Genomic DNA, 56,285 nt, shown 5'->3' on the forward strand with positions numbered 1-56,285 from the left:
CAGGCGCATCAGGGTTTGCAGGGCCAACGGCATGCCGCGAAAATTTTGCAGGCCTTTGTCGACGCCACCCATGCGTGAGCCGCGACCTCCAGCGAGGATGAGGCCGGTGATGCCCGGTGCGCCCGGTGCGCTCTCGGTATGGGGGTTCATGGCCTTCAGCCTCCTATGTAGCTCATTTCCACCCTACGGCCGGGGCCGCTGGCGGTGTCCGGCCCGCGCAGGCTGCGCAGCACCGAATATTGGTCAGTCCGTCCGCGCCAGATGGCGTCCACCGTCTGGGCCAGCGTGTGGTCGCTTTGCAGCGGGTCGCGCAGCAGCTGGCGCAGGTCGTAGCCCTGGCTGGCAAACAAGCACAAATACAAGCGGCCTTCGGTGGACAAGCGGGCGCGGTTGCAGTCGCCGCAAAACGCTTGCGTCACGCTGCTGATCACACCCACCTCGCCCAGCAATGGGTCATGCTCGCCTTGGGCGTTGGCATAACCCCAGCGCTCGGCGGTCTCACCGGGAGCGGCTGGGTCGAGTTGCACCAGCGGCAGCTCGGCATTCAGACGGCGGATCACCTCGGCGCTGGGCAACACTTCGTCCATGCACCAGCCATTCGTCGCGCCCACGTCCATGTATTCAATGAATCGCAGCACGATGCCTGTGCCCTGGAAGTGCCGCGCCATGGGCAAAATTTCGTGCTCGTTGGTGCCGTGCTTGACCACCATGTTGACCTTGATCGGCCCCAGGCCCGCCGCCTGCGCGGCTTCGATCCCGGCCAGCACATCGGCCACCGGAAAGTCCACATCGTTCATCTGGCGAAAGACCTTGTCATCCAGCCCGTCCAGGCTCACGGTGACACGTTGCAGGCCCGCGTCTTTCAGGCTTTGGGCCTTGCGCGCCAAGAGCGAGCCGTTGGTGGTCAGGGTCAAATCGAGCGGCTGGCCGTCGGGGGTGCGCAACGCCGCCAATTGTTCGATCAGGATTTCAATGTTCTTGCGCAGCAGGGGCTCACCCCCGGTCAGGCGAATCTTGCGTACGCCTCGGCCCACGAACACGTTGGCGATGCGGGTGATTTCTTCAAAGCTCAGCAAATGGCTCTGAGGCAGGTAGGCGTAGTCCTTGTCAAAGACTTCCTTGGGCATGCAATAACTGCACCTGAAGTTGCACCGGTCGGTCACGCTGATACGGAAATCGGTCAGCGGGCGGCGCAGGCCGTCCAAGGGCAGGGCGCTCAAGTCTTGGCCCGCCAGCAACGTGGGCAAAGGCAAGCTGGGATGGCGCTGGTCAACCAGCGGAATGACGCGTTCAGACATGGGGGTTGATTGTGCCCGAGCTGCCGGGCCCTTCATGCGGTATGGTCAAGAATGAACAATGGTCTTTCAAGCACACATTTCGGGACTTATTGGCCGCGACCTGCGGGGGCGGTATTTGCAGGTCGGTGCCTTCAGGTCCGACAAGGCGCTTGCGGACCGTGGCTTGTTGGAAATGGCGCAGTGCGAAGGTCCAAATGTCGGACCCTAAAGGCCGCGACCTACGGGGACGGTCGGCGCATAAAGGTCGCTTGCTCGCCTTAACCGTGCTGGATGGCCACCGTCTTGAGGGTGGTGAAGCCCAGCAGGGCTTCAAAGCCTTTTTCGCGGCCATAGCCCGAGGACTTGACGCCGCCAAAGGGCAGCTCCACGCCACCGCCCGCGCCGTAGTTGTTGATGAACACCTGGCCGCTGCGCACGCGCTTGGCCATGCGGAACTGGCGGCCACCATCGCGCGTCCAGATACCGGCGACCAAGCCGAAATCGGTGGCATTGGCCAATTCGACCGCGTGGTCTTCGTCGTTAAAGGACATGGCCGACAGGACCGGGCCAAACACTTCTTCTTGCGCCAGCCGGTGCATCACCGGCACGTCGCGCAGCAAAGTGGGAGCTTGGTAAAAGCCGCCCGCAGGCACACCCGCCGCAATGTGCCCTTGGGCCACCGTGTCGATCCCGTCTGCCTTGGCCTGGTCCAAAAAGCCGGTGACCCGTTCCAACTGGCTGGCCCGAATTAAAGGCCCCAAGTCCAGGTTCATGGCGGCAGAGCCCACCTGCAGGCGGCCAAAGGCCTCGCCCAGGCGTTTCAACAACGGCTCGTAAATGCCTTGTTGAATCAAGACGCGAGAGCCCGCGCTGCAGGTCTGGCCAGAGTTTTGCACGATGGCGTTGACCACCACCGGAATGGCCGTGTCCAGGTCGGCGTCTTCAAAAATGATTTGTGGGCTTTTACCGCCCAGCTCCAGCGTCACCGGGCAATGCCGCTCGGCGGCCACTTGCTGAATGAGTGTGCCCACCTGGGGGCTGCCGGTGAAGCTGATGTGGTCAATGCCCGGGTGGCGGGCCAATGCATCGCCCACCTCGTGGCCATAACCGGTGACGATGTTGATGGCCCCGGCAGGAAAGCCCACCTCGGCGGCCAGCTGCGCCACCCGGATCAGGCTCAGGCAAGCGTCCTCGGCCGGTTTGACCACGCAGGCATTGCCAGCGGCCAAAGCCCCGCCCACGCTGCGCCCAAAAATTTGCATCGGGTAGTTCCATGGAATCACATGGCCCGTCACGCCGTGTGGCTCGCGCCAGGTCAGCACGCTGTAGCCGTTTTGGTAGGGCAGGGTCTCGCCGTGCAGCTTGTCGCAGGACCCGGCATAAAACTCAAAGTAACGTGCCAATGCCAGTGAATCGGCGGCGGCCTGTTTGGTGGGCTTGCCGCAATCGCGCTGCTCCAATGCGGCCAGCTCGGCGGCATGCTCGCTCACTTTTTGCGACAGCTTCATGAGCAAGCGACCACGCTCCATGGCGCTGAGCTTGCCCCAGGGGCCGTTGAAGGCGGCCCTGGCGGCTTTTACGGCGGCGTCAATGTCGGCGGCTTGGCTGCGTGGGATCTGATCGAACACCTGTCCGTCAGACGGGTCGAGCACGTCGATGGTTTGGCCGGCCAGGGCAGGGGTGGATTGGTTGGCGATGAAGTTCATTTGCATGGGGCTATTGTGAACCCGGGCAGGATTTTGAAAATCACCCACGGGACATCGACCTTTGCGACTGAGCCGGGCACAAAAAAAGGCCCGCCGAAGCGGGCCTGTCAGACCTTGCAAAGGAGATCAGGTGCCGTGAACCTGCATGACCAGAGGCACGATCAGCAGCGCCACGATGTTGATGATCTTGATCAGTGGGTTGATCGCCGGGCCAGCGGTGTCCTTGTAAGGGTCACCCACCGTATCTCCGGTCACGGCCGCTTTGTGGGCGTCTGAGCCTTTGCCGCCATGGTGGCCGTCTTCGATGTATTTCTTGGCGTTGTCCCAAGCGCCACCGCCGGTGCACATCGAAATGGCCACAAACAGGCCGGTGATGATGGTGCCCATCAGTAAACCGCCCAGCGCCTTGGGGCCCAAGATCAAACCGACCAGCACCGGCACCACCACGGGCAACAGGCTGGGGATGACCATTTCCTTGATGGCGGCCGTGGTCAGCATGTCCACAGCCTTGCCGTATTCGGGCTTGGCCGTGCCTTCCATGATGCCGGGGATCTCCTTGAACTGGCGACGCACTTCAACCACCACACTGCCTGCAGCCCGGCCCACCGCTTCCATGGCCATGGCCCCGAACAAGTAGGGGATCAGCCCGCCAATGAACAGTCCAATGATGACCAGAGGGTCGGACAAGTCAAAACTGATGGCTTTGCCATAGGCTTCCAGTTTGTGCGTGTAGTCGGCAAAAAGCACCAGTGAGGCCAGGCCTGCCGAGCCAATGGCGTAACCCTTGGTCACCGCCTTGGTGGTGTTGCCCACGGCATCCAGCGGGTCGGTGATGTCTCGCACACTGCTGGGCATTTCGGCCATTTCTGCAATGCCGCCCGCGTTGTCGGTGATGGGGCCATAAGCGTCCAGCGCCACCACGATGCCTGCCATGCTCAGCATGGATGTCGCTGCCACAGCGATGCCGTAAAGGCCACCCAGAGCGTACGCGGTCCAGATGGCCAGGCAGACAAACATCACAGGCCAAGCCGTCGAGCGCATGGACACGCCCAGGCCAGCGATGATGTTGGTGCCGTGGCCGGTGGTCGAGGCCTGAGCGATGTGCTGCACCGGGGCGTATTGCGTGCCGGTGTAGAACTCGGTGATCCAGACCAAGGCGGCCGTGAGCACCAGACCCACAGCACAGGCGCCAAACAGTTTCATTTGGCTGCCCGCAGCGCCCAGGGCGTTGTCAGGCATCAGCCAGATGGTGACAAAGTAAAAGGCGATCAAGGACAGCACGCCCGAGATGGCCAAGCCTTTGTAGAGCGCAGGCATCACGTTGGTCATGCCCGGAGAAGCCTTGACGAAGAAGCAACCAATGATGGAGGCGATGATGGACACCGCGCCCAAGGCCAGCGGGTACAGCACGGCCTGACCGGGTGCCGCCGAAATCAGCAAGGCCCCCAGCACCATGGTCGCGATCAAGGTCACGGCATACGTCTCGAACAGGTCGGCGGCCATGCCGGCGCAGTCGCCCACGTTGTCGCCCACGTTGTCGGCAATCACAGCAGGGTTGCGCGGATCGTCCTCGGGGATGCCGGCTTCCACTTTGCCCACCAGGTCGGCCCCCACGTCAGCGCCCTTGGTGAAAATGCCGCCGCCTAATCTGGCAAAAATTGAGATGAGCGAAGAGCCAAAGGCAAAACCAATCAAGGGGTTGAGCAAATTGGCCAGGTTCTTGTCAGGCGTCAGATTGCCATTGCCCACCAAAAACCAGTAAAAACCGGTGACCCCCAACAGACCCAAGCCCACAACCAGCATGCCGGTGATGGCACCACCCCGAAACGCCACGTCCAGCGCCGGGCCAATGCCTTTGGTGGCGGCCTGGGCCGTGCGCACGTTGGCTTTGACCGACACATTCATGCCGATAAAGCCGCAAGCGCCAGAAAGCACTGCGCCGATCACGAAACCGATGGCGGTGATGCCATCCAGAAAGATGCCCATCAGGATGGCCAGCACCACGCCGACGATGGCGATGGTTTTGTATTGCCGGGCCAGATAGGCCGCCGCACCAGCCTGAATGGCCGCTGCAATTTCCTGCATCCGGGCATTGCCGGCATCTTGAGAAAGGATCCACCCTCGGGCCCAAATGCCGTAAGCCACGGCAATCAGACCACATACGAGCGCCAAAATGAGCGCTGAATTTCCTGTCATCGTTGAACTCCTCGATGGTTGTCGCAGAACAGAGGGGCAACGCACTGGAGACCCCTCCATGGCGTTGCTTCCTCGATCACCGAAACCGGAGAACGATTGGCCAACGGCACATTAAAAAGGCTGGGTCACGCTTTACGCAAGCCTTGTGAAAGTAAAATCGGGGTTAATCCCTAGAGATCCTCGTTTTTCTTTAACTTTTCACTCCGAGACCTGCAAGATGTCCCTCGACAACGTGACCCCCGGCAAACAAGCGCCCGAAACTTTCAACGTGATCATCGAAATCCCGATGAACGCCGATCCGATCAAGTACGAAGTGGACAAGGAAACCGGCGCCTTGTTCGTGGACCGTTTCATGACCACGGCCATGCATTACCCCACCAATTACGGCTACGTGCCCCAAACCCTGTCTGGTGACGGAGACCCGGTGGACGTGTTGGTGATCACCCCTTATGCCTTGCACCCCGGTGTGGTGGTGCCCTGCCGTGCCCTGGGTATTTTGATGATGGAAGACGAGGCCGGTGTGGATGGCAAGGTGGTTGCTGTGCCGACCAGCAAAATTTTGCCGATGTACGACCACTGGCAAGACATCTCGGATGTGAACGCGATGCGCCGCAATGCGATCGCTCACTTCTTTGAGCACTACAAAGACCTGGAAAAAGGCAAATGGGTCAAAGTGCTGGGCTGGGAAGGCAAGGAATCTGCCCACAAGGAAATTTTGGACGGCATCGCGGCTTACAACAAAACCAAATCTTGATGCGGCTGGGTCAGCGCTCACCTCGGTGGGCGCTGGCTGTGGCACCCAACGCCCGCACGGTCTGCACTGTGCGGGCGTTTTTTCATGGCGGCTGATTTATGGCGGCTTTTTCAGCGGCGAATGCCGATTGAGCGCTTCCAAGTAGTTCTCCACCCCCGCTTTTTCCCGCTCCAAAAACCGCGCCACCGCCTCAGAAAACGCTGGATGCGCCAGCCAGTGGGCGCTGTGGGTGGGGGTGGGCAGCAGGGCGCGGGCCATTTTGTGTTCGCCCTGTGCGCCGCCTTCAAAGCGCTGGAGGCCGTGCAGGATGCACCATTCAATAGGCTGGTAATAGCAGGCTTCAAAGTGCAGGCAGTCCACCCGGGCAAGTGCCCCCCAATAGCGGCCATAGGCCACTTCGGGCTGGCCTTGGGCGTCCAGGTGCAGACCGATCAGGCTGATGCCCATCGGCTGCGCATCGTGTTCGGCCACAAACAGCAGCCAATTGGGGGCCATGTCGGTGCGCATTGACTCAAAAAACGCCGGGGTCAAATACGGTGCGTTGCCGTGTTCCCAATAGGTTTGCTGGTAACAGCGCAGCAGCAGGGCCCAGTCGCCTTCCGTCATGTCGGGGCCGCGCACGGCGCGAAACGTCACGCCCGCCTCCTGCACTTTGCGGCGTTCTTGCCGGATTTTTTTGCGCTTTTCTTGCGTCAGGCTGGCCAAAAAGTCATCGAAGTCGCGCCAATTTTGATTTTGCCAGTGAAATTGCACCTGATCGCGCAGCAGCAGGCCGGCTTGTTCGCAGGCCTGCAGGTCTTGCGGGCTGCCAAACAGGAGGTGCAGGGACGGGATGTGGTTGGTTTGGCAAAGCTCGAGCAAAGCGGCCAGCAGCGCCTGCCGGGCGGCGTCAGATTCGGCCAGCAAGCGGCTGCCGGGCACCGGCGTAAAGGGCGATGCCACCAGGGCTTTGGGGTAATAGTCCAGTCCGTGGCGCTGGTAGGCGTCGGCCCAGGCGTGGTCGAACACGTATTCGCCGCGTGAATGGGTCTTGATGTACAGCGGGCAGGCGGCGGCCAACACAGCGCCTTGCGGGGTGTCCCGCCACAGGCTGATGACTTGCAGCGTCCAGCCGGTTTCGTGCGAGGCCGATTGGCTGGTTTGCATGGCCGACAAATAGGCATGCTGCATGAAGGGGGATGGGGCGTCTTGCCGGGCGAGCAGGCCGTCCCAGGCTTCAGGCGCGATGACACCCAGGTCATCCTGCACCCGGGTGACATAATTCAAGCTCACATTTTCCAGCACCTGTATGACTCTCCAAATTCGTGTGGCCCAGCTCAACTTTGTCGTCGGTGACATGCCGGGCAATGCCCGCAAGATCATCGATTTCGCCACCCGGGCGCATGCCGAGGGCGCGCGCCTGGTGCTGACGCCCGAGTTGTCGATTTGCGGCTATGCAGCCGAAGACCTTTTCTTGCGCCCATCGTTCATCGACGCCTGCGATGATGCCCTGAAAACGGTGGCCCGCGAACTGGCTGGGTTAAATGGCTTGCATGTGGTGGTGGGTCACCCCGAAGGCGGCGGCCTGCGCACCCGCAGCGTGGCGGTGACGCGCCGTCACAACCGCGCCAGCGTGCTGTGCGAGGGGCAGGTGGTCTGCGCTTACGACAAGCGCGAGTTGCCCAACTACCAGGTGTTTGACGAGCGTCGGTACTTCACCCCCGGCAACGGGGTCGGGGTGTTCGAGGTCGAAGGCGTGCGTGTCGGCGTGCTCATTTGCGAAGACGCCTGGTTTGACGAGCCAGCCCGCCTGGCGCGTGATGCGGGTGCCCAGGTATTGGCGGTGCTGAACGCCTCGCCTTTCCATGCGGGCAAAGGCCCGGAGCGCGAGCAGCGCATGCGCGAACGGGTGACCGATTGCGGCTTGCCCCTGATTTACGCGCATTTGGTGGGCGGCCAGGACGAGGTGATTTTTGAAGGGCGCTCGTTTGCGCTCAATGCCCAAGGTGAAACCGTGGCGCGGGCCGAGGGCTTTCGCGAAGCGGCCATGACGGTGCAGGTGCAGTCTGCGACATCGGGTGTGGACTTGAGCGCTGCGCCCGAGGCCTTGGTGCCCATGGCCAGCGCAGACGCCGAGCTGTGGGACGCCCTGGTGCTGGGCGTGCGGGACTACCTGGGCAAAAACGGTTTCAAGAGTGCGATCTTGGGCCTGTCGGGCGGCATCGATTCGGCGCTGGTGCTGGCGATTGCGGTGGACGCGATCGGGGCCGACAAGATCCACGCGGTGATGATGCCGTCGCCCTACACGGCCGACATCAGCTGGATCGATTCGCGTGACATGGTCAAGCGCTTGAATGTGCGGTATGACGAGATCTCGATCGCGCCGCTGTTTGATGGCTTCAAGCAGGCGCTCTCGGCCCAGTTTGAGGGCCTGAAAGAAGACACCACGGAAGAAAACATCCAGGCCCGCATTCGCGGCACGCTGCTCATGGCGTTGTCCAACAAGACCGGAGCCATTGTGCTGACCACTGGCAACAAGAGCGAGATGGCCACGGGTTACTGCACGCTGTATGGTGACATGGCGGGCGGGTTTGCGGTCATCAAGGATGTGGTCAAGACCCGCGTGTTTGACTTGGCGCGCTGGCGCAACCTGAACGACCCGTATGGCACGGGCAGTCAGCCGATTCCTGAGCGCATCATCACCCGACCGCCCAGTGCCGAGTTGCGCCCCGATCAGAAAGACCAGGACAGCCTGCCGGCGTATGAGGTGCTGGACGCGATCATTCAGCGTTACATGGAAAACGACGAGGGTGTGGAGGCGCTGATTGCCGACGGCTTTGAGCGCGCCGATGTGGAGAAAGTGACCCGCCTGATCAAGCTCAACGAGTACAAACGCCGCCAATCGCCTGTGGGCATTCGCTTGACGCACCGCAGTTTTGGCAAGGATTGGCGTTATCCTATGACCAACAAATTTCGGGCCTGAAACCAGGCGCTCTCTATCTTTCGAGGACATTTCACATGAAGCAGATCACCGCCGTCATCAAACCTTTCAAACTGGAAGAGGTGCGTGAAGCCTTGGCCGAATGCGGCGTGACGGGCCTGACCGTGACCGAAGTCAAAGGTTTTGGCCGTCAAAAAGGCCACACCGAGCTGTACCGGGGTGCCGAGTACGTGGTCGACTTTTTGCCCAAAGTCAAGGTGGAAGTGGTGGTCAAGGACGAAGATGTGGACAGCTGCGTGGACGCCATCATCAAGGCGGCGCGCACCGGCAAGATCGGTGATGGCAAAATTTTTGTGACTTCGGTCGAGCGCGTGGTGCGCATCCGCACCGGCGAAGAAGACGAAACTGCGATCTGATGGGCTGGGCTGCAGGCGGGGCACCCCCCCCCACGCCTTCAAGCCCGATCAGAGCAATTCAACTTTGGCCCGGGGTGAAAACCCTGCCTTTTGCACCAGGCTTTGCAGCAGCGCTTCGGGCTCGGTGCCTAAAGTCACCAGTTCGGTTTGCCAATTCCCCATGAAGCCTTGCGCAACCACCTGCCCAATGAAGGTCATCAGGCCATCGTAATAACCCAGGCTGTTCAAGATGCCCACAGGTTTGTCGTGGAAGCCCAGTTGACGCCAAGTCCAGACTTCAAACAATTCTTCAAATGTGCCGATGCCGCCGGGCAGGGCCAAAAAAGCGTCGGCCTTGTCGGCCATGAGGCGCTTGCGCTCGTGCATGGTGTCCACCACATGGAGCTCGGTGCATCCGTGGTGTGCCCATTCCTTTTCGACGAGTGCGGTGGGAATGATGCCAACCACCGTGCCGCCTGCGGCCAGCGTGGCTTCGGCCACCAAGCCCATCAGGCCGTTGCGCCCGCCGCCATAGACCAGTTGACCGCCGTGCGCGCCGATCCAGGTGCCCACTTGAACCGCGATTTGCGCAAATTCAGGCTGGTTGCCGGGCTTGGAGCCGCAGTAAACGCAAACGGAGAAGGCAGGTTGTGCGGCTGGGAGAGGGTGGGGTATGTTCATGGTTGGTTCATTTGGCAGAAACCAGCCGGGTGCCGGCCCAGACGTCGTGCCAGAACTGGCGCTGGGGGTGAAAGCGGCTGAGCAAGGCCCAGATCAGTACCCAGACCAAACTGAGCAGACCAATCGAGCCGGATGGCAGACCTAAGGGAATGGTCAGCAGCAGCGGCGGCAAAAACCACATCCAGCTCAGCAAGTAGCGCAGCAGGGCGCGGCTTTGGCTCAGGGGCAGGCCTTGCGCGCTGACGACTTTGACATGCCAGGTTTTCATGGCCAGAGTTTGGCCCCGGTGCCAAAACCAAGTGAAGTAAATCCCCACTATCAAAAACACAAAGGCCTGCAAGCCCGGACGGTTGTCCAGGGCGTGGCGGGTCTGGCTCAGGGTGCCAAACAAGTAGCCTGCGATGAACACGACACCGAAGAGCAGCATGCCTTCGTAAAGCCAGCAGGCCATGCGGCGTTTGAGCGATGGGGCGGCCAGCGGGTCGGCGGCAGGCGGTACGGGGTGTGTCGGTGAGGCGGGCACGTGCTGGGTCATGGCAGCAATGGATGATTGAAGATCGGACGGCGAAGGGGCTCAGCGCTGCCAGCAGGCGCAGGCCGGATGGATTGTGCGTCACAGCGTGAGGGACTTAGCGCTCAGGTGTAGCACCCGATTGTGGCTCAAATGCGCGGATGAACCGCACTGCATGAATTCAAGATGGCTGTGGCAACAAGGTTTTGGGGTGGATCGGTTTTGAAGGCGCCACACGCTGAATCGCCCGTGTGGCGTTGATGGGCAGCAGTGGGGGACTGACCAAGCGGGTGCTGGGTGCCGCGAAACTGCGCGCGGCACTTTTTACAGGCGGTTTGGGGCCGGAAGACAGCTTGTATTTTTCCTGATCGGACAGCGCCAGGTAGGCCTCCCACTGGGCCCGCTTGTCTTGGGCAGACAGGGATTGGGTGGTGTTGAAGTGAAAGCGCGCCTGGCTGCGTTGGCGAGGACTGAGCGCCGCCCATTCCCGCATGCGGCTGTGCAGGGTCATCTGTTCCTCGTCACTGAGCTGCAGAAAATTTCTGGACAGAGTCAGCCATTTTTGTCGCTGCTGTGCCGTCAGTTCATGCCATTCCTCGCTCAATGGGCCCAGAGCTTGTTTTTGACGTTTGCTCAAGGACTTCCAAGAACTGGAGTCGGAGGGGTGTGAGCTTTTGGAGGCGCTGGATGTCAAGGGAACTTGCACACTGTGTCCCAATGCCGGTGTGGCCGGCAAAGACGGGTCGGTGACCGCATTCATGCTGGCTGGCACGTTCGAGTTGGGCATAGACGCTTGTTGTTCAGCCGGGGCTGGTGCATTTCCCATTGGGATCTGTGTTTGTGCCCAGACTTGCATGCCCAAGCTCAGTGCCAAGGTGCCCAGGCAGCTGATGCCCCATCCTGGCCTGAGCCAGCTCAGACCAAGTTGACACACAGGCTGCTCGGCCGTGTGCTGAAGGCCAAACTTGAAACCCGTTTCAGTCATGCCGTGCGTTTTGCTGAAGCTTGAGGAACTGGGCAAAGCCTGGGTCGGTGTAGGCGTCCGGTGGTAATTCGTCGAGCAGCAGGGCCGAGTCAAGGGAGGCGATGTCGGACTCGGCCAAATCTTGTTGCAGGGCCTGAATGAACATCAGGCCTGACACCAGGGCCAACAAAGGGAGGGCCGAGGCCAGGATGCGCCAAAGGTTCAGGCCCTCATCGGGTTGCCCGCTGAGCGTGCCATTGGCTTGCAAGGCCAGGCTGTGACGCAGCAGGCGTTGCGGCATGGGGCGGGTCTTCAGGGCCATTTGGCGGGCCACGCGCAGCCGCTCGCCGATGTCATGCCCCAAATCCTGCGAGGCCACGTCCAATTGCGCGGCCAAAGTCCTGCCCCAAAGGTCCATGTCGGCGGTGGTGGATGTCTGGGAATTTTTCATGGTTTCATGCCTTGGAGGGCCAAGGTTTTACTCAAGGACTGGATAGCGCGGGAGCAATGGGTCTTAACGCTGCCTTCAGAGCAGCCCATCACGGCGGCGGTTTCAGCCACGTCCAGCTCCTCCCAATAACGCAGGAGGAAGGCTTCTCGTTGACGTGCCGGCAGGCTCATGATGGCTTTTTCAATATGTTCCAGGGTTTGCACCCGCCCCAACCATTGCTCAGCGCTTTGACTGGCGGGGGCGTCGGCCGCACCTGTGGTGACTTCGAGCAGGTCAAAGTCGCCCAGGTCGTCTCGGTGGTCAAAATCGTCCAGGTTGGAAAACAAGGCATTGCGCGTCTTGCGACGGCGAAACCAATCGAGCACGGTATTTGACAATATCCGTTGGAACAGCAAAGGCAGCTCTGGTGCCGGTTTGTCTGAGTAGTGGCTGCACAACTTGATCATGCTGTCTTGCACGATGTCCAAGGCCCCTTCTTCATCGCCCACGTGGTAATAGGCCCGTTTGAAGGCTTTTTTCTCCACGCTTTTGAGAAAGTCAGAAATGTCGGTATCCGAGGCCAAGTTGCTTGCAGCGGCGGGCTGTGTCCTGTGTAGGCGAGATTTGAGTGCGGGTGGCGAGACTTGCGATGGTGCGATGCAATTATGTCACTCACCCAGATGTGGGTGGTCTGTTTTAAAGGCCCGCTGTCAACGGTGCGATAATAGCGGGTTGCAATTGAAAAAAAGCAAACGGATCACCGTCCGGCACTTTTACAGTTTGGTGCCCATGTCTGTGGTCTCAAGTCCCAAAGCCACTTCACAAGAGTCGAGCCAAGGGGCACCCAAGGTTTTTCGTTAGAGAAATTCACAAAGGTTCAAAAGGTTGAATATGGAAATCAATAAAGCCGAAATGGCATCCGCTGCGTCCGTCGCTTCTTCAGGTCAAGAGTTGCGTGGGGCCGAAATTCTGGTCAAAGCGTTGCAGGCCGAAAACGTTCAATTCGTTTGGGGCTATCCCGGTGGGGCTGTGCTTCACATCTACGACGCTTTTTACAAACAAGAAACCATCCAGCACGTGCTGGTCCGCCACGAGCAAGCGGCGGTGCACGCTGCCGATGGCTACGCTCGCGCAACTGGCGAAGTGGGTGTGGCGCTTGTCACGTCGGGCCCCGGTCTGACCAACGCTGTGACCGGCATCGCCACCGCTTACATGGACAGCATTCCCATGGTCATCATCAGTGGGCAAGTGCCCACTGCGGCCATTGGCCTAGATGCCTTCCAGGAATGCGACACCGTGGGCATCACCCGCCCCATCGTCAAGCACAACTTCCTGGTCAAAGACGCCAAGGACATGGCCGAGGTCATGAAAAAAGCCTTCCACATTGCGCGCACCGGTCGCCCTGGCCCGGTGGTGGTCGATGTACCCAAGGACGTGTCTTTCAACAAAACACTGTTCACAGGCTACCCCGACAAGGTCGAGATGCGCTCGTATAACCCGGTGCGCAAGGGCCATGGTGGCCAGATCCGCAAGGCCATGCAGCTGTTGATGTCGGCCAAGCGCCCTTACATCTACACCGGCGGCGGCGTGTTGCTGAGCAACGCCAGCACCGAGTTGCGCGCGCTGGTGGACATGCTGAACTTCCCGGTCACCAACACCTTGATGGGTTTGGGCGCTTTCCCGGCCAATGACCGCCGATTCTTGGGCATGTTGGGCATGCACGGCACGCTGGAGGCCAACAACGCCATGCAAAACTGCGACGTCTTGCTGGCCGTGGGCGCCCGCTTTGACGACCGCGTCATTGGCAACCCCAAGCATTTCGCGCAAAACGAACGCAAAATCATCCACATCGACATCGATCCTTCGAGCATCTCCAAGCGCGTCAAGGTGGATGTGCCGATCGTGGGCGACGTCAAAGACGTGCTGGTCGAATTGATGGGCATGATCCGCGAATCTGGTCTCAAGCCCGACAGCCAATCGCTGGCGCAGTGGTGGCAGACGGTCGAAGGTTGGCGCAGCCGCGATTGCATGAAGTACGACAGCACCAACAGCATGGTCATCAAGCCGCAAAAGGTCATCGAGACCTTGTGGGACATGACCAAGGACGCCGACGCCTACATCACCTCGGACGTGGGCCAGCACCAGATGTGGGCTGCCCAGTACTATAAGTTCAACGAGCCGCGTCGCTGGATCAACTCCGGTGGCTTGGGCACCATGGGCGTGGGCATTCCTTACGCCATGGGCATCAAACTGGCCAAGCCCGACAGCGAGGTGTATTGCGTGACGGGTGAAGGCTCGGTGCAAATGTGCATCCAAGAGCTTTCGACCTGCCTGCAATACAACACGCCCATCAAAGTCGTGGCCCTGAACAACGGTTACTTGGGCATGGTGCGCCAGTGGCAGGAGATTGATTACTCCGGTCGTTACAGCCACAGCTACATGGATGCTTTGCCCAACTTCGTGAAGTTGGCTGAGGCCTATGGCCACGTCGGCATCTTGGTGGAAAAGCCTGAGGATGTGGAGCCTGCTTTGCGCGAAGCACGCAGGCTCAAGGACCGCACGGTTTTCCTGGACATCCGTACGGACCCCACTGAAAACGTGTTCCCCATGGTCAAGGCTGGCAAAGGCATCACCGAGATGCTGATGGGCGCTGAAGATCTTTAATTAATTCCACTGGACGAATCTATTGCCCGCCAAGCCTGCGCATTACCGTGCGCAGGGGAGGGCGGCGAGAAGAGGAATCACACATGAAACACATCATCGCTGTATTGATTGAAAACGAAGCGGGCGCATTGTCCCGCGTGGTGGGTTTATTTTCGGCCCGCGGCTACAACATCGAGTCACTCACGGTAGCGCCAACCGAAGACCCCAGCCTCTCGCGCATGACCATTCAGACTGCTGGCTCTGACGATGTGATCGAGCAGATCACCAAGCACCTGAACCGCCTGATCGAGGTGGTCAAGGTGGTCGACCTGACAGAGGGCGCCTACACCGAGCGCGAGTTGATGCTCGTCAAAGTGCGTGCCGTGGGCAAGGAACGCGAAGAAATGAAACGCATGGCCGACATTTTCCGTGGCCGTGTGATTGATGTCACCGACAAGAGCTACACGATTGAGCTCACCGGTGACCAATCGAAGAACGACGCCTTTTTGGAGGCGATCGACCGCAGCGCCATTTTGGAGACCGTGCGCACCGGTGCATGCGGTATCGGGCGCGGCGAGCGCATCCTGCGCGTCTAAATCCAATCACCAACCTGTTTATTCCTAAGGAGAACCCTGTGAAAGTTTTTTACGACAAAGATTGTGATCTGAGCGTCATCAAGGGCAAGACTGTGGCCATTCTTGGTTACGGCTCGCAAGGCCACGCCCATGCCCAAAACCTGAACGACAGTGGTGTCAAGGTGGTGGTCGGTCTGCGCAAAGGTGGTGCATCTTGGGACAAAGTCGGCAAAGCCGGTCTCACGGTGATGGAAGTCAACGACGCTGTGAAGGCCGCTGATGTGGTCATGATCTTGTTGCCCGACGAAATGATCGCCGAGGTCTACAACAACAACGTAGCCCCTCACATCAAGCATGGCGCTTCGCTGGCTTTTGCCCATGGCTTCAACGTGCACTACAACCAAGTTGTGCCGCGCGAAGACTTGGACGTGTGGATGGTCGCACCCAAGGCCCCAGGTCACACCGTGCGCAACACCTACACCCAAGGTGGCGGTGTGCCCCACCTGGTCGCGATTCACCAGGACAAGAGCGGCAAGGCTCGTGCGATGGCCCTGAGCTACGCCATGGCCAACGGTGGCGGCAAGGCCGGCATCATCGAGACCAACTTCAAAGAAGAGACCGAAACCGACTTGTTCGGCGAGCAGGCTGTTCTGTGTGGTGGCGCCGTTGAGCTGATCAAGATGGGTTACGAGACTTTGGTGGAAGCCGGTTACGCCCCAGAAATGGCTTACTTCGAGTGCTTGCACGAACTCAAGCTGATCGTGGACCTGATCTACGAAGGCGGCATCGGCAACATGAACTACTCGATCTCTAACAACGCCGAATACGGCGAGTACGTGACCGGTCCTGAAATCATCAACGAGCAGTCACGCGTGGCCATGCGCAACGCCTTGAAGCGTATCCAGACGGGTGAATACGCCAAAATGTTCATCTTGGAAGGCCGCACCAACTACCCCAGCATGACAGCCCGCCGGCGCTTGACGTCCGAGCATTCCATCGAAGTGGTGGGTGCCCAGTTGCGCGCCATGATGCCTTGGATCGCCAAGAACAAGTTGGTCGACAAGACCCGTAACTGATCCAGGCCCTTGGGCAAGAATGGAAAAGGCCACTGTGGTGGCCTTTTTCTTGGGCGCTGGGTCTGCCTTAAACTCGGCTCCTACGTTATGAATCCGAAAAACCGCAACAGGAATGGACGATGAACAAAACCACCGACACCGCTGAAGACAAAGAAGGCCCTGTGCCGGTGCGTAAACCCTCCAAGGGCATTTACATGCTGCCCAACATGATCACTTTGGCGGCTCTGTTTGCTGGTTTTTATGCCATCGTCATGGCCATCAATGGCCGGTTTGACCTGGCCACCGTGGGCATTTTCAGCGCTATGGTGCTCGACAGCCTGGACGGTCGCGTGGCCCGCATGACCAACACCCAAAGTGCCTTTGGCGAGCAAATGGATTCGCTGTCGGACATGGTGTCCTTTGGCGCGGCACCCGCTTTGATCGCTTATGTCTGGACGCTCAAGGAGTTGGGCCGTTGGGGCTGGATTGCGGCCTTTGTTTACTGTGCTTGCGCGGCGTTGCGCTTGGCGCGCTTCAACGTCAACACGGGCGTGGTCGACAAGCGTTATTTTCAGGGCCTGCCCTCGCCTGCGGCTGCGGCCTTGGTCATGGGTTTTGTCTGGATCATGTTTGAAAACGCCGTGCCCGCCAAGGCCGTGTCCTGGGGCATGTTTGCCGTGTGCCTGTTTGCTGGCTTGACCATGGTGACCAATGTACCGTTTTACAGTTTCAAGGACATGCACATGAAAAAGAGCGTGCCTTTTGCCACGCTGGTGCTGGTGGCTTTGGGGATTGCGGCCGTGAACATCGATCCGCCAACTGTCTTGTTTGGGTCGTTTGTGGCTTACGGCTTGAGTGGCTATGTGATTTATATCTGGCGCAAGGCCAAAGGACAGCCCACCAGCATGATCAGCACCTCCACCGACGAACCCGACGAACGCGGTTTGCACCAATGATGTCAACTGCACGACAGTTCGGGTTTTGAACTGTGCTACAGTATTGATATGAATTTTTCTTTGTTTGCACTACTGCTAGCGCCTCACGGGCGGGATGTGTAGCGCACGCAAACATTTTCCCAAAAGGCCCGTATGCCATCCGCAACGGGCCTTTTGCATTTTTGCTTGGACTTGCGGGTTTTTGACCAGGAGTGAACATGGCTGACAAACTGATTATTTTCGACACCACCTTGCGCGACGGCGAGCAATCGCCCGGTGCCTCCATGACCCGCGATGAGAAGCTGCGCATTGCCCGCCAACTGGAGCGTCTGCGTGTGGACGTGATCGAAGCCGGTTTTGCGGCCAGTTCCAACGGCGACTTTGAGGCGGTGAAAGCCATTGCCGATGTGATCAAGGATTCCACCATTTGCTCTTTGTCACGTGCCAACGACCGCGACATCTCGCGCGCCGCCGAAGCCCTCAAAGGGGCCAACAGCGGACGCATTCACACCTTCATTGCCACGTCGCCCTTGCACATGGAAAAGAAGCTGCGCATGACACCTGACCAGGTGTTTGAGCAGGCCAAGCAGTCGGTGCGCTTTGCCCGTAACCTGGTGAGCGATGTGGAATTCAGCCCGGAAGACGGCTACCGCAGTGACATGGATTTCCTGTGCCGGATCCTAGAGGCCGTGATTGCCGAGGGGGCCAGTACCATCAACGTGCCCGACACGGTGGGTTACGCGGTGCCCGAACTTTATGGTGAGTTCATCCGCACTTTGCGCGAGCGCATTCCCAACTCGGACAAAGCGATTTGGTCCGTGCATTGCCACAACGACTTGGGCATGGCGGTGGCCAACTCCCTGGCCGGTGTGAAGATCGGCGGCGCACGCCAGGTGGAGTGCACCATCAACGGGCTGGGCGAGCGCGCAGGCAACTGTTCGCTGGAAGAAGTGGTCATGGCCGTGAAGACGCGGCGTGACTATTTTGGTCTGGATGTGGGCATCGATGCGAGCCACATCTTGGCCGCCAGCCGCATGGTCAGTCAAACCACCGGTTTTGTGGTCCAGCCCAACAAGGCGGTGGTGGGTGCGAACGCTTTTGCCCACGCCTCGGGCATTCACCAAGATGGCGTACTCAAGGCCCGCGATACCTACGAAATCATGCGTGCGGAAGATGTGGGTTGGTCCAACAACAAAATCGTGTTGGGCAAACTGAGCGGCCGCAACGCGTTCAAACAACGTTTGCAAGACTTGGGCGTGACCCTGGACAGTGAAACCGAAATCAACAACGCTTTTGCCAAGTTCAAGGAGTTGGCCGATCGCAAAAGTGAGATCTTTGACGAGGACATCCTGGCCTTGGTCAGTGACGAAAGCGTCAGCACCGAAAAAGAGCAGTACGGCTTTGTCTCGATGTCCCAGCACAGCGAAACCGGCGAACGCCCGCATGCGGCCGTGGTCTTCACCGTGCAGGGCAAGGAAGTGAGCACCGAGTCGGATGGCAATGGCCCGGTGGATGCCTCCCTCAAGGCGATCGAGTCGCATGTCAAAAGTGGCGCAGAAATGGTGCTGTATTCGGTCAACGCCATTAGTGGCTCCACCGAAAGTCAGGGGGAGGTGACTGTGCGGTTGCAAAACAGTGGGCGGGTGGTCAACGGTGTCGGGTCCGATCCGGACATCGTGGTGGCTTCGGCCAAGGCTTACCTGAGTGCATTGAATAAATTACAGAGCAAAGCCGATCGCGTCGCTGCGCAGGGTTAAAATGCATTCAAAATAAGTAATTATTTGCTTTATAAAAGTCACGTAAGTCATTGTTCTTGCCTGACTTTTTTTATTTCGGTACACTGTCTTTCGTATTTGAAAAAACACACCATCAGGACATGCCATTGAAACCAGTTTCTATTTTTCCTTTGCCCAGATCCTGGTTTCGCATCGCTGTATTGGCCATGGTGGTGGGTCTGCTCACCCTCGTGTCGGGCCAGTTGAGTCTGGCATATGCGCAAAATAGCCAGCAGACACCCGCGAAGGCGCAAAAGAACAAAAAAAGTGCCGAAAAGTCGGTCGGACCCCGGAAAGCTCAACCAAGTCAAATCGCCTCGGCAAAAAAAACCTCATCAGCCAAGTCTTCTGGTCATAAAAGGCAAACGTCCAAAGCGACCCTGAACGCTAAAAACGTGAAAGCCAGCCAAAACGCGCGCCCCATTCGCGCTTCTTTTGGTCAAATCGCGGGTTTGCATGCCACTTCCGACGCACTTGGCTTGCATTCCAGCGTGGCCTTGGTGGTGGACCAAGAGACGCAGGAAGTCCTCTACAGCAAGAATGACCATGTGGTTTTGCCTATCGCATCCCTGACCAAACTGATGACGGGTTTGGTCATCGCTGAGGCCAATTTACCCATGGACGAACGCATCCGCATTACCCAGGCCGATGTGGACACCGAAAAAGGGAGTTCTTCCCGCCTGGCCGTAGGCACAGTGCTCAGCCGTGGTGACTTGATGCACTTGTCCTTGATGTCCAGTGAAAACCGCGCAGCACATGCATTGGGACGCACTTTCCCGGGTGGCATGGATCTGTTCATCAGTCGAATGAATCAGCGTGCCCGTTCATTGGGCATGACAGACACACGCTATGTCGAGCCAACGGGGCTGTCCAGCCAAAACCAGTCAAGTGCCAATGATTTGGCGGTTTTAGCCGCCAAGGCCTACAACGAGCCCATGCTGAGAGAATTGTCCACCTCGCAAGGTCGTGAGGTCGCGGTGGGCAGTAGAACACTGCAGTACAACAACACCAACGGATTGATCAAAAATCCACAATGGGACATTGGTCTGCAAAAAACCGGTTACATCTCGGAGGCCGGTCGTTGCTTGGTCATGCAAGCCCAGGTGGCAGGTCGAAAGTTGATCATGGTTTTTCTCGATTCGACGGGAAAGTTCAGCCGAATGGGTGACGCCGAGCGGGTGCGAAAGTGGCTTGAGCAAAAGTCGTCCATGGACCAGCGCTCTTTGGCGTCAGCAGTTCGGACGCCTGGTTGAAAGCGGCCAAGTCAATTCACAGGACCGGCCTTCAGTGTGATTCGTGGTGCCCCAAAGTCTCGGATATCGATTTGGCGGTTTCTTGTAACTTGGGCAGCCAGCTTTCGTCCAGCCGATCGGCCGGGGCAGAGATAGACAAGCCTGCCAGCAGCTTACCCTGGTCATCGTAGATGCCTGCTGCGATGCAGCGCACACCCAACTCCAGCTCTTCATTGTCACGCGCAAAGCCGGACTGGTTGACTCGGGAGAGCTCTCTTTCCAGCACTTGCAGTTGCGTGATGCTATTGCGTGTCTGGCCCGCCAAGCCGGTGCGCGTGGCATAAGCGCGCACTCGCAAAGGGTCGTCTGCGGCCAGGAAAAGCTTGCCCACCGACGTCAGGTGCAAAGGCGCGCGACCACCAATGGCGCGGACCACCTGCATGCCAGAGCGTTCGCTGTAGGCGCGTTCGATGTAGACAATTTCGTCGCCTTGGCGCATGCTCAAGTTGACGGGTTGTTGAATGAGTTTGTGCAGGTCACGCATGGGGGCAAGGGCCGCATCGCGCACATTGAGCCTGCCCTTGACCAAGTTGCCCAATTCCAGCAAACGCATGCCCAGGCGATAGTGGCCAGCCTCTGGGCGGTCCACAAAGCGCCCGGTGGCCAGGTCGTTCAGGATTCGGTGGGCCGTAGAGGGGTGCAGCCCGGTTTTTTGGCTGATCTCCTTGAGCGAGATGGCTTCTTCGCGGGAGGCCAGCACGTCGATCAGGCTGAACATGCGTTCAATCACCTGGATGGTGGGCACGGTCGTGAGGGCGGGGTCTTTTTTCATTGTGTCATGCCAAGAGATTTCATTTTACACAGTGAAATGAAGGGGTTTGTTGGGTTGCGGGGTCAACGAAATTTGCCTCGACAAAAGGGCCTAACCGGCGCTTCAATCAAAAGCCTGCCATTGGCCCTGCACCTTGAGTTCGCAAGGCTTGAAGCGGGATTTGTAATTCATTTTGGGGCTGCCATCGATCCAGTAACCCAGGTAGACATAGGACAGACCCAGTTGGGCCGCTTGCTGGATTTGCCAGAGTACCCCGAAGGTGCCAAAGCTGGCCGCTTCAGCGGGTTCGTAAAAGGTGTAGACCGCCGATAAACCGTGGTTGAGCACATCGACGATGCTGACCATCTTCAGTTCACCGAGTTCCTCGCCAATGCCAGGGGCTCTGAATTCCACAAGGCGCGAGTTGACGCGGCTTTGCAATAAAAACTGGGTGTACTGGTCGACGCTGTCGTGGTCCATGCCGCCGCCCGGGTGGCACGTGTTTTGGTAGCGCAAGTACAGGGCGTAATGCTCTGGGTCGTAATGCAAGTCGAGCACACGCACCCTCAATTCTCGGTGCGCTTGCCAAGCGCGACGCTGGCTGCGGTCAGGTTTGAAAGCGTCCACCCGCACCCGCAAAGGCTGACAGGCTTGGCAGCCGTCGCAGTAAGGGCGGTAGGTGAACAGGCCGCTGCGCCGAAAGCCTTGCTCCACCAGTTCGGCATAGACCTCGTTGTGGATCAGGTGGCTGGGGGTGGCGACTTGGGAGCGGGCGGAGCGCTCGGGCAGGTAGCTGCACGAGTAAGGGGCTGTGGCGTAGAACTGCAAGGCCTGCAGCGGTAGTTCTTTGAGTTGGGTCATTTGGTGGGGGACGCCAATGAATCCAGAGCCGGCCAATTCAGGGACTGACGCGCCCAGTCAATGGGGCCTTGTTCGCACCCTTCATGCACGCCGCGCACAAAGTCGCTGCGCGGTATTTCACGGGCCCCCAGCGAGCCCAGGTGCCGGGTGTTTTGCTGGCAATCAATCGATTTGACCCCGTGTTGCAAGCAGACACTGACCAAGCAGGCCAGTGCCATCTTGGAGCCATCGCTGACGGTGGTGAACATGGACTCGCCAAACACAGCACGGCCCAAGGCCACGAAGTACAGGCCAGCCACGAGTTCGCCATCGATGCGCAATTCACAACTGTGGGCCAGGCCCATGCGGTGCAGTTCTTCGTAAGCAGCCACCATCTGAGGCACGATCCAGGTGCCTTTTTGACCCGTGCGTGGCGATGAGGCGCAGCGGCGAATCACCTGGTCAAAGTCCCGATCAAAGCACAGCTCAAAGTCAGGGTTCAGGCTCCAACGTTTGAAGCTTTGCTGCAGCGATCTGTGCAAGCGGAAATCACATGTTTTCAGCACCATGCGGGGGTCGGGGCTCCACCAAAGGACAGGTTGGCCCACGTTGAACCAGGGAAAAACGCCTTCGGCATAAGCACCCACCAAACGCTGGGCCGACACATCGTTGCTGGCGGCCAGCAGTCCTGGCGCGGGCGATGAGGCCCCCCAAGCCCGGCTGACCGGGGGGAGGGCCTGGCCCTCCACAACCCAGGGCAGTTCAGGGGCATGGGCGTTTGCTTCGGCTTCGCTGGTCATGGCGTCATTACACAATAAAAGCCGCAGTGCGGCGTGGCGCTATGATTTTGCCGATGCAAAACCTGCCCGCTCACTGGATACAACCCGATTGGCCGATCGACGCACGCGTGCATGCGCTCATGACCAGCCGCCAGGGCGGGGTTTCGGCCGCCCCTTGGGACAGCATGAACTTGGGTGATCATGTGGGTGACCGGTCGGCCGATGTGCAGACCAACCGCGAGCGCCTGGCGGCGCAGATCGGGCAGAGGCCGGTGTTTTTGCAACAAGTTCACGGGGTGGCCAGCCTGCAACTGGGCGCGGCCACGCCCCAGGGGCTGGTGGCCGATGCCTGCTGGAGCCGCGATCCGGGTGTGGTCTGCACCATCATGGTGGCCGATTGTTTGCCGGTTTTGCTTGGCGACGCAGCAGGGCGCTGGGTGGCTGCAGCCCATGCGGGTTGGCGTGGGCTGGCCGGGCCGGGTGTGGCCACCCCGTCAAAAGGGCTTGGTGTTCTGGAAAGCTTGTGGGCCGACTTGCAGCGTGCCGGGGTCGATGTGTCAGACGTGATGGCTTGGCTGGGGCCATGCATTGGACCGCAAGCCTTTGAAGTGGGGCCCGAAGTGCGGGCCGCTTTCGACGATGGCTCGCCCGAGGTACGGGCCATGTTCACGCCGACAGCCCAAGGAAAGTACATGGCCAATTTGGCCGGTTTGGCCCGCGGACGGTTGCAAGGTTTGGGTATTTCGCGCATAAATGGCAATGACAGTACCCCGCCTTGGTGCACAGTCACAGGGTCAGAGTTCTTTTTTTCCCACCGCAGGGACAGCCGCAGCCTCGGGCAAAGCGGGCGCATGGCCGCCTGTATCTGGCTGGACCTCTGAGTCGGGCTGGATGACCGCCGCCGCTTGCCTGGCCTGCTGTTCCTGTTGGTGAATGGCCTTGCGGCGCAGGGGCGTGCCCATCAGGTAAACCACCAAGGCCATGGGCAGCAAACCATAGAACACAAAAGTGATGATGGCCCCCAGCACACTGCCTTGTGAGCTAAAGGCTTCAGCCAAGGCCATGAGCAGGGTCACGTAAAGCCAGCCGATCACGATCAAATACATAAATATTTAGCCCTTGTAATTTAGGTGACAACAAACTGAAAGATACTCGGATGTTGAGATTTCAGAAAAACGACCGATTCAGGAGACAAATGATGAGCACTTCCACGCCGGATTTTTGGTCCCAAATGAGCGCAGGCCTCCAGCAAGAGCTGAGCAAAAGCTGGGGTCAGGCGATGCAGCATTTTCAGACCATGGATCTCGGTGGCTTGAAGTCTTCAGCGGATTCAACTGTGCCTCAACTCAAATTCTCGCCTGAAAAGCTGCAGACCCTGCAAGGCCAGTACTTCAAAGACGCCTCTGAAATGTGGAATCAGAGCTTGCACAACAGTTTGCAGGTCAAAGACCGACGTTTTTCGGGCGAAGCCTGGGCCGCTAACCCCATGGCCGCCTTCAATGCCGCTTCTTATTTGCTCAATGCCCGAACCCTGATGGGGCTGGCCGACGCGGTGCAAGCCGACGAGAAAACACGCACCCGCATCCGGTTTGCCATCGAGCAGTGGGTGGCCGCCGCTGCGCCCAGCAATTTTTTGGCCTTCAATGCCGAGGCGCAAAAGAAAGCCATCGACACACAAGGCGAGAGCATCGCCAAGGGTGTGCAAAACCTGGTGCATGACCTGCAGCAAGGGCACGTTTCGATGACCGACGAAAGCCTGTTTGAAGTGGGCAAGAACGTGGCCACCACCGAGGGTGCTGTGGTTTTTGAAAACGATTTTTTCCAGCTCATCGAATACAAGCCGCTCACCGCCAAGGTCTACGAGAAGCCGTTTTTGCTGGTGCCCCCTTGCATCAACAAGTTCTACATCCTCGATTTGCAGCCCGAAAACTCGTTGATTCGCTATGCGGTCAGCCAAGGCCACCGCACTTTTGTGGTCAGCTGGCGCAACCCTGACGAGTCGATGGCTCAAAAGACCTGGGACGACTACATTGAGCACGCGGCCATTGAGGCCATCCACACCGTGCAGGCCATCACCGGCGCACCCAAGATCAACGCTTTGGGTTTTTGTGTGGGCGGCACCATCTTGTCCACCGCGCTGGCTGTGCTGGCAGCGCGGGGTGACAAACCCGTGGCCAGCGCCACCTTCCTCACCACCCTGATCAACTTCACCGACACCGGCATTCTGGACGTGTTCATTGACGAGAACTTCGTCAAATTCCGTGAGCAGCAGTTGGGCAAGGGCGGATTGCTCAAGGGACAGGACCTCGCGTCCACCTTCAGTTTTTTGCGTCCCAACGACCTGGTTTGGAACTATGTCGTTGGCAACTACCTCAAGGGCGAGACACCTCCCCCGTTTGACTTGCTTTATTGGAACAGCGACTCGACCAACTTGCCGGGCCCTTTCTACGCTTGGTACTTGCGCAACACCTACCTGGAAAATAACATCGTCAAACCCCGCAAAGTCAAGGTGTGCGGCGAAGCGATTGACCTGGGCAAGGTTGACATGCCCGTGTACATCTACGGTTCACGCGAAGACCACATCGTGCCCATCGGGGGGGCGTATGCCAGCACCCAGGTGTTGCCAGGTAAAAAGCGCTTTGTCATGGGGGCTTCTGGCCACATCGCCGGCGTCATCAATCCGCCCGCGGCCAAAAAGCGCAGCCACTGGTTGAGCGATGGCAGCACATTCCCCGCCGATGTGAACGACTGGATCGCCAGCGCCAAAGAGGTGCCTGGCAGCTGGTGGACCGATTGGTCGAATTGGCTCAAGGGCCATGCGGGCAAGCAAATGACCGCACCCAAAACCTATGGCAAAGCGGCCAAATACAAAGCCATCGAAGCGGCCCCTGGTCGTTACGTCAAAGCCAAAGCCTGATTGATTTTTACTGGAGAAAGAAAATGGAAGACATCGTCATCGTTGCAGCTGCACGCACCCCCGTGGGCAAGTTTGGTGGTTCGCTGGCCAAGACGCCCGCCACCGAGCTGGGCAGCATCGTCATCAAGGGTTTGCTGGAGCGCAGCGGTTTGCCGGTGGATGCCATTGGTGAAGTCATCATGGGCCAAGTGCTGGCCGCTGGCGTGGGCCAAAATCCTGCCCGCCAGGCCATGATGAAAGCCGGTGTGGCCAAGGAAACCCCGGCCCTGACCATCAACGCCGTGTGCGGCTCGGGCCTGAAGGCCGTGATGCTGGCCGCGCAAGCCGTGGCTTGGGGCGACAGCGAAATCGTCATCGCCGGTGGCCAAGAAAACATGAGCGCCAGCCCGCATGTGCTGAACGGCAGCCGCGATGGCCAGCGCATGGGCGACTGGAAAATGACCGACACCATGATCGTCGACGGCCTGTGGGACGTGTACAACCAATACCACATGGGCATCACTGCCGAGAACGTGGCCAAAGCCCACGGCATCACCCGCGACATGCAAGACGCCTTGGCGGCAGGCAGCCAGCGCAAGGCCGCGGCCGCGCAAGAAGCGGGCAAGTTCAAAGACGAAATCGTGGACGTGCTGATCCCTCAGCGCAAGGGAGATGCACTGGTGTTCAACACCGACGAGTTCATCAACAAGAAAACCACCGTGGAAGTATTGGCAGGGTTGCGCCCGGCGTTTGACAAGGCGGGCAGCGTGACGGCGGGCAACGCCTCTGGCATCAACGATGGCGCTGCCGCTGTGATGGTCATGTCCGCCAAGAAGGCCGCAGCTTTGGGCCTCAAGCCTCTGGCCCGCATTGTCGCCTTTGGCACCAGTGGCCTGGACCCGGCCACCATGGGCATGGGCCCCGTGCCGGCGTCTCAAAAGGCGCTGGCCCGCGCCGGCTGGAAAGCTCAAGACGTGGACCTGTTCGAACTGAACGAAGCCTTTGCCGCGCAAGCTTGCGCCGTCAACCAGGCGCTGGACATCGATCCGGCCAAGGTCAACGTCAACGGCGGTGCCATCGCCATCGGTCACCCCATCGGCGCATCCGGTTGCCGCATTTTGGTGACCTTGCTGCACGAAATGCAGCGAACACAGGCCCAAAAAGGTCTGGCCGCTTTGTGCATTGGTGGCGGCATGGGCGTGTCCCTGGCCATCGAGCGCGTTTAAAAACCAGGCACGCTACCGCCTTGGATTGGCACACTGCCCAGCTGTATAAGGGCAGCCCTTCCGAAGGATGTGAGTGCCCATACTTCATTTCAGTTCACTCATAACAAGGAGACAATCATGAGTCAAAAAGTAGCGTACGTCACGGGCGGCATGGGCGGTATCGGGACCGCCATCTGCCAACGACTGCACCAAGATGGTTTCAAGGTCATTGCCGGTTGCGGCCCGACCCGGGACTTCACCAAATGGATCGACGAGCAAAAAGCGCTGGGATTCACGTTTTACACCTCGGTGGGCAACGTGGGCGATTGGGACTCCACCGTGGCTGCCTTCACCAAAGCCAAAGAAGCGCATGGCGTCATTGATGTGCTGGTGAACAACGCCGGCATCACCCGGGACCGCGTGTTTTTGAAGATGACGCGTGACGACTGGGATGCAGTGATCGATACCAACCTGAACTCCATGTTCAACGTGACCAAGCAGGTCGTGCCAGACATGGTGGAAAAAGGCTGGGGCCGCATCATTCAAATCTCGTCGGTCAACGGCAATAAGGGTCAGGCTGGCCAGACCAATTACTCCGCCGCCAAAGCGGGCATGCACGGTTTCTCGATGGCCTTGGCTCAAGAGATGGCCACCAAAGGGGTGACCGTGAACACCGTCAGCCCCGGCTACATTGGCACCGACATGGTCAACGCCATCCGCCCTGATGTGTTGGAGAAAATTGTGGCCACCGTGCCCGTCAAGCGTTTGGGTAAGCCCAGCGAAATCGCCTCCATCGTGGCTTGGTTGGCCAGCGAAGAGGGCGGTTACGCCACCGGTGCGGACTTCTCGGTCAACGGAGGTCTGCACATGGGCTGAAGCCCTGTCCATGGGGTGTTCGCCACAAAAAAACCCGCCTTGGCGGGTTTTTTTGCGTCCGCGTGTGCCGTGCGTTCAATTGCCCACTTGTTTCCCTGTGCCCACCATTTGCATGGCCGAGGCGATCAACCCAGACACTTCCGTCATGTTGCCCGGCACGATGAGGGTGGTCTTGGCGTCTTGCGCCACCTTGCTGTAGGCCTGCACGGCTTGCTCGGCCACTTTCAACTGCACCGCCATTTCACCGCCGGGTTGGCGAATGGCGCTGGCAATGCGCTCAATGGCTTGCGCGGTGGCATTGGCCATTTCGGTGATGGCGGCGGCATCGCCTTGGGCCTTGTTGATGGCGGCTTGCTTTTCGCCTTCAGAGCGCGCAATGAAGGCCTCGCGTTCGCCGGTCGCGATGTTGATCTGCTCCTGGCGCCGCCCTTCGGATGCCGCGATCAGCGCGCGCTTTTCGCGCTCGGCGGTGATCTGGGACTGCATGGCCAGCAAAATTTCTTTGGGCGGTGTCAGGTCTTTGATTTCGTAGCGCAAGACCTTCACGCCCCAGTTCAAAGCGGCTTCGTCGATGGCTTGGACCACCTGTGCGTTGATGATGCTGCGCTCTTCAAAGGTTTTGTCCAGCTCCAGTTTGCCGATCACGCTGCGCAAGCTGGTTTGCGCCAGCTGGGTCACCGCCATGATGTAGTCCGACGCGCCATAGCTGGCCAGTTTGGGGTCGGTCACTTGGAAATACAAAATGCCATCCACCTGCAGTTGCGTGTTGTCACGCGTGATGCAGATCTGGCTGGGCACGTCCAGGGGGACTTCTTTGAGGCTGTGTTTTTGAATCACCTTGTCGACAAAGGGCACGACAAAGTTCAGCCCCGGGGTCAGGCTGGCGTGGAACTTGCCCAAACGCTCGACCACCCAAGCCTGCTGCTGGGGCACGACCTTGACGGTTTTGACGATGAACAGGATCGCGATGATCACGAGAATGGCAGCGATTTCCATGGAGGGATTCCCTTTGCAGTGGTTAGAGCGACGTGCTCATGTTTTCTCAAGCACCAAGCGGTTACCCGCCATGGCCTGAATTCGGTAAACGCCTGGGGTCGCGGTCTGGCCTGGTGCCAGCACCGCTGTCCAAGCCGCACCACGGTGCTTGACTTGCGCCGTGCCCATGGCATCCCATGCCTCGACTTCTACGGTGGCACCCAGGTCCAGATGTTGGTCATGGGCTTGCGTGCCGGTGGTCACCTGGCGTTGACGCCATTGGCCCAGCAGCAACGCGCCTGCGCCACCGACGAGGGCGGCCGCCGCCAGCTGCGTGCTGATGTTGTAACCCGCCATGGCGGCCAGTGCTCCCGCCACAGCACCCAAGCCCAGCATCAGTAGGTAAAACGTACCGGTCGCCAGCTCCAATGCCACCAAGGCGCCCGCCAGAACCCACCACATCGTTGTGTCGTTCATGCCTGTCCTTTCTGTTTTGATGCACGCATTGTCGTGGCTTTGTGCATGGGTCTTTATAGACCAGCCTGTGGGCAGGTCCGCCCTGGGCGGCCCAAGCCCTGCACATGGTAAGGACAATCACGGCCCCTGCATTTGCCTGAACCTCGACGTGGGGGCCTGTCGCTCGCGGCCATGCTCCATTTGGGCCGGGCTGCAACGAGGGATCGATGGGCACAGTTTGGTCATAATGGTTTGAATTTTTTTGAGCTGGCGTGTTGGCCCGACCAAGCGCAACGGCAAGATTCAAAGACAATCACTTTTTGACCCTGTTGGGAGTTCACGGCGTGACCATAGATGTAACTTCGGGCCCTGAATGGCGTTCCAACACCCATGCGCCATGGCCCGTTCACGACCCTTTGATGGTTGAGGAAGTCCATTCCCCGAAGCGCGTGCTTTTGTTGGGGGCGACGGGCACGATCGGCATGGCCACCGCGCGGGCACTGGTTCAACGGGGTCACCCAGTGGTGTGCCTTCTCAGGCCGCGCCGAAGTGATCAACATCTGAAAGCCAACGCAGCGCCGCCAGAAAGCTTGGCCGGGGTCACGGTTGTGTGGGGGGATGCGTCTGATCCAGAAGTTTGGAGCCAGCCGTCTTTTAAGGAGGCCCCTTTTGATGTGGTGGTCTCTTGCATGGCCTCGCGCACGGGTTCTCCTCAAGACGCGTGGCGGGTTGATCACCAAGCCCATGTGAGGGCGCTGAAAGCGGCACAAACGATAGGTGTGAGGCATTTTGTGCAACTGTCGGCCATCTGTGTGCAAAAGCCCTTGCTGGCGTTTCAGCATGCCAAATTGGCTTTTGAAAAAACCTTGATCGAATCAGGCATGACCTATTCCATCGTGCGCCCGACTGCTTTTTTCAAATCGCTTTCGGGACAGCTCGATCGTGTCAAAAAAGGCAAGCCGTTTTTGATTTTTGGCGACGGACAGTTGACCGCCTGCAAGCCCATCAGCGACGACGATTTGGCGGATTTTTTGGTGGGCTGCATAGACGATGTGTCGCGGCACAACCAAATATTGCCCATCGGTGGGCCGGGGCCGGCCATCACGCCGCTGGCGCAGGGCGAGCATTTGTTTGCTGTGTTGGGAATGCCGCCGCGTTTCAAGCGTGTTCCGGTGGGTCTGATGGACGCCATCGTGGGCGTGTTGAGCGTGTTGGGGAAGCTCATTCCCGCTGCTGCGGACAAGGCCGAGTTGGCCCGCATTGGGCGGTATTACGCCACCGAGTCCATGCTGGTGTGGGACGCTCAGGCTCAGCGCTACGATGCGCAGGCCACACCCTCACACGGTTCGCAAACGCTGTTGGATGCTTATGCCCGTTGGGTCAAAGGGGAGGGCGCGCCCGACCGCGGGGAACACGCCGTTTTTTAAGCGGCGTTCTTCGGCAAATCATGCAATGGCGAGTCAAGTCACGACGATGCGCCATTGAAGCTCTCAAGAGGGCTGAGGGGCTTTTTCACTGGCTTTGTGGTGAAGGTGCAAGGCCGATGTTTATCGCCAGTCGATCACCATTTTCAAGCACGCAGGGTCGCCAAAGGCCACCTCATAAGCGCGTTGAGCATGCTCAGCGGTTTCGGTGTGGGTCAGCAAGCCGTCCAGGGGCAAGGAGCCATTGTGGAACATGGCGACCACCGCGTCGAGGTCGTGTTTTTTCCATTGCGCGGCGACACGCACCGTGGCTTCGCGCATGAAGGCGGGGGCGTAGGCAAAAGACAAATCTTGTGTGTAAAAACCGGCCAACACCACTTCGCCGCCCGGGGCCATTTTGGCAATCACCTTGTTCAAAATATTGGCGTCACCGCTGACATCACAAATGCAGCGGTAGTCCTTGCGCACATCCTGGTCGGGGTGGATGACGTCGTAGCCCAGCGCGCCTTTTTGCCTGACTGTTTGGGTTTCCCAGACCACCGGCGCAGGCCGGCCTGCGGCCACCACCATGCGCGCCAAAAGTCGGCCCATGATGCCGTGGCCAATGATGAGGTCGGGATAGGCCAAAGGCATGGCTTCGCGGCCCACGCTGAACACATGATGCGCTGTGGCGGCCAAGGCCAGCAGCACGCCCTTGGCACCCAATGCCGGGTCCAACTTGACGGCCCGTTGATGCGGCACCACCAAACGCTCACCCGATCCGCCAAAGATGTTTTGCACCCCTTGGAATGCGTAAGAGCCGGGTAAAAAGACCACGTCACCGACGGCCAAGCCCGTGACCCCATCGCCTATTTTTTCGATGGTGCCCACGGTTTCGTAGCCCGGCACCAAGGGGTAGGACAAGCCCGGGAAGGGTGGCATGGTGCCCTCCCACAGCAACCGTTCGGTGCCGGTGCTGATGCCGCTGAACGACACTGCCACCTCCAGGTCTTGGGGCCCCATGGGGGCGAGTTCCAATTCACGAACACTCAAGGATTGGGGCGCTTCAAAAACAATGGCTTTGGCTTTCATGGGGGATATTTTGACGTACTTGAAAATTTGTCCCGTGCAAGAGCATCCTTGCCTGCATGTATGACACAAGGGCGCGAAGTTCACCTCACATTGGCATCGTTGCGCTGGCTACGGTCCCGTGTGCGCCCCATGGTTTAGCTCACATAATGGGGCGTGAAAAGCAGATGGACAGGTTGACAGCATGACGATGAAGTGGGTGTCTATGGGTGTTTTTATTTTGGCCGCCGTGGTGTTCGCATTTTGGACACCAGACATGTCCGCATCCGATCTTGACAAACGGTACGCCAAGCCCTCGCTGGCGGTGCTCGAAGTCGATGGTTTGAACATCCATTACAAAGACACAGGCCCCAAGAGTGCACCGGTCCTGTTGTTGTTGCATGGCTTTGGCTCCAGTTTGCAAACTTGGGACGATTGGGCCGCCCAGCTGGACAAGCATTACCGTGTGATCAGGCTCGATCTGCCCGGCTTCGGCTTGACGGGCCCCAGCCCAGTGAACGATTACTCAGAAGAAAAAGATTTGGCCACCTTGACCCATTTCGTGGACAAGCTGGGGGTCGCCGAGCTGTCGGTCATTGGGCACTCCATGGGCGGCAAAATGGCCTGGACTTTCGCGGCCGCCCAAGGGCCACGCGTCAAAGCCTTGGTCTTGATGGCGCCTGACGGGTACCCCCAAGCGCAAGACATTGGCTCCAAACCCTACGCCATGCCAGGGGTCATGGGTTTGATGAAGTTTTTCCTGCCCAAGTACTTGGTTCGAAAATCTTTGGAGCCTGCCTTTTTTGATGCCTCGGCCTTGGATGAGCGCTTGGTCGAACGCTACCACGACATGCTCAGAGCGCCGGGTGTTCGAGGGGCCATTTTGGAGCGCGGCCAACAGACGGTTTACACCGACCCCGTGCCCCGTTTGAAAAAAATCACCGCCCCGACATTGCTCCTTTGGGGGCAAGCGGATCTCATGATTCCCAGCAGCAACGCCCAAAACTATGCGGGTGTTTTGGCGGACGCCCAAACCGTGTTACTGCCCAATTTGGGGCATTTGCTGCAAGAAGAGCAGTCGCACCTTGGATTGGCCCAAGTCACCCAATTTCTCAACAAAAACCTGCAAGCGGTGAAATAAACGGCTTTTTAGCCCGATGCTTCAGCCCCGTCACAAGGCTTGAGAAACCCTGATTTCGCGCCATGCCCCAGCCTAGAGGGGGCGGTAGCGCAAGGCCAGCAACTGGCCCGCGTTGATCCAAGATGGGGTCACTCAGTCCCGTTTTTTTGCAGACGTCGCTGACGTGGTGTGTGGCGCAACGCATCAGTTGGGATGCGTTTTTACCGCCCACCCGCCTGAAAAAACATCCCGTAGCCCTGCGCACCGTGCGCGTGCGGGTCCAAGCGGCTTGTGCAGTTGGGCCGTTTCCACAGTCCAGGCCAGTCAAGTTCGGCGCAAAGCCGAATGTCAACATGTATTGACAACCCGTTCAGTCTTGCTATATTGACACCTGGGTATGTCATGTTTCATTGACAGACGCCTGAAACAAGGGGGATGTATGGGTCTGATGACGCGAGCAGAAGAGGCGCTGAAGTTTCACTTCAACGCTGCGGCCGGGGTGGGGGCGCCGCCCAGGTTACAGGCCGCCATGGCACATGCCGTTTTTTCCGGCGGTGCACGGATTCGGCCGCAACTGTGTTTGGCCGTGGCCACCGCTTGTGGGGATGATGCCCCGGAATTGACCAATGCCGCCGCCGTGGCCTTGGAATTCATGCACTGCGCTTCGCTGGTGCACGACGACATGCCGATCTTTGACAATGCCGATTTTCGGCGCGGCCTACCCACGGTGCACAAGGCCTTCAACGAACCGTTGGCCTTGTTGGCTGGCGACGGCTTGATCGTGATGGCTTACCAAGTCTTGTTGCGGGCGGGGCGCCAGCACCCTGAGCGCTTGTTGGACTTGATGGACAACCTCTCGCGCGGCGTGGGTTTGCCTCAAGGTATTGTGGCGGGACAGGCTTGGGAGTGCGAAACCACCGCTGATTTAGCCCAATACCAACGTGCAAAAACAGGGTCTCTGTTTGTCTCTGCAACCTGTGCTGGCGCGATTGCCAGTGGACAGTCGCCCGAGCCTTGGGCCCCTTTGGGGGCCTTCTTGGGGGAGGCCTATCAGGTGGCCGATGACATTCGCGATGTGTTGGGTGATGTGGCCAGTTTGGGCAAACCCGTAGGGCAAGACACGCTCAACGAGCGCCCCAGTTCTGCCCAGGCCTTGGGTTTGGACGGCGCCATCCTGCACTTTGATGGGCTGATCACGCAAGCTGCCCAAGCCATTCCAGATTGCTCTTGCCGCGACATGCTCCGTCAATTGGTGATGCTGGAGTCTGAGCGCTTGGTGCCCAAGTCCATGTGCGAGAGCTATCGGAAAAAAGCTTTGAACTTGCAGCGTCCCAAAGCCAAAAAATCATCCTCTGCCTTGACTCGTTAACCCTCACTCAAGACTGCCATGACTCTGCCTGCGGACATCACCCATAAGCCTTACTCCTTGCCTGACGTGACGACTTGGCATGACCGATTTCTCCAATGGCTTGAACGCTTGTATACCAGCCCCAAGCTTTACCAATGGTCGATGAGCAACCCCTTGACGCGTTGGATCCCGCGGCGTCGCACACAAAAGTTGTTTGATTTGATGTCGGGCTTTGTTTATTCGCAGGTTTTGTTGGGCTGTGTGCGCTTGGATTTGTTCAAAATGCTCCAGCAAGCACCCGCTGATTTGAAGCAAATCTCGCATCGCGTTGGCGTTCCCGAAGCCGTGTTGCAGCGCCTGTTGCTGTCGGCAGTGTCTTTGGGTTTGTTGGAGTTCAGAAGCCAAGCCCGTTACGGACTGGGCCCGCTGGGCGTGCCTTTGGCGATCCACCCTGGTATTGGCGCCATGATTGAACACAACCACCTGCTCTATGGCGACATGCAAGACCCCTTGGGTTTCTTGAAGAACGCTTGGCGGGGCGGCATGGCCGAGTATTGGCCTTATGCGCACGACGACCAGGCCGCTGACCGCGCCGCGCAAGACAAGTTCAGTCGGTATTCCGACTTGATGGCCGCATCGCAAGGTTTTGTGGTGCAAGAAATTTTGTCGTCTTATGCTTTTGACGAACACCGGTGTGTGCTGGATGTGGGTGCAGGCAAGGGGCGGTTTGCCAGTGAGTTGGCCAACCACGCGCCTCACTTGTCTCTTCAGTTGTTTGATTTGCCCCCTGTCTTGGCCTTGGCCAAAGACCATGTCAGCGCACAGGGCTTGCTCGAGCGGATGCGCTTGTGTCCAGGCAGTTTTCTGCACGACCCCTTGCCCCAAGGCGCTGACCTGGTGACCTTGGTTCGGGTGGCCCATGACCATCCCGATGTGGTGGTCAAACTCTTGCTCAAAAAAATCCACACCGCACTGCCTGTGGGAGGTGTCTTGCTCTTGGCAGAGCCCATGGCCCAAGCGCAGTCAGGCGCACAGGACGGCTACACGCAGTCGGATGCCTATTTCCACTTTTACCTGTTGGCCATGGGGGCGGGTCGCCTGCGCACCCCAGAAGAGCTGATGCGCTTGATGCAAGAGGCTGGATTCGCACAAATCGAGCGCGTGCCCAACACCATGCCCATCCATGCTCAGATTTTGGTGGGGCGCAAGCATCAGTGTTTACCCTAAAATATGCCCATTTATGTAAATCTAATTTGACACAACTTAGTGTAAGTTTAACAATACAACCATGAAATCAACCGCAGTCGTTTTTGACCAACCCAGACAGTTGTCCTTGCAGGCCTTGGCCCTGCCACAGCTGCAAGCGGGTGAAGTGGAAGTCGCCGTTCTGTACAGCGGCATCAGCACCGGGACTGAACGGATGTTGTGGGACGGCAGCATGCCCGCATTCATGGGCAGCACCTATCCGCTGGTGCCCGGCTATGAGACCGTGGGTCAAGTGGTCAAGGCGCCACTCGGCGCGAAACTCAAAGAAGGTCAAACGGTTTTCGTTCCTGGTGCCAATTGCTTCACGGGCGTGAAAAGCCTGTTTGGAGGAGCGGCCTCTCGTTTGGTCGTGTCGGATCAGAAGATTTTCCCCATCGCTGACCAACGGGGGCCAGATGCTGTTTTGTTGGCACTGGCTGCAACGGCTTACCACGCCGTCTCGGGGGGGGGTGGGCAAGAGCCTTTTAACCCGCCCGATTTGATTGTGGGGCATGGTGTGATGGGTCGTTTGCTGGCACGCCTGACTGTGGCTGCTGGTTTTGCCCCCCCCACGGTTTGGGAAACGCAGCCTGAGCGCGCGCACGGTGCTGAAGGCTACAACGTCGTTCGGCCAGAAGACGATGACCACAGGGCTTACCAAGCCATTTATGACGTGAGTGGGGACACCCTTCTCTTGGACACGCTGATCCAAAGAATTCGCCCGGGTGGTGAGTTGGTGTTGGCAGGTTTGTTCAATCAAAACTTGCACTTCTCGTCAGCTCAAGCCGTTTTGCGTGAAGCCCGAATTCGCTTGTCCGGTGAATGGAAACGTCCTGATTTGTTGGCGGTTAACCAGTTGGTCGACACAGGCCAGCTGTCTCTCAAAGGTTTGATCACGCATGTTCAAACTGCTGAATCTGCCACCGCTGCTTACGAAACAGCTTTCGGTGATGTTGCTTGTCTAAAAATGGTCCTGGACTGGAGTGCCCACGCATGAATACACACACCAAGCCCGCCGAGCAAACGATCCAATTTGTCGATCGGCTTCGCCATGAGGCTGCTCAGAACCCAGAGCCCGTCAGCACCCAGGCGCCCACCAAAGAAACGCAAATTATTGCTATCTATGGCAAGGGCGGTATCGGCAAAAGCTTTACGTTGGCCAACCTCAGTTACATGATGGCGCAGCAAGGCAAAAAGGTTTTGCTGATCGGTTGCGACCCAAAAAGCGACACCACCAGTTTGTTGTTTGGTGGCCGCGCATGCCCCACCATCATTGAGACATCTTCCAAGAAAAAATTGGCGGGTGAAGCCGTGGCCATTGGCGATGTCTGCTTCAAGCGCGATGGCGTGTACGCCATGGAATTGGGCGGGCCCGAGGTGGGTCGTGGCTGCGGTGGTCGCGGCATCATCCACGGCTTTGAGTTGTTAGAAAAGCTGGGCTTTCACGAGTGGGGCTTTGACTATGTGCTGCTTGACTTCTTGGGCGACGTGGTCTGCGGCGGATTTGGTTTGCCCATTGCTCGCGACATGTGCCAAAAAGTGATTGTGGTGGCCAGCAACGATTTGCAGTCCCTGTATGTCGCCAACAACGTGTGCTCTGCGGTTGAATATTTCCGCAAGCTCGGTGGCAATGTGGGCGTGGCTGGCATGGTGATCAACCGCGACGACGGCACGGGCGAAGCCGCCAACTTTGCCACCAAGGTCGGAATTCCGGTGTTGTCCACCATCCCGGCCAATGAAGACATTCGCAGAAAGAGCGCCAGCTACGAAATCATTGGCCGACCCGAATCCGTGTGGGGTCCGATGTTTGCCGAACTGGCTGCCAACGTGGCCACGTCGGTGCCGATCCGTCCGAACCCCATGACCCAAGACCAGCTGTTAGGCTTGTTTGCGGCATCAGCCGTCGGTCGCGATGTGATCCTCGAGCCAGCTACCCAATTTGACATGTGCGGCAAGACCGACACCAGCAAGCCCACGCTCGAAGTTGTGTACGACGAAGTCTGACACCATGAGTAAAACGATTCCCATCATCCCAGCCTCTCAAGCCCCCGCGGGCATGAGCACCACCATCGAGGGTGATGGCATGGGTTGCCACTCTGGCGGTGAAAAAATGCTGGCAGCAGCCAAAGCCTCTGGAAAATCTGAAGTGCTGGCGCAATATGCCAAGGACTATCCGGTGGACCCCAAAGCGGGTCCGCACGATCAGCCGCAAAGCATGTGTCCTGCCTTTGGGTCTTTGCGGGTAGGCCTTCGCATGCGCCGGACCGCCACCATTTTGTCGGGTTCTGCTTGCTGCGTGTATGGCCTGACATTCACTTCGCATTTCTACGGCGCACGGCGCAGTGTCGGCTACGTTCCCTTCAACTCAGAGTCCTTGGTGACGGGCAAGTTGTTTGAGGACATTCGTGAGTCGGTGTACGACCAGGCCGATCCCGAGAAATACGACGCCATCGTGATCATCAATTTGTGTGTGCCCACAGCCAGTGGCGTGCCACTGCAGTTGCTGCCCAAAGAGATCAATGGCGTTCGCATCATTGGCATCGATGTGCCAGGCTTTGGGGTGCCCACGCACGCAGAAGCCAAAGATGTGTTGGCTGGCGCCATGTTGAAATATGCGCGCGAAGAAATCTTGGCAGGTCCCGTTCAAGCGCCGCGCACTGGCCGATCCGACAAGCCCACCATCACCATGGTTGGTGAAATGTTTCCAGCCGATCCCATGATCATTGGGCGCATGCTGGAACCCATGGGCCTTGCTGCTGGCCCCGTGGTGCCCACACGCGAATGGCGCGAACTGTATGCGGCACTCGATTGCGCAGCGGTTGCAGCCATCCACCCTTTCTACACCGCCAGCATCCGCGAATTTGAAGCGGCAGGACGCCCCATTGTGGGCTCAGCCCCGGTGGGACATGACGGCACAGAGGCTTGGTTGCAAGCCATTGGCAATGCGGCCAATGTGCCTCAAGCCCAAATTGACATGGTGAAAAACACCATGTTGGGTGCCATCAAAGGCGCCCTGGCCAAGTCTCCCATCAAGGGTCGCATCACGCTCAGCGGCTATGAAGGCTCCGAGTTGTTGGTGGCGCGTTTGCTGGTGGAGAGCGGTGCCGATCTGCGCTATGTCGGTACAGCCTGTCCAAAAACGCCTTGGAGCGCAGCGGATTGCGACTGGCTGCAAGCGCGCGGTGTGCATGTGCAATACCGTGCATCGCTTGAACAAGACTTGGCCGCTATACACGAGTGGAAGCCCGATTTGGCGATTGGCACCACACCGGTGGTGCAGGCGGCCAAAGAACTCAGCATTCCAAGCCTGTATTTCACCAACCTCATTTCTGCTCGCCCCTTGATGGGTCCAGCGGGTGCGGGTTCTTTAGCGCAAGTGATCAATGGCGCCATTGCCAACAAGTCGCGCTTTGATGAGATGAAGGCTTTCTTTGGCGACACCGGTACTGGCCATGCAGCTGGCGTTTGGGAGGCCTCTCATGGTGTGCCGCAAAACCGCCCTGAGTTTGAAGCCGAAACGCGCAGACAGCTTGAAAAGCTGGCTAAAAAACGCAAAGCGGAGGCCATGATCTGATGCTAGTTCTTGACCACGATCGCGCAGGCGGCTATTGGGGAGCGGTGTATGTGTTCACCGCCATCAAAGGCTTGCAAGTTGTCATTGACGGCCCCGTGGGCTGCGAGAACTTGCCTGTCACATCGGTACTGCATTACACCGATGCCCTGCCACCCCATGAGCTGCCGATTGTGGTGACGGGTTTGGCAGAAGAACAATTGGGTCGGGAAGGCACCGAAGGCGCCATGCGCCGTGCGCACGCCACATTGAACCCCGATCTGCCCTCCGTGGTGGTCACGGGCTCGATTGCAGAAATGATCGGTGGCGGTGTCACGCCCGAGGGCACCAATCTGCAACGCTTCTTGCCGCGCACCATCGACGAAGACCAATGGCAATGCGCCAACCGCGCCATGTACTGGCTGTGGCAGCAGTACGGCATCAAGCATGTGCCCAAGCGTGAGCGCAAAGAGGGCGAACGCCCTCGGGTCAACATCATTGGGCCCAGCTACGGCACCTTCAACTGCCCCAGCGATTTGGCTGAAATTCGCCGGTTGGTGCAAGGCATTGGCGCAGACGTCAACATGGTTTTTCCATTGGGTTCGCACCTTGCAGATGTTTCGCGTTTGGTCGAAGCTGATGTGAACATTTGCATGTACCGAGAATTCGGCCGCATGCTGTGCGAAGCCTTAGAGCGCCCTTATTTGCAAGCGCCAATTGGCTTGCACAGCACCACCAAATTTTTACGGTCCCTGGGTGAATTGCTTGGCCTGGATCCAGAGCCTTTCATCGAAAGAGAAAAGCACAGCACCATCAAACCCATTTGGGATTTGTGGCGGTCTGTGACTCAAGACTTTTTTGGCACTGCCAACTTTGGCGTGGTGGCCAACGAAACCTACACACGCGGCATTCGTCACTTCTTGGAAGACGAGATGGGTCTTCCTTGCAACTTTGCCATCTCACGCATTGCGGGCGCCAAAACTGACAACGCCGAAGTGCGCAAACTGGTCGCCGAAAAAACACCACTTATCTTGTATGGCAGCTACAACGAGCGCATTTATTTGGCCGAGTGTGGCGGCGGCGGGATGATGAAAACCAGTTTCATACCAGCCAGTTTTCCTTTGCCCATCATTCGTCGCCATACCGGGACACCGTTCATGGGTTATGCCGGCGCGACTTACATCATCCAAGAGTTTTGCAACGGCCTCTTTGATGCGTTGTTTCACATCCTGCCTTTGGGCACAGAGATGGACAAGATCGAAGGCACCTTGGGTCGCTCTGCGCCCAACACCACCGTGCCTTGGGAGCCAGAGGCGCAAGACAGGTTAGATGCTTTGCTGGAACAGCAACCGGTGTTGGTTCGGATTTCAGCAGCCAAACGCATGCGCGATCAAGCGGAGCGAGATGCGCGGGAAACCGGCCGCTCTCATGTCGAAGCAGAAAGATTCACAGAATTGTTCGGAAAAGCAAATGAAGGGGCACATGCATGAAAGATGCGCACCTGAATTCGCCAATCCGACCAATCCTTCGGCCTGGCCGAGGGTCCACCTGTTGCGGTGTCAAAGCCACAACAGTTCATCCTGAATTCGCAAGGGTTCAGGCAGTTGCCGCAAGGCATTTTGAAAGAGGCACAAACTATGACTGATGCAGCTAACCCAACAGGGCTGACAGACCAAGAAGCCCAAGAGTTCCACACGTACTTCACACAGGGTTACCTGTTGTGGGCCGCTGGAGCGTTCTTCGCCCACAGCTTGGTGTGGATCTGGCGTCCCTGGTTCTAAAAGAACCATAACAAGGAGGTATGTATGACGAACCCCAACGCTGTCAAAACAAACAATGACCCAATAGACCATTACGAAGGTTATTGGATGATTTTTGTTTTGCTTTTCACGATGTTCACTGTGATCGCTTTAGTCGGCCAAATGTTCTTTATTAATTGGCGCATTTGGCTTCCTGGCGCGGAAAAATCCATGACCATGTATGAAGGCGTGAGTGCTTCCGTGCATACCGTCATTTCTCAAATAATCTGAAAAAAGGAAATTATTATGTGGCGCATTTGGCGAATGATAGATCCCCGAGTCGCGGTTGTCTGTGTAGGACTCCTGATCGCTTTTGTATCAACAACGATTCATCTGATTCAAATCAGTGGCGATCGTTACAGCATCAACAGCTGGCATCCCGATACGGCCAAGATGGCGGCGAAAGCTCAGCCTCAGAACGCGGCTTTGCCGCAAAAGTAAGGACCCTTGGTCTTTATTCAGACAGACGTACATCGCTCACATTGAACGGTACGTCTGTCCTTTTGTTAAAAAATTGAAGCCTACAAGACCTCACAAACAGTCACCCGGTCGGAGGATGCAACCATGTCCATGTTAAGTTTTGAACGCAAATACCGTGTGCGCGGCGGTACCCTTTTTGGGGGCGACCTGTTTGATTTCTGGGTCGGTCCTTTTTATGTTGGATTCTTTGGAATCACAACCTTGTTTTTTGTCCTTTCGGGCACCGCGTTGATTTTGTTTGGCGCGGCCATGGGGCCCACCTGGAACGTTTGGCAAATCAACATCGCACCACCAGACCTTTCCTATGGGTTGCGATTCGCACCCATGATGGAAGGGGGCTTGTGGCAACTCATCACGGTGTGTGCCCTGGGCTCATTTGTCTCTTGGGCGTTGCGCGAAGTTGAGATTTGCCGCAAATTGGGCATGGGCTTGCATGTGCCTGTGGCCTTTTCCATGGCCATCTTGGCGTATTTCAGTTTGCAAGTGGTGCGTCCCGTGTTGATGGGGGCCTGGGGACATGCTTTCCCTTACGGCATTTACAGCCACTTGGATTGGGTCAGCAACACCGCGTACCAATACCTGCATTTTCACTACAACCCATGGCACATGATTGCCGTGACTTTTTTCTTTGCAACGGTGCTTGCGCTGTCCATGCACGGTGGCTTGGTGCTCTCAGCCACCAACCCTGGAAAAGGCCAGACCGTGAAGTCGCCAGAACATGAAGACACGTTCTTTCGAGACCTGATCGGCTACTCGGTGGGCACCCTCGGCATTCACCGTTTGGGCTTGTTTTTGGCGCTCGCAGGTGTTTGGTTTGGCATCGTCTGCATTGTGGTCAGCGGCCCATTTTGGACCGGAGCTTGGCCTGAGTGGTGGAGCTGGTGGCTGAACATGCCCATCTGGCGCACTTGATTAAAAAGAGAGGAAATTGAAATGGCTCAGTATCAGAATCTTTTCACCTCAGTGCAGCCGGTAGGGCCCTTGCACGATGGCGTTGAATTGCCCCGCGGAGACGCCAAGCGATTGGGCAAACCGTTTTTGGTGCACCTGTTAGGTCGCATTGGCAATGCTCAGATCGGCCCTGTCTATTTGGGAACGCTTGGACTGGCGTCCTTGATTTTCGGCATCGCCGCTTTCAACATCATTGGTTTCAACATGTTGGCCTCTGTGGACTGGAACCCTATTCAGTTCATCCGACAATTATTTTGGCTTGCATTAGAACCACCAGCGCCTGCTTACGGTCTGAGTTTTCCGCCCCTGCAACAAGGGGGTTGGTGGCTCATTACGGGCTTCATGTTGACCATTTCCATCCTGCTGTGGTGGGCGCGCACGTACCGTCGTGCCCGTCAACTGGGTCTGGGAACACATGTGGCTTGGGCTTATGCGGCAGCCATTTGGTTGTTTTTGGTGTGTGGTTTCTTCCGCCCTGTGATGATGGGCAGTTGGTCCGAGGCGGTGCCATTTGGCATCTTCCCTCACCTGGACTGGGTGTCTGCCTTGTCGCTGCGTCATGGCAATTTGTTTTATAACCCATTCCACGCGCTGTCGATCGTTTTCTTGTATGGATCGACGCTGCTGTTTGCCATGCACGGCGCCACCATTTTGGCGGTGACGCGTTATGGTGGAGAACGCGAGATCGAACAAATTGTGGACCGCGGAACTGCTTCTGAGCGTGCCGGCTTGTTCTGGCGCTGGACCATGGGCTTCAATGCCACGATGGAGTCCATCCACCGCTGGGCCTGGTGGTTTGCCGTGCTGTGTCCTTTGGTCGGCGGCGTGGGTATCTTGTTGACTGGCCCCGTGGTGGACAACTGGTACCTGTGGTCCGTCAAACACCATGTTGTGCCCGCGTATCCCTTGGTCAGCCCAGTCGTCCTCGATCCTGCATTGATGGGAGTGAAGCCATGAAATTTTTGTCTAAATTAGCGCTTTGCTTAAGTGCCGCTGTGCTGCTGTCGGGCTGTGAACGGCCGCCGATTGAAACGGTCCAAACAGGCTACCGTGGAACGGGCATGGAGCAAATCTACAACCCCAGAACCTTGGCCAAGGAAGCCGCTTTGAACCAAGCGCCTGTTGCGGCTGAGGCCGCTTCGGCGGAGGGTCCCAAAGCCAGTGAGGTCTATCAGAACGTCAAGGTTCTGGGAGATTTGAGTGTGGGTCAATTCAACCGTCAAATGGCGGCCATCACGCAATGGGTCGCACCCGATCAGGGTTGCGCCTACTGTCATAACGTTCAAAACTTTGCAGATGACAGCATGTACACCAAGGTGGTGGCCAGGCGAATGATTGAAATGACCCAAAAAGTCAATCAGGACTGGAAGACCCACGTGGCCGATACGGGTGTGACGTGTTACACCTGCCACCGTGGCAACAACGTACCCACCCAAGTTTGGAATGCGCCCAAAGACCGCAAGTATGCGAACAGCTTGTTGGGCGATTTGGCAGGCCAAAACATTGCGACCAAAGCAGCTGGGCTGTCGTCACTGCCGTTTGATCCCTTCACGCCTTACCTCAAAGACGCTGCGCCTATCCGGGTCAATGGCAATGAAGCCATGGCAGGTGTGGGCTCCAACGCCAACCGCGCATCGACCAAGCAAGCGGAGTACACCTACTCCTTGATGGTGCACATGTCCGAGTCCTTGGGTGTGAACTGCACTTACTGCCACAACACACGCAACTTCCAATCTTGGGAGGAATCCAGGCCGCAACGGGTGACTTCTTGGTACGGCATTCGGATGGCGCGTGAATTGAACAATGAGTACATCACGCCCCTCACAGATGTCTTCCCAGCGCACCGCTTAGGCCCCAAGGGCGATATTGCCAAAGTCAACTGCACCACTTGCCACCAAGGCGCTTTCAAGCCGCTTTACGGTGCCCAGATGGCCAAAGACTACCCTGAGCTCCAAGTTTTAGCCAAGCCTTAAACTCTGGATTTCACAAGGCCTGCACCTGTTGTGGTGCAGGCCTTTTTTACGGAAATTGGGCACATGCATTTGGGACTAACAGAACCTGTCAATGGCCAAGTGGTCGTTGTCTTGCTGGCTGACATCGTTCAGTCTTCAAGGTGGTGGGGTTGGTTGCGCATAGTCCAGGGTTCCGCCGCTTTGCGCAGCGTCCCAGGCTTGCTGTTTGCCAAACTGCTGGGCAGTGGCCACGAAGGCGGCTTTGGTTTGAAGCCCAGTGCTTCGCGACAAGGCTTGTTTGCCTTGTTTGAATCCGCACAAACAGCCGATGATTTCGTGGCGCATGCCCAATGGGTTCAAAATTACCAGCAAAGATCAGCCGATTTTTGCTGCGCCAAACTCCAAACATGGTCGTGTCGCGGCACTTGGGATGGCTTTTCGCTGGGTGAAGTTGCATCGGAACCGATCCATGGGCCGGTGGCGGCCCTCACACGTGCTTCGATCAAGCTTGGCAAAGCTCCAGCTTTTTGGCGACATGCGCCCCCTTCTGAGCGTGCCTTGGAGGGGGTCCAAGGCTGTCAATTGGCCGTCGGCCTTGGCGAGGCGCCTTTGCTCCGGCAAGCGACTTTCACCATCTGGGACAGCGTGGCCGACATGAACGCCTATGCGCGCTCAGGCGCCCATTTGCAAGCCATTCAGGCGGCCGCACAACATGGTTATTTTGCCGAATCCATGTTTGCCCGGTTTATGCCTTTGCAGGTGAAGGGCCAGTGGCAAGGCAAGTCTTATGCTTAAAACCGTTCAAACCCCGCGTGTGGTGGTGGTGGGCGCCGGTATTGGGGGGCTGGTGAGTGCACTGGTTTTAGCCCACCACGGGCTGGATGTCACTTTGCTGGAAAGTGCCAGCACCCCCGGCGGGAAAATTCGTCAAGTGCAGGTCGACGGTGTCGGCGTTGATTCCGGCCCCACGGTGTTCACCATGCGTTGGGTGTTAGACCAAATGCTGCAAGAGTTGGGCACTTCACTGGAAGATATTTTGCAACTCGAGCCCATTGGTGTTTTGGCGCGCCATGCTTGGGATGGCAGCTCGCCCACACTCGATCTGTATGCCGACACGTCCCGCACGGCCGATGCCATCGCCCGGTTCAGCAGCCCCCAAGAGGCGAAACGCTTTTTGGGCTTTTGCGAACAAGCTCGAAATTTGTACAACACCCTGGAAAAACCCTACATCCGAAGTGAACGCCCCGATCTGCTCAGCATGGTGGGCGATTTGGGTTTGAAGGGCATGGCCACACTGACGGGCTTGGGCCCATTTGCCAGTTTGTGGCGCAGCTTGGGGCGGCACTTTCACGACCCGCGTTTGCAGCAGCTGTTTGGCCGCTACGCCACTTATTGTGGTTCTTCACCCTGGTCCGCACCCGCTACTTTGATGCTGGTGGCGCAAGTGGAGCTCGACGGCGTTTGGTCGGTCTCAGGCGGCATGCACCGGGTAGCGCAGGCGCTGGCTCAATTGGCTGAAAACCGGGGTGTGAAGCTGCGCTACAACAGCCACTGCGAGCGCATTGAGACGGACAGCGGCCGAGTGACTGGCGTGCAGCTGGCATCGGGTGAGCGGTTACCCGCCGATCAGGTGGTTTTCAATGGCGATGTTGCGGCGCTGTCCCAGGGTCTATTGGGTCAAGACTTGCGTGAGCGCTTTGCACCTGTGTCGCCAGCGCAGCGTTCTTTGTCGGCTTTCACCTTGTCCATGCATGCACAGACCCAAGGTTTCGACCTGGTGCGGCACAACGTGTTTTTCAATCAAGACTACCGCCGTGAATTTGACGATATTTTCAACAAACGCCATTTGCCCACGCAGGGAACAGTCTATGTCTGTGCACAAGACCGCAGTGACCAAGGTCTGGCCCAACCAGGCTTGGAAAGGCTGTTGTGCTTGGTCAATGCGCCAGCGGATGGTGATGCGCGCACATTCAATTCTTCGGAGGTTCAAGCATGCGAATCGAACAGTTTGGCGCTGATGCGCCGCTGTGGCTTGGAAATAACAGCCTCGCCCCAGCAGGTGGTGCGCACCTTGCCACAGGACTTTGCCCGCCTGTTTCCAGGCAGTGGGGGCGCGCTTTATGGCCAAGCGACACACGGTTGGATGTCGGCCTTCTCGCGCCCCAGTGCGCGCAGCAAAATACCGGGCTTGTATACAGCGGGGGGCAGCGTGCACCCGGGGCCGGGCGTACCCATGGCGGCCATGTCGGGGCGTTTGGCGGCCGCGACGCTGATGGCGGACCTCGGTTTGACCAAACCGTCGCGCCGGGTGGTTATCTCTGGTGGTACGTCGATGCGCTGAGCGATGATGGCCAACACGGCCTGACCATCATCGCTTTTGTGGGCAGTGTGTTTTCGCCTTACTACGCCTGGGCGCGCCGCCAAGGCGGAGGTGTGGCCGATCCCGAAAATTTCTGCGCCTTGAACGTTGCGCTGTACGGCAAAGGTGGCAAGCGCTGGACCATGACCGAGCGGGGGCGTCAACACGCATCGCGCAGTGCGCAGCAATTCAACATTGGGCCCAGCATCTTGCATTGGGATGGCCAAGCCCTGACGATAGACATTGACGAAATCAATGTCCCATGGCCCATGCGTGTGCGCGGTCGCGTGACGGTGCGCCCTGAGGGGCTTTGTCGTTTTGTCACGCCTTTGGACAACGCGGGTCGCCACCGTTGGGGCCCGATTGCCCCCTGTTCGCGCATCGAGGTGGACATGAGCAGCCCGGGCCTGAGTTGGCGAGGTCACGCCTACATGGACTCGAATGAAGGCGAAGAGCCGGTAGAAAATGGTTTCAAAGACTGGGATTGGGCGCGTGCAGAGATGGCCAATGGCGATACCAATGTCGTCTACGACGTCAGGCCTTTGACGGGGCCTGGGCGGGTGGTGGCTCAACGATTTTCACCGGATGGCAGCCACGTGGCCTTCGACGCGCCGCCGCGGCATGCTTTACCGTCCTCGGGCTGGCGCATTGCCCGCCACATGTCCGGCGAAGCGGGCCATCCACCAGAAATCATCAGCACCTTGGAAGACACGCCTTTTTATGTGCGCTCATTGCTGCGCACCCAATGGCAGTCTGAGCCAGTGACTGCAGTGCACGAGTCTTTGGACATTCCCCGGCTGGTTTCATGGCCGGTGCGGTTCATGTTGCCTTGGCGCATGCCCAGAAGGGCCTGAACGCCTCAGCTTTTTTGCAGGGCCCGCTGCAAAGTCCGCTCTCGCTCTCGTGGGCCAAAGCTGGAGGCCAAAGCCCCTTCAGCGGCCAGACCTTGCAAGTAAAGAGCCTCAATTTCAGGGGCTGCACGCAGCAATTGGCGCTCTGCAAAAGGCATGTGCAAGAGGGCCCGCAAGGCAAACAAAATGCGCATCCACCCGGGCAGCCACACCCTTCGCTCTCGCTTGGTCATGGCACGCACAATGACACGCGCTGCATCGGGTGCTGATGATTCGCTGTTCAACGGGCCTGGCATGGTGGCGCGCAAGCGAACAAAACCCGGGTGCAAGGCACCTTCTTTGACCAAGGGGGTGCTCACCCACCCGGCGTGCAAGACGCCCACACCGACGCGGTGCGCAGCCAGCTCAATGCGCCATGAATTGCCCATGGCTTCCACGGCCGATTTGCTGGCCGCATAGGCCGACATCACCGGTGGGTGGGCAAACGAAGACACGGAGGCATTGATCAACACATAGCCTTGCTGTTGCATCAGGGCCGGCAAGGCCGCTCGCACGGTGTTGAAAACACCAAAAACATTCACTTCAATACAGCGACGCCAAGCACTCGGGTCGACATGGGCCAAGGGCCCAAAAGCGGCCACGCCCGCGTTGGCAAAGACCACGTCGATTTGGCCATGCACCGACAGTGTTTGGGCCACCACCTCGTGCATGGCGTCAAGCCGTGTCACATCGGCCACGCAATACAAGGTGTTGGGACCACAGCGCAGCGCCATGTCGGCCAAGGGCTCTGCATCGCAATCCACCAAAACCGGTGTACCCCCTTGTGCCACCACCTCCAAGGCCGTGGCCGCACCAATGCCAGAGGCGGCGCCTGTGATCAACACCACGTGTTTGCTTTTGGCCCAAAAGGGCTGGAATGTGGGTTCCGTCGCGGTCATGCCAGGGACTGTTTCAAGCAGCTTTGGTGACCATCAGGTAAACAATGGGCAGCGGCAACAGGGTGGCAATGGCGCCCGAAATTTGCCAGATGCGTGACAGACGCCAATAGTCTTCGCCCAAGGTGGTGCTTTTGCGCAGCAAGGCGCGTTGTTTGAGTTGAATGGGCACCAAGACGCCGATCCAAATCAAGCCTGAAAAACTGAGCAAAGCATAGGACCATTGAATCCAAAGTTGATCGGCCTCACCGCCAAAAGAGTGGGCCATCAGATGACCTGTCCACACCACGCCCACGGCACCTGTGAAGGTGAACAAAGCGTCGGTGATGAGCACCAATCGGTTGCTGAAGCTGATGATGGTGTGGTTGCGCGTGCGTTCGGCCAACAAGGCCCAGATACCGCTGATGATCACATTGCCTAAAAACAAGCAGGCACACACCAGATGTAAAATTTTCAGATTAACCCCCATCTCTCCCTTTCTCATTGCCCGGAGGTTCCGAGCCCGGTTGAGCGGACTTGTTTGTAGCGGGGGAGGGCTCTGCACGAGCCTTTTTTTCGTTTTCCAGGCGTGTGATTTCCTTGGCTTTTTTCAAATCGCGCCATTGCCAGACGAAAAACAAAACGCCAGCGATCAGCAGCACCAGGACTTCAATGGCTTTCAGTGACACGGCCGTTCAGCGCTCCGCTTTTTCACGTTGCTCCAAGCGGGCGAACAAATCGACCACCCAAGCCACGCGCTCATCAAAGCTTCGAGACGGCACAGTCCAAGGTTTTTGGATGTCCAGTGAGTGTCGCTCGGCGCTTACGATGTCCACCAAATAATGAATGGCGGGAACGGGACTCAAAGGGACATCGGGCAACGCGGGTGCCTTGACCGCCACGGCGGTCGCTTTGGCGATCAGGGCCAATTTGCGTGCTGTTGAAACCACCGTGCGGTGGTTCACAGAATTGAGGCCTTCACGGTCCAATTGTTTGCCGATTTCGGCATAGACCAATCGCGCGGCCTGTATGGCTGGGCGGCAATCCCAGGGCAATTCAGCCAAACCAAATTCACCGCGGCGGTACAGGGCGTCTGCACGCAACAACAAGCGCTGGGTGAAACCTGCAATGCGTGAATCAAAAACTGGGTTGGCCAACCAAGCGTCTGCGTCCATGCCGATTTCGCGGAACCATGCTCGCGGAATGTACAAGCGCCCCATGCGCGCGTCGTCGCCGATGTCTCTGGCAATGTTGGTCAGTTGCATGGCCACGCCCAATTCACTGGCGCGTGCAATGGCGGTGTCTGTGCTCGCCCCCATGATGATGGACATCATGGCACCCACGGTGCCCGCGACTCTGGCGCCATAGGCTTCCACATCGGCCAGAGTTTCGTAACGGCGGCCTTGTGAGTCCCACAAGAAACCATCCAACAAGGCCTCCAGCAAGCCACAAGGAATACCGTAGCGATGAACGACCACCGTCAAAGCGCGGTCGGCGTCTACGGTGCCAGGACGTCCTGAATAGATGGCTGCCAAGCGCGACTTCAAATCGGCCATGGCCAAAACCGGGTCATCGCCATCGTCAATCGCGTCGTCGGCCAAGCGGCAAAAAGCATAGAGCGCAATCGCGGGTGGCCGCAAACGGGCTGGCAGCAACCTGGAGGCTGCAAAGAAAGATTTAGAACCCCCGCGCATCAGTTCTGTACAAGCCTCTAAGTCATAAGGCAAAGACACAGGCGTTGATTTCAAGCTGGGGTCAAACGAAAGATTTGACATCGGGAACCACCTGTTCAAGCATTTTTGCGGACATCAAGACACTGGGCACGCCTGCGCCGGGCTGGCTGCTGGCACCCACCATGAACAAACCTTCAACATCTTGGCATCTGTTGTGGGGCCGAAACCAGGCACTTTGAACCAAGATGGGCTCGAGACCAAAACCTGCCCCTTTGTAGGACCACAAACGGTCTTGGAAATCTTGCGGCGTGGTGACCTTGGACGACACCACGTGCTGCTTCAGATCGGGCAACACACTTTCTTGCAGTACGGTGGCAATGGCATCGCGGTACTGCTCAGTGATGGCAGGCCAATCGGTCTTACTGCTCAAGTTGGGGACCACCGACAGCACATAAAAACTGTCGCAGCCCTCAGGCGCCAAAGAGGGGTCGGTGGCCGTTGGACGGTACAAATACAAACTGAAATCTTTGGACAGCTTGTGGTTTTTGAAAATATCTTGCAGCAAGCCTTTGTAGCGAGGGCCTAACACCATCATGTGGTGGGGCACATCTTCGTACTTTCGATCCGTGCCGAAATACCAAACGAACAAGCCCGACGAATACTTGCCTTTGGCAATCCGTTTGTCGGTCCAATGTTTGCGGTGCTTTGGTTCGATGAGGTGACGGTAAGTCCAAGAGGCATCGCCATTGCTCACCACAATGTCGGCAGGCAAATACTCACCATTGGCCAACTCAACGCCTTGGGCTCGGCCGTCCTCTACTCGGATGCGTGAGACGGGCGCGTTGTAGCGAATGGGCACTTGGCGTTCATCGAGCAGCTTCACCAGTTCACGCACGATGGCGCCGGTGCCGCCCATGGCGGAGTGAACGCCCCAGCGGCGCTCCAAGGAATGGATGAGGGAATAGACGCAAGTGACGGAGTAAGGATTGCCGCCAATGAGCAAGGGGTGAAAGCTCATGACGATGCGCAATTTGGGGTGCTTGATGTGCTGGGCCACCAAGCTGTAAATCGAGCGCCAGGCTTGCATGCGGACCAAATTGGGCATGGCCTTGATCACATCGCCAATGGTTTCAAAGGGCACCATGCCCAGCTCGACAAAACCGAGCTGAAAACACTTCTCGGAAGCCACCATCAGGTTTTTAAACCCTTGAACATCTTCGGGGCTGAACTTGGCAATTTGCTCGAGCATCTCCTCGTCGTTGTTGCTGTAGTCAAAGTGCGTGCCATCGTCAAACCGGATGCGGTAGAACGGCGACATCAAGCGCAGATCGACGTGGTCTTTCAGCTCTCGTCCACAGAGTGTGAACAGCTCGGCAATCAGGTGCGGTAAGGTGATGATGGTGGGGCCCGCGTCAAAGGTAAAACCGTCTTGTTTGTGCACATAGGCGCGGCCACCCGGTGCATCGAGTTTTTCCAGCATTTGAACGCGGTAACCTTTGACGCTCAAACGGATGGCGGCAGCCAAGCCACCGAAACCGGTGCCGATCACGATGGCTGTCGGTGCACGATCTCCCAAATCTGACGCTGAGCCCGTGGGATGGTTTTGAAGACCACCACCGTCACCTGAGCCTGCGTTGAAATGGATGGATTTGTAGAGATTTGTCATTAAATTCCAAGTGGGCAGGCTAGACCGGTGGCACATGCGCCGCATAAGGCGCTGGAGTTTCAGTGCTCTGCTTGCGAATGGCCCAACGCCACAATGCCGTGGTGTCCATTGGCAGCACCAGCATCAGGTGTTCGAGAATGGCCAATGCCAACATGGTGCCCACCAAGACCGAGCCCACCACTTGCGCAGGTGTGGTCATGGGTTGATTTGCAAAGTCAACCAACCACCACAAGCAGGCGCTGGCTGAGACCACAGCGAAGGGAAAAAATGCGTTCATACGGCGGCGTTTAAAGAAACTTTCCAGATACGCCAAATGCGCAGGCAAGAATTCTTCACTCAGGTTACGCACACCGAAAAACAAATTCAGCTTGGCACTGGTGCGCATGGTCCATAAAACCAAATAAGTGCCGGTTCCCACTTGGTTAGGTGCATCCCAGGTGATCACCACAATGGCCAAACCCACCATGAGAATGGCCAATTCGTGCCAAACCACCGCATTGAAGGAGGCCGCAAACCGCGGCCAACCTGTTGTACTTTTTAAGAGGGCTGTTTTTTGTGGGCCGGTGATCCAGCCCGTGAGAAAACTTAACTCGTTCCAACCCCAAGCCAGCAAGGCGCAGGTGAAAGCGCAATAGGCACCCATGATGCCGGTTTGATGAGCGGTATGGGACAAACCCACCAAGGCGCCAATGCCAAGAGCAGAAGAGATGACCAAGCTCATGGTGACTGCAGTACGCGACATGCGATTCAAAAGGATCACAATGCCCGTGCTGAACCACCAGATAAAAATCGCAAACCCCAATGCCATCAAGGTGTCGGTCATCCTTGGCTTTCAGATTCAGTGGGCTGCAAAATCACCAGGCCGGTACCATGCGGATGTCTGCGGGCAGCGCATGGTGTTTGACTGGCAAAAAGTACAAACGAAGGAAGGTGAAACCGCCCGAAATGGCCCAACGCACGCGCTGGAGGTTGCCCACCCAACCACCTCTGGCTTTGGCCGCATCCATTTGGGTTTGCGCATGGAACAACTGGGACATGCAATCCCTGAAGACTGGGTTGTCGATGTCCAAGCTGACAGGAAATACTTGCTTGGTGATTTCATTGGTGATGCGGAACACTTCGTAATCGTAGGTGTCCGACTCCAAACCCATCTCGTGGTGAAGCATGGGGCGGGTGTGATCACGAACGTACATCGTGGCATAAACAGCCACCAAGAAAAAGCGGATCCAATACACGTTACCGCCCCGCAGCAAATGCGGGTTGGCGCGCATGATCAATGCAAACGATTCGCCATGTCGGAACTCGTCGTTGCACCAGCGCTCAAACCAACGGAAAATGGGATGAAAACGCTTGTCTGGATTTTTCTCCAATTGACGGTAAATGGTGATGTAACGGGCGTAGCCAATTTTTTCTGACAAATAAGTGGCGTAAAAAATGTATTTGGGTTTGAAGTAGGTGTAGGCCTTGGTGCGCTTCAAATTGCCCAAGTCAATTCCCAAGCCGAAGTCTTTCAAAGACTGGTTGATGAAACTGGCATGGCGAGACTCGTCTCGGGCCATGTAGCGCATCAATTGCTTGATGTCAGGGTTCTCCACATTTTTGAAGATCTCGTTGTACAAAATGCAACCCGAAAATTCGGAGGTGAGCGATGAAATCAAAAAGTCCAGAAACTCTTGGCGCATTTCTGGGCTGACTTGAGAGAATCTATCGGCCACTTCTTTGGCAAATTCTTCATCGCGTTGAAAGTGATCGTGGTTGTTGTCACCCTCATATTCCACCATCATTTTGTCCCACTCCGCTCGAACGGGGGCCATGTCCAGTTTGTCCATGGCAGCAAAGTCTGTGGTGTAAAAGCGTGGGCTGAGCATCGTGCTCTCGACGGCTTTTTGGGATGCTTTTTCAGCGCTGTCAATGGTGGAGTTGGTTTGCATAAACGAAGATTCCAGTTTTTTAAAACACAGCTGTGGCGGCGCTATTCAGGTTGCATGGCCAAGAACCGTGCAAATTCACCCGTATTGGTCGGGCCAAAAGACTCCAAGTCCACCCGCTGGCCTGTGCTCGGATCAAACAAAGTGACGCGGCCATCCACCCGGGCTATCAAATCAAAGGGCACTTCAGAACCAATGCCCCTGGAATACCTCTCGCGCGACAAGGCACGCAGAGTGCCTCGCACAAAGCCTTGCTCACCATGCAAAACCGCCAAGGTTTTCCCGGTTAAACCGTCTTCGACACGTACACCCCCATCATGTTGATCTTGGAAAACCAATGACCTTTGGACTGTGGGGGCTGCTGCTTTTTGGTCCGGACCGTTGCCGGTGATCCGAATCAGGCCGACAGAGATGAGCGAGAACGCGATGATGCCGGCCGCGCAATACAAAACCCACTGAGGAAAGTGATCCGGTGCGGCTTTGCGCGTCAAGGTGGATGCTTGCAATCCGCTCATGTCAAACTCACTTGAAGGTCATTTGAATTGGGTTTTCCGGTGTTGACGGAAGAAGTCGTGTTGACAGGCAGACCCGTGTTGTGTGTCCATGCCTCTCTCAATTTGACAGATACCTCTTGCACAGCGGGAACGGCGCGCAGGGTGGGCTCTGGTTTGTTCATTTTCCAGGGCCTCACACTGGGCCATAAATGAATCCACGCAATGCGGTCTGAACCTTTCAACGCCAAAGTGATGTCCCCAAAGCCGTTCTGCAGTGTCCGAATATCCGCTGATGCCACTTGTTTCAAAGGGATGTTGAACGAGACGGTGAACACGATGCCCAAACGCATGACCACCCGCTTGTTGGTCAAGGTGTAAACCGTCGTGCGAGAAGTCATGTAAGCCATCAGCCACACGGAACCCAAGCAGACGAGGGCCAGTGGCGCAATCCATTTGATGGACAGCAGCACGGCCATGACACCAGCGCCTTCTTCCAAAGCCGGCCATGCGCAGGCCACAATGAGCACCGCAAAATAGACGACCAGCTTTTTGATGTGAAAGGCCGAAGAGGCCAATGCTGCGATTGCTGGCGAGCCTTGCCAAACAATGAACTCATCAGAAGGCAACCTTTCAGGCAAGCCATATTGCGGTTCAAGCTCGTATTCATGACCAAGGTTTTCGATGGGCATTGGATTCCTCTTCAGCTTTTCATTCAACACGCATGGCCGTGAAGCCTTAAATCAGTGGCTCACTGCGTTTGGCGTCGGCATAAAAAGATCCGGCACCATAGTAAGCACTGATTTTTTCTTCTTCCAATTTGGTGACCTGGTCTGGATTTTGCAGGACAGGCACATCCGCAAAATGACGAGCATATACAGCATGCACCTCAACTTGATTTCTGCGAATTAGGGAAAACGTGATGGGCAGCAAAACAGTGCGACCACCCGCGATTTCGACTTCCAAATATCGGAACATCATTTCAGCGGAATCAATCCAAATGTCTTTGACGGTGCCACCTTGTTTGCCGTCGCCAGCCATGACGGGCAAGCCGCGTGGGTCGACGTCTTGCGCTGCGACGGTGTAATCGCTGGCGATCCGCAAAGGTTGAATCAGTGGCACGCCATGGGATGTTCGCTCAGGGACATCTTCGCGCATCGTGTAAGCGCCTGGGCCGACGGATGCGATCATGGCGTTTCCGGTGGGCTCGATGGGGGCGCCTGAACTGCGACTGGTTGCTACAGCGTTGTAAGCCGGCTCTTTGCGCGTGAGGTCGGGCACTGTGACAGTTTTGCCGCCTTCGAGTAAGAAAGTTTTGGGGGCTGGAATGGGGAACCCTTTGCCCACTGCGCGTCCGCCAGTGCTGGTCTCCAAGGGGTAACCCTCGCGGTGACCTTCTGCGACAAGATACCAAATCAGGCCAGCGAAAAATATCCAAAATACATAAAGCAGTATTTGGGCCAAATCGACATAACCAGTGATGTTGCCAACGGTTTGCATAACGTTTTCTCCTTTGAACAATTAAATGCGTGACTCGGTCAAACCGAGGGTTGGGGGGACAGCGATAGAAAAAGAAGTGTTGCGTTTGACCAAGGGGCCAATCGCAACCAAGGTGAGAAACAACAGAAGCATTTCAACGTGGTAAACCATGCTGTACGCCACCGAGGGGTCCGTCAAACCGTCGCCCAGAGCGCCTTGCGAGGAAAGTGTGTTCACGATGTCGCGCAATGCACCACCAAAGAACATGGCCAGGCCAGCGGCTGCGGCTTGCACAGCCCCCCAAGCTCCCAAGGCCAAGCCGATGAAATTGGATTCAATGCGCATGGCCGTGAACAAAGTGCCCACCGCAAACAAGCCACCACCAAAGCCAATCCCCATGGCACCAAACCTGAACAGCCAGCCTGCATCCAAGGGCGCTGAAAAAATCACGGCAGAAAATGCAGGTAAGCCTGCCAATGCCCCATAAGCGGCCAGACGCATCGGGTCGATGCCTTTGGCCAATTGGCGGCCAGCCACATAAAAACCGATCAACCCACCCGCAGACAGCATGGCTGTCAGTGCACTGGTGGCGCCCACACTCAATTTCAGAATTTCACCGCCATAAGGCTCCAGAACAATGTCCTGCATGTTGAATCCCATGGTGCCCAAAGCCGTAGCCCATAAAAACCGTTTGGCGTGAGGTAAAGCGATGAATTCGGCCCAAACTTCTCTGAATGGGCGGCGAATTTCGGTTTTCATGGCCTTGACACGCTCAGGATTGCGAGGCTCTTGCTTCCAAAGCGCGAGGCCGTTGAGCAGCAACACCACCAGCGCCGTGCCTTGTACGACCTGAACCAGAATTTCGGGTGTGAAGTCGGCCAGCAAGAAGCTGTAGACCAAACTGCCAAAGACGGCTCCCACCAAGAGCATCGTGTACATCATGGCCACGACGCGTGGTCGGGTCTCTTCGCTGGCTTGGTCGGTGGCCAAGGCCAGACCGGCGGTTTGGGAGGTTTGCAAGCCTGCACCCACCATCAAGAAGGCGATGGCAGCAGCGCCTTGACCTACCCAATCCGGCACAGGAACTTGCCCACCCCCGGACAAGACCAGCAATGCAAACG

General features: G+C 57.6%; 57 protein-coding genes (2 of these 57 cut by a window edge). 29 read left to right on the forward strand and 28 right to left on the reverse strand.

What is annotated here, in order from left to right; translation table 11 throughout:
* The 4 genes from mobA to Q0O99_RS01515 form a co-directional block, all read right to left on the reverse strand.
* On the reverse strand, nt 1-150 hold the start of the coding sequence (gene mobA / locus Q0O99_RS01500; RefSeq protein WP_293747809.1) for a molybdenum cofactor guanylyltransferase MobA. Its footprint begins 492 nt before the window's first position; the window shows 150 of its 642 coding nt (coding positions 1-150); it begins with the start codon at nt 148-150; its stop codon lies off the left edge, out of view.
* Between the two features lie 5 nt (nt 151-155).
* Complete coding sequence (moaA, locus tag Q0O99_RS01505) at nt 156-1,298, reverse strand: GTP 3',8-cyclase MoaA (protein ID WP_293747811.1); 1,143 nt, start codon at nt 1,296-1,298, stop codon at nt 156-158.
* A gap of 257 nt (nt 1,299-1,555) precedes the next feature.
* Complete coding sequence (locus Q0O99_RS01510; RefSeq protein ID WP_293747813.1) at nt 1,556-2,989, reverse strand: aldehyde dehydrogenase family protein; 1,434 nt, start codon at nt 2,987-2,989, stop codon at nt 1,556-1,558.
* A gap of 120 nt (nt 2,990-3,109) precedes the next feature.
* On the reverse strand, nt 3,110-5,179 hold the full coding sequence (locus Q0O99_RS01515) for a sodium-translocating pyrophosphatase (protein WP_293747815.1): 2,070 nt from the start codon (nt 5,177-5,179) through the stop codon (nt 3,110-3,112).
* Between the two features lie 217 nt (nt 5,180-5,396).
* On the opposite strand from Q0O99_RS01515, the gene ppa reads away from it, so the two are divergent.
* Nucleotides 5,397-5,933 (forward strand): inorganic diphosphatase, encoded by a 537-nt coding sequence (gene ppa / locus Q0O99_RS01520; RefSeq protein WP_293747817.1) that lies wholly within the window; start codon nt 5,397-5,399, stop codon nt 5,931-5,933.
* Nucleotides 5,934-6,029: 96 nt separating this feature from the next.
* Here ppa and Q0O99_RS01525 read toward each other — a convergent pair whose 3' ends face one another.
* Nucleotides 6,030-7,217 carry a GNAT family N-acetyltransferase gene (locus tag Q0O99_RS01525; RefSeq protein ID WP_293747819.1) on the reverse strand — a complete coding sequence of 396 codons (1,188 nt, stop codon included), beginning with the start codon at nt 7,215-7,217 and terminating at the stop codon, nt 6,030-6,032.
* Between the two features lie 4 nt (nt 7,218-7,221).
* Here Q0O99_RS01525 and Q0O99_RS01530 point away from each other — a divergent pair, with 4 nt between their 5' ends.
* Complete coding sequence (locus tag Q0O99_RS01530; RefSeq protein ID WP_293747821.1) at nt 7,222-8,895, forward strand: NAD+ synthase; 1,674 nt, start codon at nt 7,222-7,224, stop codon at nt 8,893-8,895.
* 35 nt (nt 8,896-8,930) lie between these two features.
* Nucleotides 8,931-9,269: a P-II family nitrogen regulator gene (locus Q0O99_RS01535; RefSeq protein WP_293747823.1), complete on the forward strand. Its 339-nt coding sequence runs from the start codon at nt 8,931-8,933 to the stop codon at nt 9,267-9,269.
* Between the two features lie 48 nt (nt 9,270-9,317).
* Here Q0O99_RS01535 and Q0O99_RS01540 read toward each other — a convergent pair whose 3' ends face one another.
* The 5 genes from Q0O99_RS01540 to Q0O99_RS01560 all read right to left on the reverse strand — a co-directional run bounded on the left by Q0O99_RS01540 (nt 9,318) and on the right by Q0O99_RS01560 (nt 12,418).
* A complete protein-coding gene (locus tag Q0O99_RS01540) occupies nt 9,318-9,929 on the reverse strand; it encodes a TIGR00730 family Rossman fold protein (protein ID WP_293747825.1) in 612 nt (203 codons plus the stop codon).
* Between the two features lie 7 nt (nt 9,930-9,936).
* On the reverse strand, nt 9,937-10,464 hold the full coding sequence (locus tag Q0O99_RS01545; protein WP_293747827.1) for an RDD family protein: 528 nt from the start codon (nt 10,462-10,464) through the stop codon (nt 9,937-9,939).
* 157 nt (nt 10,465-10,621) lie between these two features.
* Entirely contained in the window at nt 10,622-11,425 is an 804-nt protein-coding gene (locus Q0O99_RS01550; protein ID WP_293747829.1) for a DUF3106 domain-containing protein, read from the reverse strand.
* Complete coding sequence (locus Q0O99_RS01555; RefSeq protein WP_293747831.1) at nt 11,418-11,855, reverse strand: DUF3619 family protein; 438 nt, start codon at nt 11,853-11,855, stop codon at nt 11,418-11,420. The genes Q0O99_RS01550 and Q0O99_RS01555 overlap by 8 nt, the downstream gene beginning before the upstream one ends.
* Nucleotides 11,852-12,418: an RNA polymerase sigma factor gene (locus Q0O99_RS01560; RefSeq protein WP_293747833.1), complete on the reverse strand. Its 567-nt coding sequence runs from the start codon at nt 12,416-12,418 to the stop codon at nt 11,852-11,854. The genes Q0O99_RS01555 and Q0O99_RS01560 overlap by 4 nt, the downstream gene beginning before the upstream one ends.
* A 307-nt stretch (nt 12,419-12,725) precedes the next feature.
* On the opposite strand from Q0O99_RS01560, the gene Q0O99_RS01565 reads away from it, so the two are divergent.
* The 6 genes from Q0O99_RS01565 to Q0O99_RS01590 all read left to right on the forward strand — a co-directional run bounded on the left by Q0O99_RS01565 (nt 12,726) and on the right by Q0O99_RS01590 (nt 20,070).
* A complete protein-coding gene (locus Q0O99_RS01565; RefSeq protein ID WP_293747835.1) occupies nt 12,726-14,498 on the forward strand; it encodes an acetolactate synthase 3 catalytic subunit in 1,773 nt (590 codons plus the stop codon).
* A gap of 83 nt (nt 14,499-14,581) precedes the next feature.
* Nucleotides 14,582-15,073, forward strand: a complete 492-nt coding sequence (gene ilvN, locus Q0O99_RS01570; protein ID WP_019429372.1) for an acetolactate synthase small subunit — start codon at nt 14,582-14,584, stop codon at nt 15,071-15,073.
* Nucleotides 15,074-15,111: 38 nt separating this feature from the next.
* Nucleotides 15,112-16,128 carry a ketol-acid reductoisomerase gene (gene ilvC / locus Q0O99_RS01575; RefSeq protein WP_293747846.1) on the forward strand — a complete coding sequence of 339 codons (1,017 nt, stop codon included), beginning with the start codon at nt 15,112-15,114 and terminating at the stop codon, nt 16,126-16,128.
* Nucleotides 16,129-16,247: 119 nt separating this feature from the next.
* Complete coding sequence (gene pssA, locus Q0O99_RS01580) at nt 16,248-17,063, forward strand: CDP-diacylglycerol--serine O-phosphatidyltransferase (protein WP_293747848.1); 816 nt, start codon at nt 16,248-16,250, stop codon at nt 17,061-17,063.
* 197 nt (nt 17,064-17,260) lie between these two features.
* Nucleotides 17,261-18,799: a 2-isopropylmalate synthase gene (locus Q0O99_RS01585; protein WP_293747849.1), complete on the forward strand. Its 1,539-nt coding sequence runs from the start codon at nt 17,261-17,263 to the stop codon at nt 18,797-18,799.
* A gap of 185 nt (nt 18,800-18,984) precedes the next feature.
* A complete protein-coding gene (locus tag Q0O99_RS01590) occupies nt 18,985-20,070 on the forward strand; it encodes a serine hydrolase (protein WP_293748134.1) in 1,086 nt (361 codons plus the stop codon).
* A gap of 31 nt (nt 20,071-20,101) precedes the next feature.
* Here Q0O99_RS01590 and Q0O99_RS01595 read toward each other — a convergent pair whose 3' ends face one another.
* The 3 genes from Q0O99_RS01595 to aat form a co-directional block, all read right to left on the reverse strand.
* Nucleotides 20,102-20,881 carry an IclR family transcriptional regulator gene (locus tag Q0O99_RS01595; protein WP_293747851.1) on the reverse strand — a complete coding sequence of 260 codons (780 nt, stop codon included), beginning with the start codon at nt 20,879-20,881 and terminating at the stop codon, nt 20,102-20,104.
* Nucleotides 20,882-20,983: 102 nt separating this feature from the next.
* Nucleotides 20,984-21,721, reverse strand: coding sequence for an arginyltransferase (locus Q0O99_RS01600; protein WP_293747853.1), 738 nt, complete (start codon nt 21,719-21,721; stop codon nt 20,984-20,986).
* Nucleotides 21,718-22,500 (reverse strand): leucyl/phenylalanyl-tRNA--protein transferase, encoded by a 783-nt coding sequence (aat, locus tag Q0O99_RS01605; RefSeq protein WP_293747855.1) that lies wholly within the window; start codon nt 22,498-22,500, stop codon nt 21,718-21,720. Before aat ends, Q0O99_RS01600 begins: the two co-directional genes overlap by 4 nt.
* 53 nt (nt 22,501-22,553) lie before the next feature.
* Between aat and pgeF the strand changes: the two genes are divergently transcribed.
* The gene (gene pgeF, locus Q0O99_RS01610) at nt 22,554-23,360 is read left to right on the forward strand and encodes a peptidoglycan editing factor PgeF (RefSeq protein ID WP_293747857.1); all 807 of its coding nucleotides are present in this window, start codon (nt 22,554-22,556) and stop codon (nt 23,358-23,360) included.
* On the opposite strand, the gene Q0O99_RS01615 is transcribed toward pgeF, so the two are convergent.
* Nucleotides 23,274-23,585 carry a hypothetical protein gene (locus tag Q0O99_RS01615; RefSeq protein ID WP_293747859.1) on the reverse strand — a complete coding sequence of 104 codons (312 nt, stop codon included), beginning with the start codon at nt 23,583-23,585 and terminating at the stop codon, nt 23,274-23,276. The two genes, pgeF and Q0O99_RS01615, sit on opposite strands and share 87 nt — an antisense overlap.
* 92 nt (nt 23,586-23,677) lie before the next feature.
* Between Q0O99_RS01615 and phaC the strand changes: the two genes are divergently transcribed.
* The 3 genes from phaC (at nt 23,678) to phbB (ending at nt 27,456) form a co-directional block, all read left to right on the forward strand.
* Nucleotides 23,678-25,396, forward strand: coding sequence for a class I poly(R)-hydroxyalkanoic acid synthase (gene phaC, locus Q0O99_RS01620; protein WP_293747861.1), 1,719 nt, complete (start codon nt 23,678-23,680; stop codon nt 25,394-25,396).
* A gap of 23 nt (nt 25,397-25,419) precedes the next feature.
* The gene (locus Q0O99_RS01625) at nt 25,420-26,601 is read left to right on the forward strand and encodes an acetyl-CoA C-acetyltransferase (RefSeq protein WP_293747863.1); all 1,182 of its coding nucleotides are present in this window, start codon (nt 25,420-25,422) and stop codon (nt 26,599-26,601) included.
* Between the two features lie 117 nt (nt 26,602-26,718).
* A complete protein-coding gene (gene phbB / locus Q0O99_RS01630) occupies nt 26,719-27,456 on the forward strand; it encodes an acetoacetyl-CoA reductase (RefSeq protein ID WP_293747865.1) in 738 nt (245 codons plus the stop codon).
* Nucleotides 27,457-27,531: 75 nt separating this feature from the next.
* Here the strand turns inward: phbB and Q0O99_RS01635 are convergent, their stop codons facing one another.
* Both Q0O99_RS01635 and Q0O99_RS01640 read right to left on the reverse strand, forming a co-directional pair.
* Nucleotides 27,532-28,452, reverse strand: a complete 921-nt coding sequence (locus tag Q0O99_RS01635; protein ID WP_293747867.1) for a stomatin-like protein — start codon at nt 28,450-28,452, stop codon at nt 27,532-27,534.
* A gap of 36 nt (nt 28,453-28,488) precedes the next feature.
* Nucleotides 28,489-28,908, reverse strand: a complete 420-nt coding sequence (locus Q0O99_RS01640; RefSeq protein WP_293747869.1) for an NfeD family protein — start codon at nt 28,906-28,908, stop codon at nt 28,489-28,491.
* 398 nt (nt 28,909-29,306) lie between these two features.
* On the opposite strand from Q0O99_RS01640, the gene Q0O99_RS01645 reads away from it, so the two are divergent.
* A complete protein-coding gene (locus Q0O99_RS01645; protein ID WP_293748136.1) occupies nt 29,307-30,314 on the forward strand; it encodes an NAD(P)H-binding protein in 1,008 nt (335 codons plus the stop codon).
* A gap of 120 nt (nt 30,315-30,434) precedes the next feature.
* On the opposite strand, the gene bchC (Q0O99_RS01650) is transcribed toward Q0O99_RS01645, so the two are convergent.
* Nucleotides 30,435-31,382: a chlorophyll synthesis pathway protein BchC gene (bchC, locus tag Q0O99_RS01650; protein ID WP_293747871.1), complete on the reverse strand. Its 948-nt coding sequence runs from the start codon at nt 31,380-31,382 to the stop codon at nt 30,435-30,437.
* A gap of 253 nt (nt 31,383-31,635) precedes the next feature.
* On the opposite strand from bchC (Q0O99_RS01650), the gene Q0O99_RS01655 reads away from it, so the two are divergent.
* The 15 genes from Q0O99_RS01655 (at nt 31,636) to Q0O99_RS01725 (ending at nt 47,016) form a co-directional block, all read left to right on the forward strand.
* Complete coding sequence (locus Q0O99_RS01655) at nt 31,636-32,499, forward strand: alpha/beta hydrolase (protein WP_293747873.1); 864 nt, start codon at nt 31,636-31,638, stop codon at nt 32,497-32,499.
* Between the two features lie 427 nt (nt 32,500-32,926).
* Entirely contained in the window at nt 32,927-33,847 is a 921-nt protein-coding gene (locus tag Q0O99_RS01660) for a polyprenyl synthetase family protein (protein ID WP_293747875.1), read from the forward strand.
* Nucleotides 33,848-33,865: 18 nt separating this feature from the next.
* Nucleotides 33,866-35,053, forward strand: a complete 1,188-nt coding sequence (locus tag Q0O99_RS01665; protein WP_293747877.1) for a methyltransferase — start codon at nt 33,866-33,868, stop codon at nt 35,051-35,053.
* A gap of 61 nt (nt 35,054-35,114) precedes the next feature.
* The gene (gene bchC, locus Q0O99_RS01670; protein WP_293747879.1) at nt 35,115-36,068 is read left to right on the forward strand and encodes a chlorophyll synthesis pathway protein BchC; all 954 of its coding nucleotides are present in this window, start codon (nt 35,115-35,117) and stop codon (nt 36,066-36,068) included.
* The gene (locus Q0O99_RS01675) at nt 36,065-37,075 is read left to right on the forward strand and encodes a chlorophyllide a reductase iron protein subunit X (protein WP_293747881.1); all 1,011 of its coding nucleotides are present in this window, start codon (nt 36,065-36,067) and stop codon (nt 37,073-37,075) included. The genes bchC (Q0O99_RS01670) and Q0O99_RS01675 overlap by 4 nt, the downstream gene beginning before the upstream one ends.
* A 4-nt stretch (nt 37,076-37,079) precedes the next feature.
* A complete protein-coding gene (gene bchY, locus Q0O99_RS01680; RefSeq protein WP_293747883.1) occupies nt 37,080-38,645 on the forward strand; it encodes a chlorophyllide a reductase subunit Y in 1,566 nt (521 codons plus the stop codon).
* Nucleotides 38,645-40,111 (forward strand): chlorophyllide a reductase subunit Z, encoded by a 1,467-nt coding sequence (gene bchZ, locus Q0O99_RS01685; protein WP_293747885.1) that lies wholly within the window; start codon nt 38,645-38,647, stop codon nt 40,109-40,111. Before bchY ends, bchZ begins: the two co-directional genes overlap by 1 nt.
* Nucleotides 40,112-40,258: 147 nt before the next feature.
* On the forward strand, nt 40,259-40,402 hold the full coding sequence (pufB, locus tag Q0O99_RS01690) for a light-harvesting antenna LH1, beta subunit (protein WP_293747887.1): 144 nt from the start codon (nt 40,259-40,261) through the stop codon (nt 40,400-40,402).
* Between the two features lie 24 nt (nt 40,403-40,426).
* Nucleotides 40,427-40,651: a hypothetical protein gene (locus Q0O99_RS01695; protein ID WP_293747889.1), complete on the forward strand. Its 225-nt coding sequence runs from the start codon at nt 40,427-40,429 to the stop codon at nt 40,649-40,651.
* 339 nt (nt 40,652-40,990) lie between these two features.
* Entirely contained in the window at nt 40,991-41,812 is an 822-nt protein-coding gene (gene pufL, locus Q0O99_RS01700; protein ID WP_293748138.1) for a photosynthetic reaction center subunit L, read from the forward strand.
* Nucleotides 41,813-41,833: 21 nt separating this feature from the next.
* Nucleotides 41,834-42,808, forward strand: a complete 975-nt coding sequence (gene pufM, locus Q0O99_RS01705; RefSeq protein ID WP_293747891.1) for a photosynthetic reaction center subunit M — start codon at nt 41,834-41,836, stop codon at nt 42,806-42,808.
* On the forward strand, nt 42,805-43,824 hold the full coding sequence (pufC, locus tag Q0O99_RS01710; protein ID WP_293747893.1) for a photosynthetic reaction center cytochrome PufC: 1,020 nt from the start codon (nt 42,805-42,807) through the stop codon (nt 43,822-43,824). Before pufM ends, pufC begins: the two co-directional genes overlap by 4 nt.
* A 63-nt stretch (nt 43,825-43,887) precedes the next feature.
* Nucleotides 43,888-44,598, forward strand: a complete 711-nt coding sequence (locus tag Q0O99_RS01715; protein ID WP_293747895.1) for a spheroidene monooxygenase — start codon at nt 43,888-43,890, stop codon at nt 44,596-44,598.
* The gene (crtD, locus tag Q0O99_RS01720; RefSeq protein WP_293747897.1) at nt 44,591-46,144 is read left to right on the forward strand and encodes a 1-hydroxycarotenoid 3,4-desaturase CrtD; all 1,554 of its coding nucleotides are present in this window, start codon (nt 44,591-44,593) and stop codon (nt 46,142-46,144) included. Before Q0O99_RS01715 ends, crtD begins: the two co-directional genes overlap by 8 nt.
* A gap of 38 nt (nt 46,145-46,182) precedes the next feature.
* Entirely contained in the window at nt 46,183-47,016 is an 834-nt protein-coding gene (locus tag Q0O99_RS01725) for a carotenoid 1,2-hydratase (RefSeq protein WP_293747899.1), read from the forward strand.
* A gap of 5 nt (nt 47,017-47,021) precedes the next feature.
* Here Q0O99_RS01725 and Q0O99_RS01730 read toward each other — a convergent pair whose 3' ends face one another.
* The 11 genes in view from Q0O99_RS01730 to Q0O99_RS01780 are tightly spaced (at most 46 nt apart) and all read right to left on the reverse strand, a layout consistent with a single transcriptional unit that may run on beyond the window.
* Complete coding sequence (locus tag Q0O99_RS01730; RefSeq protein ID WP_293747901.1) at nt 47,022-47,951, reverse strand: SDR family NAD(P)-dependent oxidoreductase; 930 nt, start codon at nt 47,949-47,951, stop codon at nt 47,022-47,024.
* Nucleotides 47,952-47,964: 13 nt separating this feature from the next.
* Nucleotides 47,965-48,417 (reverse strand): DUF2269 domain-containing protein, encoded by a 453-nt coding sequence (locus Q0O99_RS01735; protein WP_293747903.1) that lies wholly within the window; start codon nt 48,415-48,417, stop codon nt 47,965-47,967.
* Nucleotides 48,407-48,616 carry a hypothetical protein gene (locus tag Q0O99_RS01740; protein WP_293747905.1) on the reverse strand — a complete coding sequence of 70 codons (210 nt, stop codon included), beginning with the start codon at nt 48,614-48,616 and terminating at the stop codon, nt 48,407-48,409. Before Q0O99_RS01740 ends, Q0O99_RS01735 begins: the two co-directional genes overlap by 11 nt.
* 6 nt (nt 48,617-48,622) lie before the next feature.
* Nucleotides 48,623-49,675, reverse strand: a complete 1,053-nt coding sequence (locus tag Q0O99_RS01745; protein ID WP_293747907.1) for a phytoene/squalene synthase family protein — start codon at nt 49,673-49,675, stop codon at nt 48,623-48,625.
* A gap of 7 nt (nt 49,676-49,682) precedes the next feature.
* Nucleotides 49,683-51,266, reverse strand: coding sequence for a phytoene desaturase (locus tag Q0O99_RS01750; protein ID WP_293747909.1), 1,584 nt, complete (start codon nt 51,264-51,266; stop codon nt 49,683-49,685).
* Between the two features lie 19 nt (nt 51,267-51,285).
* Nucleotides 51,286-52,089 carry a putative photosynthetic complex assembly protein PuhE gene (gene puhE / locus Q0O99_RS01755; protein ID WP_293747911.1) on the reverse strand — a complete coding sequence of 268 codons (804 nt, stop codon included), beginning with the start codon at nt 52,087-52,089 and terminating at the stop codon, nt 51,286-51,288.
* A 31-nt stretch (nt 52,090-52,120) separates the two neighbouring features.
* Nucleotides 52,121-53,197 carry a magnesium-protoporphyrin IX monomethyl ester (oxidative) cyclase gene (acsF, locus tag Q0O99_RS01760; protein ID WP_293747913.1) on the reverse strand — a complete coding sequence of 359 codons (1,077 nt, stop codon included), beginning with the start codon at nt 53,195-53,197 and terminating at the stop codon, nt 52,121-52,123.
* A gap of 41 nt (nt 53,198-53,238) precedes the next feature.
* Nucleotides 53,239-53,709 carry a photosynthetic complex assembly protein PuhC gene (puhC, locus tag Q0O99_RS01765; protein WP_293747915.1) on the reverse strand — a complete coding sequence of 157 codons (471 nt, stop codon included), beginning with the start codon at nt 53,707-53,709 and terminating at the stop codon, nt 53,239-53,241.
* Nucleotides 53,706-54,377 carry a photosynthetic complex putative assembly protein PuhB gene (gene puhB / locus Q0O99_RS01770; protein ID WP_293747917.1) on the reverse strand — a complete coding sequence of 224 codons (672 nt, stop codon included), beginning with the start codon at nt 54,375-54,377 and terminating at the stop codon, nt 53,706-53,708. Before puhB ends, puhC begins: the two co-directional genes overlap by 4 nt.
* 46 nt (nt 54,378-54,423) lie before the next feature.
* Nucleotides 54,424-55,185 carry a photosynthetic reaction center subunit H gene (puhA, locus tag Q0O99_RS01775; RefSeq protein WP_293747919.1) on the reverse strand — a complete coding sequence of 254 codons (762 nt, stop codon included), beginning with the start codon at nt 55,183-55,185 and terminating at the stop codon, nt 54,424-54,426.
* A gap of 21 nt (nt 55,186-55,206) precedes the next feature.
* Nucleotides 55,207-56,285: the 3' portion of a BCD family MFS transporter gene (locus Q0O99_RS01780; RefSeq protein WP_293747921.1), read on the reverse strand. The gene runs 358 nt beyond the window's last position; 1,079 of the gene's 1,437 nt are visible here — the last part of the coding sequence; its start codon lies off the right edge, out of view; the stop codon is at nt 55,207-55,209.

It is taken from the genome of Limnohabitans sp. Rim8, assembly GCF_945901735.1.
Classification (GTDB): Bacteria; Pseudomonadota; Gammaproteobacteria; order Burkholderiales; family Burkholderiaceae_C; genus Limnohabitans_A.

Coding starts and splice junctions, on each gene's coding strand:
- moaA (WP_293747811.1), bottom strand. CDS start 1,298: ATGTCTGAACGCGTCATTCCGCTGGTTGACCAGCGCCATCCCAGCTTG.
- Q0O99_RS01510 (WP_293747813.1), bottom strand. CDS start 2,989: ATGCAAATGAACTTCATCGCCAACCAATCCACCCCTGCCCTGGCCGGC.
- Q0O99_RS01515 (WP_293747815.1), bottom strand. CDS start 5,179: ATGACAGGAAATTCAGCGCTCATTTTGGCGCTCGTATGTGGTCTGATT.
- ppa (WP_293747817.1), top strand. CDS start 5,397: ATGTCCCTCGACAACGTGACCCCCGGCAAACAAGCGCCCGAAACTTTC.
- Q0O99_RS01530 (WP_293747821.1), top strand. CDS start 7,222: ATGACTCTCCAAATTCGTGTGGCCCAGCTCAACTTTGTCGTCGGTGAC.
- Q0O99_RS01535 (WP_293747823.1), top strand. CDS start 8,931: ATGAAGCAGATCACCGCCGTCATCAAACCTTTCAAACTGGAAGAGGTG.
- Q0O99_RS01540 (WP_293747825.1), bottom strand. CDS start 9,929: ATGAACATACCCCACCCTCTCCCAGCCGCACAACCTGCCTTCTCCGTT.
- Q0O99_RS01545 (WP_293747827.1), bottom strand. CDS start 10,464: ATGACCCAGCACGTGCCCGCCTCACCGACACACCCCGTACCGCCTGCC.
- Q0O99_RS01550 (WP_293747829.1), bottom strand. CDS start 11,425: ATGACTGAAACGGGTTTCAAGTTTGGCCTTCAGCACACGGCCGAGCAG.
- Q0O99_RS01555 (WP_293747831.1), bottom strand. CDS start 11,855: ATGAAAAATTCCCAGACATCCACCACCGCCGACATGGACCTTTGGGGC.
- Q0O99_RS01565 (WP_293747835.1), top strand. CDS start 12,726: ATGGAAATCAATAAAGCCGAAATGGCATCCGCTGCGTCCGTCGCTTCT.
- ilvN (WP_019429372.1), top strand. CDS start 14,582: ATGAAACACATCATCGCTGTATTGATTGAAAACGAAGCGGGCGCATTG.
- pssA (WP_293747848.1), top strand. CDS start 16,248: ATGAACAAAACCACCGACACCGCTGAAGACAAAGAAGGCCCTGTGCCG.
- Q0O99_RS01585 (WP_293747849.1), top strand. CDS start 17,261: ATGGCTGACAAACTGATTATTTTCGACACCACCTTGCGCGACGGCGAG.
- Q0O99_RS01590 (WP_293748134.1), top strand. CDS start 18,985: ATGGTGGTGGGTCTGCTCACCCTCGTGTCGGGCCAGTTGAGTCTGGCA.
- Q0O99_RS01595 (WP_293747851.1), bottom strand. CDS start 20,881: ATGAAAAAAGACCCCGCCCTCACGACCGTGCCCACCATCCAGGTGATT.
- Q0O99_RS01600 (WP_293747853.1), bottom strand. CDS start 21,721: ATGACCCAACTCAAAGAACTACCGCTGCAGGCCTTGCAGTTCTACGCC.
- aat (WP_293747855.1), bottom strand. CDS start 22,500: ATGACCAGCGAAGCCGAAGCAAACGCCCATGCCCCTGAACTGCCCTGG.
- pgeF (WP_293747857.1), top strand. CDS start 22,554: ATGCAAAACCTGCCCGCTCACTGGATACAACCCGATTGGCCGATCGAC.
- Q0O99_RS01615 (WP_293747859.1), bottom strand. CDS start 23,585: ATGTATTTGATCGTGATCGGCTGGCTTTACGTGACCCTGCTCATGGCC.
- phaC (WP_293747861.1), top strand. CDS start 23,678: ATGAGCACTTCCACGCCGGATTTTTGGTCCCAAATGAGCGCAGGCCTC.
- Q0O99_RS01625 (WP_293747863.1), top strand. CDS start 25,420: ATGGAAGACATCGTCATCGTTGCAGCTGCACGCACCCCCGTGGGCAAG.
- phbB (WP_293747865.1), top strand. CDS start 26,719: ATGAGTCAAAAAGTAGCGTACGTCACGGGCGGCATGGGCGGTATCGGG.
- Q0O99_RS01635 (WP_293747867.1), bottom strand. CDS start 28,452: ATGGAAATCGCTGCCATTCTCGTGATCATCGCGATCCTGTTCATCGTC.
- Q0O99_RS01640 (WP_293747869.1), bottom strand. CDS start 28,908: ATGAACGACACAACGATGTGGTGGGTTCTGGCGGGCGCCTTGGTGGCA.
- Q0O99_RS01645 (WP_293748136.1), top strand. CDS start 29,307: ATGGTTGAGGAAGTCCATTCCCCGAAGCGCGTGCTTTTGTTGGGGGCG.
- bchC (WP_293747871.1), bottom strand. CDS start 31,382: ATGAAAGCCAAAGCCATTGTTTTTGAAGCGCCCCAATCCTTGAGTGTT.
- Q0O99_RS01655 (WP_293747873.1), top strand. CDS start 31,636: ATGTCCGCATCCGATCTTGACAAACGGTACGCCAAGCCCTCGCTGGCG.
- Q0O99_RS01660 (WP_293747875.1), top strand. CDS start 32,927: ATGACGCGAGCAGAAGAGGCGCTGAAGTTTCACTTCAACGCTGCGGCC.
- Q0O99_RS01665 (WP_293747877.1), top strand. CDS start 33,866: ATGACTCTGCCTGCGGACATCACCCATAAGCCTTACTCCTTGCCTGAC.
- bchC (WP_293747879.1), top strand. CDS start 35,115: ATGAAATCAACCGCAGTCGTTTTTGACCAACCCAGACAGTTGTCCTTG.
- Q0O99_RS01675 (WP_293747881.1), top strand. CDS start 36,065: ATGAATACACACACCAAGCCCGCCGAGCAAACGATCCAATTTGTCGAT.
- bchY (WP_293747883.1), top strand. CDS start 37,080: ATGAGTAAAACGATTCCCATCATCCCAGCCTCTCAAGCCCCCGCGGGC.
- bchZ (WP_293747885.1), top strand. CDS start 38,645: ATGCTAGTTCTTGACCACGATCGCGCAGGCGGCTATTGGGGAGCGGTG.
- pufB (WP_293747887.1), top strand. CDS start 40,259: ATGACTGATGCAGCTAACCCAACAGGGCTGACAGACCAAGAAGCCCAA.
- Q0O99_RS01695 (WP_293747889.1), top strand. CDS start 40,427: ATGACGAACCCCAACGCTGTCAAAACAAACAATGACCCAATAGACCAT.
- pufL (WP_293748138.1), top strand. CDS start 40,991: ATGTTAAGTTTTGAACGCAAATACCGTGTGCGCGGCGGTACCCTTTTT.
- pufM (WP_293747891.1), top strand. CDS start 41,834: ATGGCTCAGTATCAGAATCTTTTCACCTCAGTGCAGCCGGTAGGGCCC.
- pufC (WP_293747893.1), top strand. CDS start 42,805: ATGAAATTTTTGTCTAAATTAGCGCTTTGCTTAAGTGCCGCTGTGCTG.
- Q0O99_RS01715 (WP_293747895.1), top strand. CDS start 43,888: ATGCATTTGGGACTAACAGAACCTGTCAATGGCCAAGTGGTCGTTGTC.
- crtD (WP_293747897.1), top strand. CDS start 44,591: ATGCTTAAAACCGTTCAAACCCCGCGTGTGGTGGTGGTGGGCGCCGGT.
- Q0O99_RS01730 (WP_293747901.1), bottom strand. CDS start 47,951: ATGACCGCGACGGAACCCACATTCCAGCCCTTTTGGGCCAAAAGCAAA.
- Q0O99_RS01735 (WP_293747903.1), bottom strand. CDS start 48,417: ATGGGGGTTAATCTGAAAATTTTACATCTGGTGTGTGCCTGCTTGTTT.
- Q0O99_RS01750 (WP_293747909.1), bottom strand. CDS start 51,266: ATGACAAATCTCTACAAATCCATCCATTTCAACGCAGGCTCAGGTGAC.
- puhE (WP_293747911.1), bottom strand. CDS start 52,089: ATGACCGACACCTTGATGGCATTGGGGTTTGCGATTTTTATCTGGTGG.
- acsF (WP_293747913.1), bottom strand. CDS start 53,197: ATGCAAACCAACTCCACCATTGACAGCGCTGAAAAAGCATCCCAAAAA.
- puhC (WP_293747915.1), bottom strand. CDS start 53,709: ATGAGCGGATTGCAAGCATCCACCTTGACGCGCAAAGCCGCACCGGAT.
- puhB (WP_293747917.1), bottom strand. CDS start 54,377: ATGCCCATCGAAAACCTTGGTCATGAATACGAGCTTGAACCGCAATAT.
- puhA (WP_293747919.1), bottom strand. CDS start 55,185: ATGCAAACCGTTGGCAACATCACTGGTTATGTCGATTTGGCCCAAATA.